The following is a 55,147-nucleotide window of genomic DNA, read 5'->3' as shown; positions in this document are numbered from 1 at the left end:
GTGACCCAGGCACCTGTCGCCGAGGCACCCGTTGCCCAGGCACCTGTCGTTGCTGCTGCAGTCAGCGGCGAGACCTACGTCATCCAGTCGGGCGATACGCTCAGCTCCATCGCCGCGAAGCTCGGCGTTGCAGGTGGCTGGGAAGCACTGTACGCGGCAAACGCCGACACGGTCATCCACGCCGACCTGATCTTCACCGGCGACGTTCTGCAGATCCCCGCCTAAGGATCACCGTCTCACAACGCATCTCCCGATGCCTGAAAAGGCCCCGCCTCGCTTTGAGGCAGGGCCTTTTTTCGGTTAACGCCCGGTGGGTGCCCGCCGCAGGGCCTATGGACTCGGACTGCTTGACGTATTAGGGTTGCGGCCATCCGCATGGCGCCGCCGCTGGATGGCGGCAATTCTCTCCAGGAGGACAAATGGCCGGTCACACGTATCGCATCACCGAAATCGTTGGAACCTCGCCGGACGGCACCGACGCCGCAGTGCGAAATGCAATAACCCGCGCATCGGCCACGCTTCACAATCTGGACTGGTTCGAGGTCACCGAGATACGTGGGCACCTGAGCGAGGGAAATGTCGCCGACTGGCAGGTCACCATGAAGGTCGGTTTCCGCCTCGACGACTAACAGCGGTTCGGCCGCAGGTCCAGCCGCCTGGCCGGAAGGCTCGGATGAGCCTGCCGGTTAGGTTCTGCGGGACGGAGGCAGGGACGGTGGCTGCCTGCGGCCGTGGAAAAAGGCCATCGCTGGGGCGGGCGGGCTCAGCGGGCCCGGCTGCTGAGCAGCGGAGCGGCAAGGCGCACCGGCTGCTCGGAAAGCCATGGCATGACCCAGGCGACGTCGGGCGTCTCGAGCGCCAACTGGCAGGTTGCGCAGTACTGCCCGTCCGTCAGGACCGTGCCGCAGTCTGCATGGAGGACCCTCATCGGCCCGGTTGCCGCTTCGGAGCGGGTGTTGGACTGACCCCAGTGCGCCAGGCTCTCCAGGACAAGGCGAAAGTCCGCTCCCGCCTGCGTCAGCCGGTAATGCTGCCTCGTCCTGGCGCCGTCCTCGTAGTCCTCCCGCACGAGCATGCCGTCCTCGACCAGCCGGGTCAGCCGGTTGGACAGGATGTTGTCCGCGATGCCCAGCTGCTTTTTGAACTGATCGAACCGCGTGTAGCCCAGGATGGCGTTGCGCAGGATCAACAGGGACCACCGGTCTCCAAGGATGCTTGCAGCGCGTCCGATGGAGCAGGGGCCGGTTCTCCAGTCGATCGATCCCACTTTTCCGCCCTCTCACTTGCAACTTGCAAGCATTTTAGTCGAAGCGGCCGGCCCGTGCCGCTGTGCCTCCCGGTGCCAGTCCGGCCAATCGTCCTCCCTGAAGCCGCGCCCAGCCGCGCACAGGCGGGGGTACACAGCGTCGAGATGCCCAGCGAACCGGCCCCGGCGATCCCCGCTGTGTTGACGATCGGGGTGTCAGCGGAGGTGCGGACGGCCGCGGTGATGGAATCCTCATCGCCGGTGCCGACCCACAGGATGGCTCAGGTGGTGGAGCCCGCCTCGGCTCCGGAGGCCACGGCCGGCGCAGCCGGGTGCGCCTTCGGTGTGCGCGAAGCGCGGGCGAGGTGGATCCGCAGGGCGGTGGTGGCGGCAAGGGAGGCAGCCGCCAGGCCGATGAGGATGGGGGCCAGGATCCGTATCGCGCCATCAAGGCCGACGGATGCCGAGGCGAGCCCTGCACCAAGCGCCGTGCCACCGAGGAACAGGTAGGCGACGAGAAGCACTGCCGAGAGCATCTGGCCGCGGAGGTGGGCCGGCGCGTTCATTGCCGCAAGCCCGATGCCGCCCGCGCCGGCGAGTCCATAGGCGCTGCCGCCGGCAAGCGAGGCGGCGATGAACAGCGTAAAGGACTGGGACTGGGCAGATGCGGCGAGGAGCACCGCCATAACGATGGTCAAGGCGCTGCCAAGGAGAATCGAGGTGGTGGGGTCGATTTTGCCGGCGAGGTACGCGCCGACGACGCCGAGGACGTAGGAGATTGACAGCACAGCTCCGATGACCAGGATGTCTGAGGCGCCGGTGACATCACGGGCGATGAGCGCGCCGAGCGAGAGGAACAGGGATCCTTCACCGAATCCGACCGCCGAGGAAAGGGCGGCAACCGCATAGATTCCGGCCAGGTGGCGGGGAACGCGCACGCCGGCCGGACGCCAGGCCTTCCGCGCGGTGCCGGCGGGCCGGGTGTGGGCCGGGAGGAAGAGCGCGAGGGCGAGGCTGACGAGCACCATCAGCGTGAGCGGCCAGTAGCTGAGGTGAAGGGGGTCCGGGGCGAAGCGGATGAGGACCGCACCGAGGATTGTGGCGATGAAGAGTCCGACACCCTGGGTGATGGTGTTCCACGAACCGGGTGCCTTGAGGTTTTTTGTCGGGTTGAACTCGACGAGGGCAGCCGCTCCCGCTCCTGCGGTGAGCCCCGCACCGACTCCCTGCAGCGCCCGCCCCGCGAACAGCCAGAACGTGTCGGCTGCAAGTGCGAAGGACACTGCGCCGCCGAGCAGGAAGATCAGCCCCGCGAGCAGTGTGTTCCGGCGTCCAATGACGTCCGAGACGTTGCCGAAGATGAGCAGGGTGGCGATGAGGAGCACCGGGTAGGCGGCAAAGACCGCTGTCGTGACGGACGTCGCCAGCCCCCACTCGGCGGCGTACACCGGGAACACGATCGTGGCGGCAGCGCTGGACCACAAGGTGACGGTCAGGATGAGTGCGACCGTCCAGAAGGCGCCTCGGGACGAGAAGCGTTTCATGATGTGTCTCCTAGGTGGCGGTGATGGCGCCCTTGGGGTTGCCGACGCTAGCAAACTTGCGAAGTGCAAGCTGGAAGAGGCTACCTTCTCGGACGTGCAACTTGCAACGTGCAAGTCAAAGGATTGAAAGATGTTCCGGGCTCCGATGGCCGCACTCTCCGGCATCGGCGGCCCCCTATGAGCCGCCGGCGCCGGGAGCTGGTGGGTCAGGCCCGCGTAGCCAGGGCGATAACGGCGTTCGCCGCCTCCTCGGCCGACGCCGGGTTCTGGCCGGTCACGAGGTTGCCGTCGATGACGACGAACGAGCCCCAGGCGGGGCCGGACTCGAAGATGGCGCCGTACTCGCGCATGCGTGACTCAAGCAGCCAGGGCGCCTTGTCAGCGAAGCCGGCCTGAACTTCTTCCTCATCCAGGAACGCTGTCATGCGCCGCCCCTTGAACAGCCACTGCCCATTCCGGGTTGCCGAGCTGAAGCTGGCGGGCCCATGGCACAGCGAGGCGACGACCTTGGTGTTGTCATCGAGTGTTTCCTCGTAGATCCGGGCGATGTCGGCATTCACTGCGAGATCCTGCATCGGACCGTGGCCGCCGGGGACGAAGACGATGTCGTAGTCGCTGGAGTTGACGTCTTCGAGCGCGACGGCGGCGGCCAGGTTCTCTTTCGAGCCGTCAAGGTAGGCGCGGTACTCCGCGACTTTTTCACCGTCATTGCCGTTCATCGCCAGCGCCAGGCTCAGTTCGTCTGCGACCGGGGTGACCCCGCCGGGGGTGGCTATCGTGATGTCGAAGCCCGCTTCGCGGAAGATCCGGTCCGGGACGACAAACTCCTCCGCCCAGAAGCCTGTGGGGTGCTGCGAGCCGTCCTTCAGCTCCCAGACAGTGGCTCCGGTGATTGCCATCAATACCTTTTTCATTGTGTTCCTTTCAGATGTTAGACGAACGGTCTACTATTTATAGGGAAAGCGAGCCAGCCTGTCAACCCACTCCTCATCCAAACAACCGGAGCCCCCTGTTGCCGGCGCCGTGGCGGGTAGCCTTGGACACGGCGGAAAGCATGGAGGAGTGCACAAGGGAAGGCCTGCAGCGTGAGCGGATCAGCGGGAAAAGATCGTCTCTTCGACTTTGATGACCTGGCACTGCCGGTCATCCAGGCTCCCATGGCGGGTGGCCCGTCCACTCCCTCGCTTGCGGCGGCCGTCAGCACTGCCGGCGGACTGGGATTCCTCGCAGCGGGCTACAAGTCTGCCGCCATAATGCGGTCGGAGATCAACGCGGTACGTGAATTGACCGGCGCCCCCTTCGGGGTCAACCTTTTTGTCCCCCAGCCCTCGACCATCACTGCTGATGCCCTCCAGCAGTACGCGCTTTCCCTCGCTCCCGAGGCAGAACGCCTGAAGGCGGGCCTCGGCGACCCGCGACACGACGATGACGACTGGGAGAAGAAGGTCGAGGTGCTCCTTGAACTTGCACCCGCCGTCGTGTCCTTCACTTTCGACGTTCCAGAGGCGGGCGTGATTGCCGCACTGCAGGACCGGGGCGTTGCCGTGGCGCTCACCGTCACCTCGCGGAACGAGGCGGAACAGGCGTTGGCGGCGGGCGCGGATTCGCTTTGCGTCCAGGGCCCCGAAGCCGGAGGACACCGTGGGACCTTCAACGCAACCGCGCCCGCGCACACCACTGCCCTGCACGGGCTCCTCGATGAGTTGTCGGATCTGGGCATCCCCCTGATCGCGGCCGGCGGCATTGTCACGGGAACGGATACGCGGGCGGCGCTTGAACGGGGTGCGGTCGCAGTCCAAGCCGGAACAGCATTCCTCAGGGCCGATGAAGCCGGGACCCGTGGGCCACACCGGGCCGCACTTTCATCCGACCAGTTCACGACCACCGCCATCACCAAGGCTTTCTCGGGCCGGAATGCGCGTGGTCTTCACAACCACTTCATGAGGGATTACGACCCGGTTGCACCATACGGATATCCGGAGATCCACCACCTGACGAGTCCCCTGCGGGCCGCTGCGGCTGTGGCCAACGATCCCCACCGCCTCAATTTATGGGCAGGAACCGGGTACAGCCGGTGCATCGCCGGTTCCGCCCGGTCCATCCTCGACCGGCTCGCCCCCTAACCCGGGAGCCCGCCGCACGAAGGCGCCAATCCGCATCGCCAGGCTCCTAGCGCGCTCCGGGTCCCGGCTCGACGAGCGTCGACGCGATCGAGATCCCCGCGCCCATCATGGTAAAGCCGAGGATGCCGACGAAGATGCTTGTGGCCTGCTCCGGGACCATGACGCCTGCGATAAGGGTCAGGAAGCCGGCGAGGGTGAGGAGCACGCCGAGGACGACCCGGCGGGTCGAGACGGTGGGGACGGGCGCCGGGGCCAGTGCCGCGGCGAGCTGGGGGTCATCGTCCTGGAGTTGCTTCTCCAGCTGGTCGAACAGTTCCTGCTCGCGTTCCGAGAGCGCCATCGGGATCTCCTTGGGTGTCCGGCGCTAGCCGGGAGGTAGTGGGGTGAAGTGCGGGTGGCCGGCGGGATCGTTGTTGTATGCCTTGGGGCGGCCCGGACGGGGCCGCCCCAGGCGGTACGGATGCCGGCAGGTGCCGGTTACCGGGCTGGAGCCAGCTGGGGCCGACCGTATGTTTCGAGCAGGCGAAGCCAGATCTCGCTGACGGTGGGGTAGGCCGGCACAGCGTGCCAAAGCCGGTCCAGGGGGATTTCGCCGACGACGGCGAAGGTCGCGGCCTGAAGCAACTCGGCCACATCGGGGCCGACAAAGGTCACCCCGAGGATGACCTTGCGCTGTTCATTGACGACCATGCGCGCCTTGCCGGTATACCCGTCGGCGTGGACCGAGGCGCCGGCGGTCCACCCCAGTTCGTAATCCACAACCCGGATCTCATAGCCGGCACGGCGGGCGGCTGCGGCAGTGAGGCCCACTGAGGCAACCTCAGGGTCGGTGAAGGTCACCTGCGGGACCGCCTCATGATCGGCTGTAGCCACATGCGTGCCCCACGGGCCGTCCGAGACCACAGCGCCGGCGGCCCGGGCCGCGATGACGTCCCCTGCCGCGCGGGCCTGATACTTACCCTGGTGGGTCAGCAGGACGCGCCCTGTGACGTCCCCAACGGCGTAGAGCCAGTCGAACCCGGGAACCCGCAGCGTGTCGTCGGTCTCCAGCCAGATCCCGGGTGCAAGCCCGATTGAGTCAAGACCGATGTCGGTGCTGCGCGGGGTGCGCCCTGTGGCCACGAGGACCTCCCCGGCGGTGATCTGGGCACCGTCGGCGGTCTCGATGGTCACGGTGTCCCCGTCCCGGGTGACCTTCGTCGTCTTGGTGTCCGTGAGCACCGTGGCGCCAAGGTCCCGCAGGGACGCCGCGACAAGTTCCCCGGCGAAGGGTTCCATCTCGGTGAGCAGTCCGCTGCGGGCAATAACGGTCACCTTCGTGCCGAATCCGGCGAATGCGGTTGCCATTTCGGTTGCCACCACGCCCCCGCCGATGATGGCAAGGCTCTCGGGAACGGCCTTGATGCTCGTGGCCTCGCGGGCCGTCCACGGGCGGGCGTCGGCAAGTCCTTCGATGGGCGGCATCGAGGCATCGGAGCCGGTGGTCACGGCCACCGCGTGACGGGCGGTGAGCACGGTGACACTGCCGTCGGCGGCGGTAACGGTGACCTCGCGCGCCCCGCTGATCCGCCCGTGGCCGCGCACCAGGTCGATCCCGGCGCTTTCAAGCCAACCCACCTGGCCGGCGTCGTCCCAGTTGCTGGTGAAGGCATCCCGCCGGGCCAGCACGGCGTCCACGTTCAGCTCGCCGGTGATTGCCTCGGCTGCGCCGGGCATGTGCTTGGCCGCACGCAGCACCTGCGCCGAACGCAGCAGCGCCTTGGAGGGCATGCACGCCCAATACGAGCACTCGCCTCCGACCAACTCGGCCTCAACGACCACCGCGGTCAGTCCGCCCTGCACGGCGCGGTCGGCAACATTCTCGCCAACCGCACCTCCGCCGAGGACGATCAGGTCGTACTCTGTCTTCTCCACTGTCGTGTCTTCCCTCAAATTCTCAGTTCTGCCTTCGGTTGCTTATTTCTGCAGGAGTAGTGCATCGCCCGCAGCCGGGCGCTGCTGATTGGTGCCGCCGCGGCGCCCGGTGATCCGGACGCCGCGGCGGGGTGAATGCGGCGGATCAGATACGGCCGGGCAGGCGGGTTGTGATTTCCTGGAGGAACCAGCCGTTGCCGTCGGGGTCGGTGAAGGAGGCGTAGGAGGCGTAGGTCTTGCGCTCGGGGTCCGGCCCGGCGACACGGTCCTTCTCACCTTCGTGGTGCCAGATGCCCTTCGCATCGTGCCAGACCTCGGAGATCTCGATGCCGCGGGCGGCGATGTCCTCGCGGGCGGCGATGATGTCATCAACGATCAGGTACACGCCCTGCAGGGAGCCGGGGGCGCCGGCGGTGATGCCCTTGCCGATCATGATCGAGGCCCCTGAACCCGGAGGAGTAAACTGGACGACCCGGAGGCTTTCATCGACGGTGAAATCCGCGTCGAAACGCCAACCGAGCGAATCGTAAAACGCCTTGGCCCGGTCCACGTCAGAAACGGGAACGGCGATTACCTCAATTTTGAAATCCATGACAATTCCTTTCCTTGTTGCTTCTGCTTACTGCTGGGGTGTTGCTTACTGCTGGGGTGTTGTTTATGGTGACTTGCGCTTTTGATGCATTCCGGCCGCCGGCTGCTCGCGCCGGGTGATTCTGCGGCGTCACGGTTTTGCGGACGGGATGCCACAGGAACTGCTCGTTGCCGTCGGGATTGCTGAAGGCGACGAAGGGACGGTGTTGCCCGTTACTCCTAAATTAGGAGTAGTTGATACTGTATGCGTATCAACTCAAAGATGCTCAAGATAATTCCCGGGGCCTGGGAGCCATTCAAAGTACGGCGCCGGCACCACGGCACACCAGGAATCCGCAGCCGCGGCAACAGGCTCCGTGGAACCGGGGCCGCGTCACTGAACGGATCGACGGTGAGAGCGGCGGGAGCGGCGGGGCCGCCTGCCGGCCAGCCCCATGGCGGCGACCGGCCCGCTTTCGCAGCTATTGCGGAAGGAGCGCCGGAGCCGCTAGTCGGCGATACCGAATGGGCCAAGGCTTCCATAGTCCAGGCGCAGGGCCTCCATCATCGCCCAGGCGTTGGGCAGGGTGAACACGTCGGCGCCACCCAGCCGGTCCACCCAGCGGGGAATAACTTCGTCAGCCGACTTCGCCGCGACCGCGTCAAGGTAGGCCCGGAAGACCGCCCAGGCGTTCGACATGTCCACGGGGGCCATGACTTTCGCGAAGTCGATAGATGACAGCGCCGCCTCGGTCGTGGCGCGCAGGTCGGCAATGTACTCCGACTGCACCTCGACGTCCCTGCGGGTGCCGGAGCGGGTCACGTGTCCGGGAACGAGCTTTTCGAAGGGATAGCCCAGGGCCTGATCCATTGCGTTGACAAAGCCGGGGACGTTGGCGGAAACAGCAAGGTTCGAGAACGGAACCCACCCCGGGAAAACGACGTCACCGAGCATCAGCACCTTCCGCTGCGGTTCGTAGATGAAGATGTTCCCTTCGGCGTGGTTCGGCCCCTTGTAGTCAAGCTGCAGCATGTGGCTGCCGGATTGAAAGGTGTAATTGTCGTCGAACACAACCGTCGGGGCCGGGCGGTTGGGATCGCCCAGTCGCGCAAGCCGCTCCGCGGTGAACCGCTGCGCATACCGGGGAACATCCTGGGGGTAGAGCGACATCGCCCCGACGTGATCGGCGTGCTGATGGCTGTAGACGATCTGGGTGATCGGCTTCTTTGTCACACCGGTGATCGCCCGAAGGATGTTGTGACCGAGCGTCGGCGGGGCGTCGACGGCCACCACTCCTTCATCGGAGACGACGAACATCATCTGGTAGGTCCCGTCGCTCAACAGGAACATGCCGTCGGCGAGTTCCTCCAGGTAATAACCCACATCCGGAACCTTCGGCCCGCGGGCAACGTCCGGAACGGGAGCGGTGGGGACCAACCGCAGCGCCGCAGCGGCGTCCGTGAAGCTGTAGCGCGCCCGGCCGGTTTCCTGATCTGCAGTCATTGTGCTTCCCTTTCTAGACGTTCGGTCTACTATGGTGGTTCAGTTATAGGTGAAGGGCCAATATCATGTCAAGCAGGGGAAAGCAAATGAGGAAATATCACGAAATGAAGGGCCTGCAAGCATGAACACACCTCTAGGGCAAACCCGGGTGGCACGGGTGCTCGGCTTGAACGTTCCCGTGATTCAGGGTCCATTCGGTGGAGGGCTATCCTCCGAGGCGCTGGTCGCCGCCGTTTCAAATGCCGGCGGCCTTGGCTCCTTCGGTGCCCACCACCTCTCCCCCGCGGAAATCACGCAGTTGGTCGAGCGGCTCAAGGCTGCGACCCAACGGGCCTTCGCGGTCAACCTGTGGGTCCCGTTGGGCGGCGAAAAGGCTGCGGCCACCGGCCAGCTAAACGCCCAGACAGCGTTGCTCGCGCCGTACTTCGAGGAACTGGGCATTCGACCCCCCGAGGCGCTCCCGAACACGCAAATCGACTTCGATGCGCAGGTCGACGCGCTCCTGGAAGCCGCACCGCCGGTCATCAGCTTCGTGTTCGGCGTGCCGGGGCCGGACATTGTCGAGCGCGCGCACCGCTCAGGCATATTCCTGATCGGAACCGCAACGACTGTCGATGAGGCGGTTGCCCTTGAGGCCGCCGGCGTCGATGTGATCGTCGCGTCGGGAAGCGACGCCGGCGCGCACGGTGGCGCCTTCCTTGCCCCGGTCGAGGAGTCCCTAGTTGGCACGTTCTCCCTTGTGCCGCAGGTGGTGGCCGCGGTCGACGCTCCCGTCGTCGCCGCAGGGGGAATCGCGGCACCCGCCCAGGTCCGCGCGGCACACGAACTGGGTGCGGAAGAAGTGCAGATCGGCACAGCCTTCCTCGTGTCGCACGAGTCGGCCGCCTCCACCTTCCACAAGGACGCTTTAACGGGACCGGCCGGCCGCACGACGGTGCTGACCGAAGCTTTCACCGGACGCATGGCAAGGGGCCTCGCCAACCGGGTGACCCGGGAAGCAGCGCGGTGGAAGATCCGCGTCCCCTACCCCGCCCTCGGCGCCATGACCTCGCCCTTCCGCAGGGCCGCGGAGGAGAAGGGCCGCACCGATCTCGCCAGCCTTTGGGCCGGGCAATCGGCTCCCCTCACCCGGCGGGCGCCTGCGGCCGAGATCTTCGCCTCATTCGCAGGGACGTATCGATAAGGCAGGCGCCCGGCGGCTAGGCGATTTTCGAGACGTGGTAGTGGCTGATCAACCAGGAACGGCCGGTCTGGCGCAGCACCACGGTGAGGTGGACGGGGATGACTTCACCGCCGGGGAGCGTGAAGTCGACGTCCACGTAGGAGATGAGGTTGTCGGCGGAAAGCTGCCGGAGTTCGCGGACGCGGAAAGCGGCAGTCAACCCCAACGGCTGTTTGTCGTAATAGGCGCTTATGCCGGGACGCCCGATGATGTACGTCTTGTCGAAGCCCTGGAAAAGAGCGTCGGAGGTGAAGAGGGAAGCCACGGCCTCCGGTCGGTGGCCGCGGATTCCACCGGCCCACGCTTCAAGGACGGTGGTGATGGTACCCAACGGCCCGATGTCAGGGGATTTCATGTGTTGCCTTTCGGGTTGCACGGACACCACGGGTGTCCTTGTCGATGACGGAGACGGCCCGCAGGACCGCCTCCGCGGCGGGAGCCTAGTAGCCCGCGCTCTGACCGCCGTCGACGTGAAGGACTTCGCCGGTGACGAAGGGGGCCTGCTCGAGGTACAGGACGCCGCGGGCGATGTCGTCGACCGTGCCCATCCGGCCCACCGGGTGCTGGCCCGCGAGGAGGTCGTGGTCGTGCGACTCGTGGAGCGGGGTCTTGATGTGCCCGGGGGAAACGGCGTTGACACGGATCCCGCGGCCGGCGTACTCCACGGCAAGCGACTTCGTCGCCGACGAGACGCCACCCTTGGTCAGTGAGGCAAGGACAGAGGGGAGGCTTGAGTTGGCATACTCGACGAGGGTTGTGGTCACGTTCACCACGTGGCCGGAACCCTGCTCAAGCATCCGCGTAATCGCCTGCTGGGTGACATGGAAGAACCCGCCGAGGTTGACCCTGAGCACCTGCTCATAGTCCTCGATCGTGTACTCGGTAAACGGCTTGCCGACGAAGATCCCGGCATTGTTCACGAGGGTGTCGACGCGGCCGAACTTCTCGATCGCGGTGGCAACGACCCTTTCAGCAACCGCCGGGTCGGCGATGTCGCCTGCGACCGTAACGAAATCAGCGTCGTCGGAAGGGGCGATGGAGCGCGAGTTGGCGACAACGGCATAGCCGATGCCGCGGAACGCTGAGACGAGCCCTTCCCCGATGCCTTGAGAGCCCCCGGTGATGATTGCTACTTTACGAGGTTCCATATACTTGTTGTCCTAACTAGATGATCGGTCTACTAAGTGCTTGCCCATTTATAGCCGACTGGTCTTATAATTGCAACATGGGACGAAAATCAGACGCTCGCCAGAGGATTCTCGACGCGAGCACAGCACTCTTCCAGCAGCGCGCCTACGGGTCGATCGGCGTCGCCGAAATTTGCGCGGCGGCCGGAGTTCCCAAGGGCAGCTTCTACCACTTCTTCCCGTCCAAACAGGCCCTGGCGCTCGAAGTCATCAACGAGCACTGGATCAAGCAGCGGAAAGAATGGACCGGGATCCTCACGGCTCCCGACACGATCATCAACCGCCTGCGCAAGCTGTTCATTTCTACTGCTGAAATCCAGAGCAGCGCCCTGAAAGGCACAGGTGCCGTGACGGGCTGCCTGTTCGGCAACCTGGCCCTCGAAGTAAGCGCCAAGGACGACCCGGTGCGTGAGCGGCTGCAGGAAATATTCGGGGAGCAGATCGACATCATCGAAGCAGCAATACGTGAGGCCATCGATGCCGGCGAACTCAAACTCGAGGACCCTCGGGGCACCGCCAAGTCGATCGTCGCGCAGATCGAAGGCATGGTCCTCTTCGCGAAGCTGTTCAACGATCCCGCGCAGCTTGATCAGCTGTGGCAGAACAGCCTCACCCTTCTCGGACTCGAAAGTGTCACCGCCGCCTGACGCCCCGCCTTGGCCCTTCGGGCGAACACCCGGCCCGGCACCGTCCTGCCGTGCGCCGGGAATCGCAGGGGGTGCTTTGGTGTTCTAGCGGAAGCGGTTCACTGTGAACCGCGGAAAGACTACGGGAGCACCATCATGGCGAAGAAACTTGAACTCGGACTTGATACGTTCGGTGATGTGACGCGGGGAGCCGACGGGGAGCTGCTGGCATACCCTGAAGTGATTCGTAATGTCATCGCCGAGGCGGTCCTTGCGGACCAGGTCGGCGTGGACTTCTTCGGGGTCGGGGAACACCACCGCGACGACTTTGCCATTTCCGCACCCGAAACGGTGCTTGCCGCCATTGCCGGCCAGACCAAGCGCATCCGCCTCGGCTCGGCCGTGACGGTCCTGAGCTCGGATGACCCAATCCGTGTCTTCCAGCGCTTCGCGACCCTCGACGCGGCCTCGAACGGGCGTGCCGAAGTGATTCTCGGGAGGGGCTCATTCACCGAATCCTTCCCCCTCTTCGGCTTCGAGCTCACCCAGTACGAGGAGCTCTTCGAGGAAAAGCTCGACCTCTTCAGCGAACTCCTCAAGGAGAAGCCCTTCTCCTGGCGGGGACGGACCCGCCCCGGGCTCGATAACCAGAGTGTCTTCCCGACCACCGAATCGGGCCGGCTCAAGACCTGGATCGGCGTCGGCGGAAGCCCCGAGTCGGTTGTGCGGGCGGCGCGGTACGAGATGCCCTTGATGCTTGCCATCATCGGCGGCGATCCCTCCCGCTTTGCCCCGTACGTCGACCTCTACCATCAGGCCCTTACCCAGTTCGGCAAGCCGCAGCTGCCGATCGGAGTGCACTCTCCGGGCCACATTGCCGACACCGACGAACAGGCGCGCGAAGAACTGTGGCCGGACTACCGGATCATGAGGGACCGTATCGGCTCCGAGCGCGGCTGGGGTCCCACCAGCCGGGCCGAGTTCGACCGGGAGGTCGACGCCGGCTCCCTGTACGTCGGTTCTCCCGAGACTGTCGCAGCCAAGATCGCGGCGACGGCCCGCACGCTTGAGATCGACCGGTTCGATTTGAAGTACACGTTCGGTCCGCTCCCGCACGAGAAGCTCATGCACAGCATCGAGCTCTACGGCACCAAGGTGATCCCGATGGTGCGGGAACTGCTCGGCTGAACAGAGACACAGAAGGCCGCGGTGTTCCGGCCGGACCGGAGCACCGCGTCCTTGGGGCAACCCGCCGCCCACAAGGGGTGCTAATGGCCGTAAGTGCTGGTTTACTTCGTTATATCGAATTTCGGGTAGATCGGATTCCGCCACAGCGAAGGCCGGGCACATGATTGGCAGCAGCGCTTTTCCCAAACCGTCGGTTCTGTTCGTCTGCATACGCAACTCGGCGCGGTCGCAGATGGCAGCGGCCTACCTCAGCCGGTTCGCCGAAGGTCGGATCCGTGTGCTGTCGGGAGGGCCGGAGCCTGCCGAACACGTCGACCCCTCGACGGTTGACGCGATGGCCGAGGTGGGCGTTGACATTTCGACTCGGGTTCCACGGCTGCTGACGCAGGACGACGTTTCCCAGTCGGATGTGATCATCACGCTCGGCATGGAAGCCGAAAAACCCCACTTCCCGGGACGCCGCCACGAAGACTGGCCGGTCGCAGACCCCGTGGGCCAGGACGTCGAGACCGTGAGGAAAATCCGCAATGAGATCCGGGGCCGGGTCCAGCAGCTCATCACCGAACTGCTGCCCGGCCGCCACGCCGACGCCCAGTAGCGCTACTTGCCGCAGCTCACCCTGTCGATTTCGATTTCAAGGTTGTGGGCCACTGTGTACTCGCGGGCGTCCGAAGAGAAGTTGACGATGATGTTTTCAGCAGTGCCGTTGTCGACTGCCTCATCGAGTGAGACTGCGACAACGATGTTGATGTGGGCATCCGGCTCGAAGCGGTACCCTGCCGCAGGCACGGGCTCGACCTGAAAGGTGCTTGGCTCAGTGGATGTGGCGCTGGGCGCCGGTTCGTGGTCCGCGTGAGCGTCTGCTTCGGCACCGTGGTGGCCGTGGCCTTCCCTGTTGGCCGGGGAAATCTCCGCTTCGACGATGCTCAGCCCCAACGGCGCGCCGAGCGCAATTTCGCCGAACGTGAAGGTTTCGAGGGTGGGGTTGTGGAGCATGACGGTGTACTCCTGGAAACTGTCTTTCGGTTGCACCCCGCAGAGCTTCGCGCCATCGGCACCGATATTGAGCGGGTCGTCCTCGGAGACGGCTCCCGCCACCGCTCCGGCGGCGACGCCGGGCCGCGCCTCCCGCGCCGCGTTGACGTCGAGCGGATTCTCCTCCGCGACGCCGCATCCTGCGAGGGATGCCGCGGAAAGGCCCGCGGCAAGAAGGACGCTCCATCGGATCTTCATCGGTGTTCCTCGCTCTGCCGTCGGTGAAGCCGCTCGGACGGCATTGAACTCCACAACGGTGTCCACTGCCAGGGCGGCGATTTAGCTGATATTCGCTGCGGACGGCCGCGCGGCTTGGTCGAAGCGCGAAGGAGCCCTCCGCAGCCTAGCCGTCAGGACCGCCGGAATCACTCGTACAGGATGTATTCCGGCTGCGGATCGAGCGCAAGCACCTCCTGGGGCGTCATCAGCGGACCGAGTGCCGCATCTTCCTCGAAGAACAGCTTGAACCCGGGATGGATCGAAGAAGGCAGGCCCTCGGTCAGCAGGTCGTAAGCCTCGATCTTCAGATTGGCCGAGCCGATACCGTCGGCGCTCTTGATCACCTCGACCCCCGCATAGTCGCCGATTGCCGCTTCGTTGGTCACGACGCCTACCGCCACCTGGTGGAAGACGAGCGCCTTCTGCGGCAGCTTCTCGCGCTTGACCAGGGCATCGATGTCAGCAGCAATCGCGTTGATTTCCTCGCCGGCCGTCGACCCGTACACCGCTCCGGGCAGTTCGGCGTCGGTGATATCCCATTCGGGATCCAAAGCCAGCCCCACATCCGGCTCCTTGAGCCACTTTTCCAGCCGCTTAACTTCGGCGGTCATGCTCGAACGTCCAGGCTGGATGTTCAGGAGCAGGAGTGCCTTGTGCCGCCGTGCGGCCTCGAGGTACTGCCGGATCGTCTCATCGGGGGTGAAAGTCCGGTACTTCCCGTCGGCTCCGGGCTCGGACTGCACAACGACCGTGATGAGCTCAAGGACCGGCAGCACCTTCCTCCCGCCGGCGAACGCCGCCGCCTGCGCCTCGATCTCCTCGACCCGCTCGTCGAGGTCCCCGATGCCCAGGCGCCCCAGTCCCGGAGAGAGCGGATGTCCGCTGTACCCGACGAGCCGGTGCGCGGGGAAGAGGCTGGTTCCCCCTCGGGGCAGTGCACTGCGCGCCGGAGTTGCCTGTGGCGACCTCACCGGTGGGCCGGAAGAGGTGCCCTGCGCCGCTGGCGACGGGACCGGGGAATTCCGCGGGGTTGCTGTCGCATCCGGCGTCGCCCCGCCGGTCGCACCGGCCGTTGCCCCGCCTGTCGAACCGGCCGTCGCCTCCGCGGGCCGCTCCTGAACTGAGCATCCGGAGAGGGCCAGGGCTGCAGCGAGCATCAGCGAAAGGGCCGCAGCACGGCGGCGCCGTGCAGTCACCAAGGGGTACCTCCACATTGCCTGAGGCATCGGCACTGTAAGCATCGTGCCTTCACCCTAGTGGCCGTCACGATCCATCACGCAAGGTATTTCCCGCCGGTTACGGCAAGCACCTCGCCCGATACGTAGCGCGCGTCGTTCGAGGCGAGGAAGACGAAGGCGCCGGCCAGTTCGGCGGGCTGGCCCATCCTCCCGAGGGGTGTGTCTTCGCCGAAGGTCTCAAGCTTTTCGGGAGTGGTCGTGGCGGGCTGGAGCGGCGTCCAGATCGGGCCCGGGGCAACGGCGTTGACGCGGATGCCGCGCTCGCCCAGCAGTTCCGCCAGGCTGAACGTGAGGCTGTTCAGGGCGGCCTTTGTCGCCGCGTAGTCCATCAGGCTCGTTGAAGGGTGGTAGCCCTGGATTGATGTTGTGGTGATGATCGATGCGCCGGGCGACAGATGCGGCAGTGCGGCCTGGATCAGCCAGACGGCGCCGAATACGTTCGTTTCGAAGGTCCGCCTGAGCTGAGCGGCAGAGATGTCCTCGATTCCGCCCGGCTGCGCCAGATGGTATCCGGCGTTGTTCACGAGCAGGTCAAGCCCGCCCAGCTCGCCGACCACCCGCGCCACGGCGGTGCGGGAGTACTCCTCACTCCGGACGTCTCCGGGGACCGCGACGGCCTTCCGGCCTTCGGCCCGGATCAATTCGACGCAGCTCTTGCCATCTTCCTCCTCTTCGGGAAGGTAGCCGATGGCGACGTCGGCTCCTTCCCGGGCGTAGGCGAGCGCGACCGCGCGTCCGATCCCCGAATCACCGCCGGTGATGAACGCCTTGCGTCCCTTGAGCCGTCCGCTGCCCTTGTATGACTCCTCCCCGTGGTCGGGCCGGGGCTTCATCTGCTCGGTGAAGCCCGGGTAGTCCTGGAGCTCGGTCGACGCTTCGGCGGCAGGTTCTCGGGGGTCGTCCTGGTTCAGCGTGTTCTTCGGGCCATCCACCATGCTGTGCTCCATTCACCTCGAAAACTGCGGAAATGATAAGCCTACTGACATTGTGTTCTTCGCGTTAGTCCTCTATCAATTGACTATGACAGTTCTGTTGAGGTCCTTGGAAACCGCTGTGCCCGAGACAATAATGGTGCAGCCGCAGGTCCGGGAGGCCTTCGCCGCCCAGCCCGACCTGACCCGTCTGGGCACCCGCCTGGTGGGCGCGGCATTCGATTCCTCGGGCATCAACACCCGGTACACGGCGGTGAAGGAACTCACCCTGGACAGCGCAGCGGAAAACCCGGTCTTTTTCGACTCGCGGACAATGCGCATCCTCAGCCCCAGCACCAAGACCCGTAACGAGCTGTACGCCGTCGAAGGCACGAAACTGTTCATCGAGGCGGCGCAAAAGGCGCTCGACGCTGCCTCCGGCGTCGAGGCTTCGGATGTGACCCACGTGGTGACAGTCTCCTGCACCGGCTTCTTCAACCCCGGCCCGGACTACAAGGTGGTGCGGGCGCTGGGTCTCAATCCGTCGGTTCAGCGCTCCCATCTGGGCTTCATGGGCTGCTACGCCGCTTTTCCAGCGCTGCGCTCGGCGAAGGCGTTCTGTGAGGCGGATCCCGAGGCCGTCGTCCTCGTTGTCAGCGCCGAACTGTGTTCACTGCACGTGCGGTCATCGAACAACCCCGACACGATCGTTGGCTCGTCGCTGTTCGCCGACGGCGCCGCCGCCGCGGTCGTCACCGCCCGCGAGTTCCCCTCGGAGGGGCCGCTGCTCAGCCTCGATCACTTCGAGACGATCCTCACCCCGGTCGGCGAGGAGTCGATGGCGTGGAACATCGGTGATGAAGGTTTTGAGATGGTGCTTGGCACCTACGTGCCCCACATCATCGACGAGCACATCGTTGGAGCCCTCGAGCCGCTGCTGGCCCGGGATCCTTCCCTTGAGGGAGGCGACTACCGGGATATTGAGCATTGGGCCATCCACCCCGGGGGCCGCAGCATCCTCGACAAGGTCGAGGCCAAGCTCAAGCTCACCGAGGAGCAGCTGGTTCCCGCCCGCACCGTCCTCCGCGACTATGGCAACATGAGCAGCGCCACCGTGATGTTCGTGCTCAAGCACATCCTGGAACAGCCCTTCTCCGGCGGCGACGAGCGCATCTGCTCGATGGCGTTCGGCCCCGGCCTCACCGTCGAAACGGCGCTGCTGACCAAAGTGGGAGGATGAATCCTTTCGGCTTCCTGGGACAGCGCGACACCAGCGCGGTCGAGCAGATGGACAAACCGGACTGCGACCCTGCCACCCTGGACCGCACCTACTCCCAGTTCGGCCTCGTCAATTCCGTCGTCTCCGGCTGGAGGAGCACCTACGTCCGGATCCTGCGCCCGCAGTTCTCCCCGACGTCGGCCAACACCCTGCTCGACATCGGCTCTGGCGGCGGTGACGTCCCCCGGGCGTTCGCAAGGTGGGCCCGCCGCGACGGCATCCCGTTGACAATCACCGCCATCGACCCGGACGAGCGGGCCTACGCCTATGCCGCGGCCCAGTCACCCGTCGCGGGTGTGACCTACCGCAGGGCCCTCAGCTCGGACCTCGTGGCCGAAGGCAGGACCTACACCGCCGTGACCTCCAACCACGTCCTCCACCATCTCGAGCCGGACGAACTCGAGGGCCTGCTGAACGACACCGAGAAACTGGCGGTCGCCGTCGGGGTCCACAGCGATATTTCGCGCAGCCGCGTCGGCTACGGGCTCTTCTCCGCAGCAACCCTCCCCCTGCGCGGGTCGTATATCCGCCAGGACGGGCTCACCTCGATCCGCCGGAGCTACACGCCAGCAGAACTCCGTGAGGTGCTGCGCAGCCAAGGCCGCCGGGGATGGAGCGTAAAGAGCGCCAGCCCCTTCCGCAACCTCCTCGTCCTTGAACGGGGGCACGCACCCCATGCATGACGTCGTGATTGTCGGCGGCGGGCCGGTGGGCCTTTACACAGCCATCCTGCTCCGGCAGGCCGGGCTCGATGTCGTTGTGCTTGAGCGGCGCACCCGCCGCAGTTCCCATTCCCGGGCGATCGGCATCCACCCACCGGCGCTTGCCGCCCTCGAAGCGGCGGGCGTCAGCGACGAGCTCACGGCCCGCGGGGTGCGCATCACGCATGGGATCGCCCGCAGCGGCGGCCGCCACGTCACGGAGCTCTCGTTCGCTTCGCTTCCGGGCAGGCACCGGTTCGTGCTTGCCGTTCCGCAGGCGGTGACCGAGGAGGTGCTCGAGCGCCGCCTCGAAGCAACGTTCCCCGGTACGCTCCGCCGCGGGATCAAGGCGATAGGGACTGCAGAATGCCCCGGACACGTTGTCACCACCGTGGAACAGGACGGCCAGCGCGCATCGGTGGAGTCCCGCCTGCTGATCGGAGCCGACGGCGCGAAGAGCTCGGTGCGGGAGTTCGCCGGAATCGGCGCATCAGGGCGCACCTACCCCGACCGGTACCTGATGGGAGACTTTCCCGACACCAGTGGCGGCGGTTCAGCTGCGGTGCTCTACCTTGAGCCGCACGGAATCGTCGAGTCGTTTCCGCTCCCCGGAGGGATTCGGAGGTGGGTGGTGCGCACGGGGTCCCCAGGGCCTGAGCCGACGGTGGACGCCCTGGCCGCACTTGTCTCCGCGCGCACCGGGATACGTCTCGACCGGGCAGGGAACACGATGCTGAGCGCGTTTGGGGTCCGCTCCCAGATCGCCGACCGCTTCGTCGCCGGCCGGATCACCCTCCTTGGCGACGCCGCCCACGAGATCAGCCCTATCGGAGGGCAGGGGATGAACCTTGGCTGGCTCGACGCGGGCCTGCTCACCCCCGTCATCGTCTCGGCGCTGCGCGACGGCGTCGACGTGGGCCGACAGGTGGAGCGGTTCAATACGACCCGGCGCCGTGAGGCGGTACTCGCCCGGCGACGGGCCCACGTGAACATGGCTCTGGGGCGCCCCCTCGCGCCGGCCACGCTCAGGGCGCGCAACGCCGCGGTGGCGGGCCTGCTCTCGCTTCCCGCCGCCCGCTCAGCGCTGGCCAGCACTTTCACCATGCAGTAACGGCCCTGCGCCCGGACGTTCCCGCGGCCCGGGAACAGGGGGCGGCCGCTTCCGCTCAGCGGCCCTGGATCCGTGCCAGCAGTTCCTCGAAAGGAGCCGAGACCTCCGGGGCGCGCGGCGCCCGCGTCGTCGCCGATCCGACGAGCAGCGCGGCCAACTCCTTTGCCGCACGCTGGGCGCGCTCTTCGAGCCCCGCCGCACCCTCGTCGCCGGCTCCCCAGTCCTGGGGAGAGGCGTAGACAGAAGTCGGCACAACCACCATGCGCAGGTAGCTGAACAACGGGCGCATCGCATGGTCAAGCATCAGCGAATGCCTCGCGCTTCCGCCGGTGGCTCCGATGACCACGGGCATTCCGCCAAGCGCCTGGTTGTCGACCACGTCGAAAAACGACTTGAGCAGGCCGCTGTACGATCCCGAGAAGACAGGGCTCACGACAACAAGCGCGTCCGCGTCGGCGAGACGCTTCAACACCGCTTCGAGGGCCGGAGGCGCGTAGCCGGTGACGAGGTTGTTGGCGATGTCGACAGCCAGTTCCCGCAGTTCGACCGTCTCCACTTCGACCGGCTGCCCCTGGACGCGAAGCGCGTCCGTCACGGCTTCCGAGAGCAGGTCCGCGAGCATCCTGCTCGAGGAAGGCACTCCAAGACCAGCAGAAACGACAAGGATTTGCTTAGTCATCGTGCACCCCTTCCAAATACATACGTTTGCATGTACCTGATAACCGGAGGGAGGGGTATTTCATTCCCGGACGGGCGATCCCCCGCCACCGGCCGCCCCGGTAAGGAGGGAGGGCTCGCCGCACGGTGCGGCGTGTGGCGGGGGATCGGAAGCCCGAGCTAGGACCGCTTGTTGAAGATGCCTTCGAAGACGTTCTGCGGCCGCTGCATTTCGCCCTGGTGGGCGCCGAGAGCAACGACGCTGCCGCTGACCACCGGCAGTGCCCACTGGATCATCTTCAGCTGCGACTGCGCCTTGGCGAGCTGGTCCGAAGCACCGGGACGGGGCTCCGTGGCGCCCTCGCCGCCCTGCTCGGCGAGCTCGGCAACCTTCTTGCCGAGCATTCCCGCGTAGAGGGAGAGCGCCATTCCGGCAACGGTGACGACCGCCTTGATCAACGTGTTCGTCCCGACGCCCTGCTGCTTCGCCAGCCGCCCCTTGTTGCCAAGGATCAGTCCAAGACCACCGACGGCGTGGACCGCGAACGCAGCAACCTGCACCGGCGTCCATTTTGCCCAACCGAGGCTTGAGAGGCGCGTGCGCTCGCGCGGATCCTTCGCCTTACCCGTGGCTCCGTTCAGTCCGACGGCGCCCATGAGCGTTCCGCCGAACCACGCTGCCGCGCCGAGGTCGTGGGCGGACCGTGCCAAAAGGTTTCCTGCCATGATGTCGTACTCCTTGTCCTTGAAAACCGACGTACCCTCTACGTTTATCAGCGTACTTACGATTAAGCTACGTCGAGTCGGTGATCGCGGCTCCGAGAATGGCCGGCGCGGACCATTGGAGGAGGGAAGTACGGCAAATGGCGCGGAACGGCCCCGATCCTGACGGGATCTTGTCCCAGTGGAGGGCAAATGCTCCGGAACCCGCCTCAGGGCCCAAGAAATGGCTTGACACTGGAGAACCGCAGACGGCAGACCGAAACGAGGGCCCCGCCCCGTTCAGGAAGCCTTGCTGAGGGCACTTTCCTTATGCGCCGCCTGCTTGCCCGATTTGGAGCTTTCGACGATGTAGTAGGGCTCGTCGGCGGAGGCCTTGAATTTCTGCCCGTCGAAGGTGAATTCCTTATCGCGCTTCTCGAGGACCTTGCCCTCGGTCTGCCCCTGCGGGGTGTTCCAGTTCACCTTGTCGCCCTTGCTGAATGACATTGCGGTTCCTTCGCTCGGCCTTCGGGTCTTTCGACCCTAGCTGCGAACCGGTCAGCCGAAAAGCTCAGGAGTCAAGATGGGTGGGTGCGAACAGCCGCATGAGGGTTTCGACGACGACGACGTTGGGGCCCTCCGCCGCGAAGCCCTCCTTGAGTGCCTCGCCGATGTCCTCGGGTGCCACCCGGCGTGCCGGAACACCAAACGCTTCGGCGAGCTTCACGAAGTCAGGCCGGGCCAGCTCCGTGGCCGTAGCCTTCCCGAAGGCGCCCTCCATGTATTCGCGGAGAATGCCATACCCGCCGTCGTCAACAATCAGCCAGGTCACTGGAAGGTTGTGCTGACGGGCGGTTGCCAGCTCGGCTATCGAATACATCGCCGAACCGTCACCCGAGACCGCAAGGACGCGGGGATTTTTCCCTTTCGACGCGAGTCCGACCGATCCGCCGAGGGCACCAGGGAAGCCGAAGCCGAGCCCGCCAGCGCCCTGGGCCGAATGGAACTGCCCCGCGCGGGCATCCCAGCAGCTCCACGCCCAGTAGGCGGAGATGGTCATGTCCCAGAAGGTCTGCATGTCATCGGGCACGGCTGCCCGGATGTCGGCCATGAAGGTCCGTTCCTTGAGCAGGTCCTGCCCGTCGAGGCGGGCCTTGACCTTGGCCAGGGTCTCCGCCACGAGCGCCGCGGCGTCGTAGCCTTCCGTACGTGAACGATCAAGCACCGGCAGAGCCTCGTCGAGCGCCGTGAGTGCCTGGCCGGCGTCGGCCCGGATGCCCAAGGCGGGGCGGTTCGATTCGAGCACCCGGGGCTCGGCATCGATCTGGATGATGCGGCCGCGAGGCTCAAGCGTGAAGTAGTTGGAGGTGACTTCACCGAGGGACGAACCGATCACCAGGAGGAGGTCGGCGTCCTCGAGCACTTCGGTGACGTAACGGTCCTCGACCCAGGCCTGAAGTGAGAGCTCGTGATTCCACGGGAAAGCACCGTTTCCGCCGGGCGAGCAGAGGACCGGCGCACCGAGCTTCTCCGCGATCGACAGGAGCTGACGTTCGGCCCGGCCGCGGCGGGCTCCCCCACCGGCCACGATCGCCGGCCGTTTCGACTCCTTGAGCCAGGCCACGGCTTCGCGCACCAGCTCGACGCGCGGCGGGTTGTCGAACGGCTCGGCGAGCGCGTCCTCGACCCGCGGCACCAGCACGGGGTCGAGGAGCACGTTCTGCGGAATCTCGATCCACACCGGGCCCTGGGGCGAGGAAACGGCTTCGGTCCATGCGTCCTGGATGGCCGAGGGGATGCCCGAGGCCTGCTGGATCAGCCGCTGGCTCTTGGTGACGTTGGCCGCCGAGGCCTTCTGGTCGTCGAGCTGGTGCAGCATGCCCTTGCGGCGCGCGCCAAGGCCCTCCAGTGGGATCTGGCTTGCGATAACGACCATCGGCACGCCCGTTGCGTAGGCCTCCTGCAGCCCTGCAAGCGAGGTGAGCGCTCCTGGACCTGTCGAGAGGAAGAGGACCCCGACCTCGCCGGTGGCCCGGGAGAACCCGTCGGCGGCGAAGGCGGAGTTGTTCTCGACGCGGGAGGAGACGAACTCCAGGCTCGAACGGGAGAGCGCATCGAACAAGCCGAGCGCGTGCTGGCCGGGGATGCCAAAGACCGTGCTTGCGCCCAGGGCGGTGAGCGTCTCGACTACGAGATCGCCGCCGTTGCGCTGGCCGGAGATGGGGTGCGGTGGGGCGGAGGCAGCGCTGTCGGTGAGTTCCATTCAGCTTTCCTTGACGGGGGTTGAAGAGAGGTTGTCAGCCATCAGGCTCACGAGGTCGTAGGCGACATGGGAGGCGGCGACGCCGGTGATCTCGGCAGTGTCGTAGGCCGGTGCCACCTCCACGACATCGGCGCCCACAAGGTTCATTCCCCGGAATCCGCGCAGGATCTCGAGCAGTTCCCGGCTCGTGATTCCGCCGGCCTCCGGCGTTCCGGTGCCGGGGGCGTGGGCGGGGTCGAGGACGTCGATGTCGACGGAGATGTAGAGCGGGCGGTTGCCGATGCGGTCCCGCAGCTTAGCTACTGTCTCGTCGACGCCTTGCCGGAAGACGTCGGAGGAGGTCACGATCCCGAACCCGAAGCGGCGGTCGTCCTCGAGGTCCTTGACTCCGTAGAGCGGCCCGCGCGTGCCGACGTGGGAGATTGCCTCGGTGTCGAGGATGCCCTCCTCGACGGCCCTGCGGAAGGGGGTCCCGTGCGTGTACTCCGCACCGAAGTAGGTGTCCCAGGTGTCGAGGTGGGCGTCGAAGTGAAGCAGTGCAACCGGGCTTCCGGCCCGTTCCGAAGCCGCGCGGAGCAGGGGAAGGGAGATCGTGTGGTCCCCGCCGAGGGTCACAAGCCGCGTGCCGTCCGCGGTCAGCTCGAGCGCGTTGTGCTGGACTGTTTCAATTGCCTCCCCGATGTTGAACGGGTTGACGGCCATGTCTCCGGCGTCGGCCACCTGGACCTGCTCGAAGGGGGAGATGTTCAATGCCGGATTGTAGGGGCGCAGCAGCCGTGAAGCTTCGCGGACATGGTTCGCGCCGAAGCGGGCACCCGGGCGGTAGGAAACTCCCGAATCGAAGGGCACGCCGACGACGGCGATGTCGGCCCGTTCCACCTGGTCCAGGCGCGGCAGCCGGGCAAACGTCGCGGCTCCGGCATAGCGCGGTACGCGTGCTGAGTCGACAGGTCCGAGCTTCCCGCCGGCGGTGATCCGCAGTTCTTCCATCGTCGTTTAGTCCGTCCCGTGAGGCAGCCTGCAGGACAGCCGCCTGCGAAGTTGCTCTATAAGCATCAATTGTTTTATATAAGGCTAATTGTGACCCGAGTCTCGGTCAAGGTAGCCACCGCTTCACCGGACTGAGGGGCGGGCCGGAGTGCCAGCATCACCGGTCGGCGGGCCGAGGCAGGCACCCGGCGGGCGGGCTGGCTCAGCCCCGCGAGGCCGCGGGGACGAGTGTCCAGAGGACCACCGAACGCTGCGCCGTCGGATTGACCCAGGTGTGCGGCTCGCGCCCCGGAAACGTCACAGTGTCCCCCGCTTCGAGCTCGAAGCGCTCATTGGAGAAGATCAGCACAAAGCGCCCTTCCACAACGTGAAGGGTTTCCACCTCGCAGTCAACGGAGTAGAGGTCGCTTTCACCGCGTCCATGCGGCTCAACCTCCGCCCGGATCACCTGGAGCCGGCGCTCCGACCGGGCCGTCATGAGCCGCTCGGTGATTCCCTCACCACCGAGGCTGATCCGCGGAGCCTCCTGGAGCCGGGTCAGGTGGGTTTCCGGGGCGAGGAACAGATCGCCGATGGAGATCGAAAGAACCTGGCAGAGGGTCACAAGCGAAGCGACCGACGGAGACGTGAGGTCGCGTTCAACCCTGCTCAGGAAGCCCTTGGTGAGCCCGGTGGATTCTGCGACCTGCTCGATGGTCATGCGCTGCGCCTGCCGCGCCGCCCGGATGCGCGAACCTATCGCCACCGGCGCATTCGTGGGTTCAACCGGAAGAGCTTTCATTGCGGTCCTCTTTCTGCGCGCATCTAATGTTGAGCATACCGACCGGATGCTCCCGGCCCGCCCGGCCCCTTGCGAGGCTTGACGTGTAACCCGGGTCACAATAGCCTACTAGACAACACGTGTTGCCTCTAGGGCAACACCCGCGCGACGGGAAGAACTATGGAATACCTGAATATCGCAATCGTTGTGCTCTACCTTGCGGCAATGCTCGGCTTCGGCTGGTGGGGAAAGTCGCGAACAAAGAACAAGAGCGACTACCTTGTGGCCGGGCGCAGGCTCGGGCCCTTCCTCTACACCGGGACCATGGCGGCTGTCGTGCTCGGCGGCGCCTCGACCGTTGGCGGCGTGGGACTCGGTTACACCTACGGCCTTTCGGGCATGTGGCTCGTCGTTGCGATCGGTACCGGGGTGCTGCTGCTGAGCCTCCTGTTCGCCCCGACCATCTCGAAGCTGAAGATCTACACGGTCTCCCAGATGCTCACGCTGCGGTACGGCCACGAAGCCACAAAGGTCTCGGGCATCGTCATGCTCGCGTACACCCTGATGCTCTGCGCCACCTCGACCGGGGCCTACGCCACGATCTTCGTGGTGCTCTTCGGCTGGGACCGTGCCATGTCCATCGCACTCGGGGGAATCATCGTCCTCATCTACTCAACCGTCGGCGGAATGTGGTCGATCACCCTTGCCGACATGGCGCAGTTCATCATCAAGACGATCGGCGTCTTCGCGCTCATGCTTCCCTTCGCGCTCGCCTCGGCCGGCGGTTTCAGCGGCATCTCCGAGCGTGCCGGGGACGAATTCTTCAGCCTCACCGGGATCGGCGCCCAGAGCATCATCACCTACTTCGTTGTCTACACCCTGGGCCTGCTCATCGGCCAGGACATCTGGCAGCGCGTCTTCACCTCCAAGACCGCCAAAGTCGCACGGTGGGGCGGGGCGACAGCCGGCGTCTACTGCATCCTCTACGGCGTTGCCGGCGCGCTGATCGGCATGGCGGCGAGCGTCATCCTTCCCGACATCGCCTCGCAGGACGACGTCTACGCCGACGTGGCCATCAACGTCCTTCCGGTCGGGATCGGCGGCCTCGTCCTTGCCGCCGCCGTTGCCGCGATGATGTCGACGGCGTCCGGTGCGCTGATCGCCGCCGCGACGGTCGCCCGGACCGACGTGCTGCCCTACGTCCGCAGCTGGTCGAACCGGGGCACTGCCGCCAACGCCGCTCCGGCAGTCAGTGCCGAGCGTGAGGTCGTCGAAAGCCGCTGGTGGGTCCTAGGGCTCGGTCTTGCGGCAATCGCCCTTGCCATCGTGGTCCAGGACGTCGTTGCCGCGCTGACAATCGCCTACGACATCCTCGTTGGCGGGCTGCTCGTCGCCATCATCGGCGGCCTTGTCTGGAAGCGCGGCAACGGGCTCGGCGCCGGTATCTCGATGGCAGTCGGAACCGTTGTCACCCTCGGCACCATGATCTACCTCGAGGTGAACGCCGAAAACCAGTACGACGGCATCTACGCCAACGAGCCAATCTACTTCGGCCTCGCCGCGTCGGCCATCGCCTACATCGCAGCCTCCATGGCCAGCCCGCGCACCGATCCGGCGGTCATGACCGCCTGGGAGGAACGGGTGGCAGGCAACGTCCCCGAGGACGTCACTCCGGAGATTTCGGGCGCTGCAGCCGGCCGCCACTGACCGGACTCCTTCTTGCCCCGCGGCGGCGGGAACGGCAGCAGTCGCTGCGGCGGGCCGAGGCAATGTCCCGGCCCACCGCAGCCTGACGGGATCCGCCGACGGGTGGCGTACGCAGCCTGAGGGATGCGCCAGGTACACAGAAGGGCCCTTTCTGCACATTGCAGAAGGGGCCCTTTTGCGTCCGTTTGAGGGATCAGCCGCCCAGCGCGCTCGATCCGCCGTCGGGGCGGTCCCGGCGCTTGTCAGTCCGGGTGGTGCCGCCCGGCGCCGGCGGCGCAGGTTCGGAGGCGAAGATGTCGGGATTCTCCTCCGTCTCGGGCGTCACTCCCCGCGAGGCCGTACCCGGGCGCTCCTCATGCGCGGCACGGCCGGCCCGGTCCGCCAGTTCGATGGCCTTGGGGTCGTCCTTGGGCAGCGTGCTCAGGCCGTGGCCGCTCTCATCGAGGGCTGTGGCCTGCTCCGCCTTCACGATTTCGGTCTCGGTGATCTCGTCGTCGTCCTCCTGGTTCCAGGCCTTGATGGCAGCCCAGGCCACGGCGGTCACGGGTACCGACAGGATGGCGCCGATGATTCCGGCCAGGATGGTGCCGGCGGTCAGGGCGAGCAGGATCACGAGAGCGTGCACGCTGAGGGTGCGGCCCATGACCACCGGTTGGAGGAAGTTGCCCTCGAGCTGGTTGACGACAATGACGACGATGATCACGATGAGGGCCGCCGTCGGCCCGTTCGAAACAAGTGCGACAAGCGCCGCGAGGACCCCAGCCAGGGTCGCACCGACAATGGGGATGAACGCGCCAATGAAGACGATCACGGCCAAGGGCAGTGCCAGCGGGATCCCGAGGATGAACAGTGCCAGGCCGATGAAGAACGCGTCGACGGACGCCACGATGGCTGTTCCACGTACGTAGCCGCCCAGCACGGCAAGGCTGCTGTAGCCCACCCTGCGCGCCTTCACCAGCCGCTTGCCCTTGAAGGCGCGCAGGATGAAGGCCCAGATTTTCTCGCCGTCCTTGAGGAAGAAGAAGAGGATGACGACCATCAGCAGGCCGCCAGCGATGAAGTTGGTCGCCGCGCTGAGCCCCGAGAGGGCTCCCGCTCCCGCTGTGCTGCTCGTCGCAAAGTCGATCGCCGCGTCCCGCGCCTGCTGGATTTGCTCTGAATCGATGGGCAGCGGCCCGTTCTCAACGAAGGCGTACAGCTGGTCGAACCCCTCCACCGCACTGTCGACCAGTTCCCCGGCCTGCCGCTGCACCGCGAACACGATGCCGGTGATCAGCCCGCCGAACAGCAGAAGGAGCAGCAGGAAGGAGAACCCGGTGGCGAGGGAACTCGGCCACCCCTTGCGACGCAGCCAGTGCACCAGCGGGACGATCGCCGCGGCGAGGATCAGGGCGAGCAGCAGCGGAATCACGACCAGCCGCACCTGGATCAGTGCATAGACGAGAACTACCGCGAGCACCAGCATGACGAGGACCTGGGCACTGCGGGTGCTGGCCCGGCCAAGGCTGTCCTTCCAGGGATTCGTGGGTTCTGGTGCGTTGACGTTCATGTTTTCACTGTCTTCCCGTTGAATGTTTTTGTTACGATGCCGTGCAGTCAGCATGCCGCGTCGTTCAGGAGATCGTTGCGCACCTCGCGGCGCAGCACCTTCCCAATCAGAGAGCGGGGCAGATCGTTCACAACAACGATGCGGCGGGGAACCTTGTAGGCGGCAAGAGCGCCCCGGCAGTGGCTGCGGAGGAAGTCCTCATCGAGCTGCTGGCCATCGGCCAGGACAACGACGGCGACGACGTCCTCACCGCCTCCCGGGCGCGGCAGCCCCACGACGGCGGCGTCGGCGATGCCGTTGCAGGTTCGGAGCGCTTCCTCAACCTCTGTAGGCGCAACGTTGAACCCGCCGGTGATGATGAGTTCCTTGATGCGGTCGACGATGCTGACGTAGGAGTCGGCGTCGACCTTCACGATGTCCCCCGTCCGGAACCACCCTCCCTCGAGGAGGGCCGCCTCGGTTTCCTCCGGCTTGCGCCAGTAGCCCGAGAAGACCTGGGGCCCGCGGATCAGCAGCTCCCCCGCCTCTCCAGGCGCCCGCTCAACCGTCGGGTTGTCGGGGTCCACGACACGGACGTCGGTGTTGGGGAACGGCAGTCCCACCGTGCCGGGGCGGCGGGTCGGCCCGATGGGGTTGCCGAGGGCCACAGGCGAGGTTTCGGTGAGGCCGTAGCCCTCGACGAGGTAGCCGCCGGTCACCCTCTCCCACCGCTCGACCGTGGCCTGCGGCAGGTTCATGGCTCCGGAGATGGCGAAGCGGATGCTTGTGAGGTCGGCGCCGCGCTCCTCGGCGGCGGTTGCGAGCCGGTCATAGATAGGCGGCACGGCCGGCAGGAAGGTTGGCGGGGTGCGCCGCGCGGCTTCGAGCACATGGTCGACGTCGAACCGTGGAAAGAGCACAAGCCGGGCGCCGATGCTGATGGCGAAGGTCAGGCAGAGGGTGAGGCCGTAGGCGTGGAACATAGGCAGCACCGCATAGACCGTTTCCCGGCCCTCGGTCAGCCCGGGGACCCATGCCCTGCCTTGGGCCGCGTTGGCGAGCAGGTTTCGATGCGTGAGAACGGCCCCCTTGGGGCTGCCCGTCGTCCCGCTCGTGTACTGGATTACCGCGGTGTCGCCCGCTGCAGGGCGCGGGTGCCTGGCCCTCAGCCTCCCGCCCTCGACCAGCTTGTCCCAGCCGATGACCCGGCGCGGGCCGGTGAGCTTCTCGGAGGTGGTAAGGGCCGCCCGGGCCCGCCGTGCGGCGGGAAGGGGTAGCCGCAGCGCAAGGCGCTTGCGGGCCGGAAGTGCGCGCGTGAGGTCGACCGAAACGATTGCATCGAGTCCGAGGTCCTCAGGCAGGCGCTGCACGCGCGGCACGACCTTGTCCCAGACGATTGCCACCTTCGCTCCGTGGTCCTCGAATTGATGGCGCAGCTCGCGGTCGGTGTACAGCGGGTTGTGTTCGACAACGACCGCTCCGAGCCGGAGCACTGCGTAGAAAGCGACGATGTGCTGCGGGCAATTGGGAAGGACGAGGGCCACCCGGTCCCCCGGCACGACGCCGAGCCGCCGCAGCGCCTCGGCCACGCGGAGGACTTCATCGGCCAGCTGGCCGTAGGTCGTGCCGGCGCCGAAGAATTCCAGGGCGGTCCGGCTGCGGTGCCGCGCGGCGGAGGCCTCAAGCAGGTCGACCAACGAGCCGTCCGGAACGGAAATCTCGTGCGGCACCCCGGGAGCATAGTTCGACACCCACGGGCGGGGAAACTCCAATTTCATAAGCCTGCTTCCTGTTTTGACCCTGCTGACTCTACAGTGCCCTGCCGCCGTCGTGGTAGCTACCCAATCCTTCATTCTGCAGCATGCCGCCGCCCCGGCCGCGTTCCCCTCCGGCGGGGCACCCGCCACCTCACGAGGAATCAGCCACCGGTGGAGGAGAGGTTAGACTTGGAGAAGCGAAGGGGAGTAGCTCCGTGGTGGCACGCCACGAGGCCTGTCGACATACTGGCGCCAATTAAGCCGCCCGGCAGTCCACCGCCCACCGGCGGCGAGCGAGACCTTCGGCCCAACACGTCCACGTGTTGCAGGCCGGAGCTCCACGCGCCCGGCCTGCGAACGTCAAGAGCAGGAGTACCCGAGTGACAGCCGCGCATCCAAGGCCGAGCCCCCACGACATCAAGAGGTGGCGTCAATACCTCGCCGATGAGCGTGCCGAGGCAGCGACCTACAGAGACCTTGCCCGACGCCGGGACGGTGAAGAACGCGACATCCTGCTTGCCCTCGCCGATGCCGAAGGGCGGCACGAGGCCCACTGGATCCGGCTGTTGGGTGACGCTGCGGGACAGCCCGTGCGCCCCTCCCTGCGCAACCGGGTGCTGGGCCTGCTGGCCCGGCGCTTTGGCTCCGTCTTCGTCCTCGCACTCGCCCAGCGCGCCGAAGGTCGCTCACCGTACGCGAGCGATCCCACGGCGACCAACGCCATGGCGGCCGATGAACAAATCCATGAGGAAGTGGTCCGCGCCCTGGCGACCCGGGGGCGCAACCGCCTCTCCGGAAACTTTCGGGCCGCTGTCTTCGGGGCAAATGACGGCCTGGTCAGCAACCTTGCACTCATCATGGGCATCGGCGCCACCGGGGTTTCAACGTCCGTCATCCTTGTCAGCGGCCTCTTCGGGCTGCTGGCAGGGGCGCTGTCCATGGGAGCCGGCGAGTACGTATCGGTCCGCTCCCAGCGTGAGCTGCTCTCGGCAACCCGCCCCACCCAGGTCACCCTGACGGCCTCGAAGGAACTCGATATCGCGGCGAACGAGCTGGTCCTGGTGTACCGGGCCCGGGGAATGACCCTCGAGGCGGCAACCCACCGCGCCGAGGAACGGATGGGGCTCACGGACTGCGACTGTGACCCGAGCTTCTCCCTGCAGCCCGAAGGCGAGGAACCGGAGGACGCCCACGAGCAGGTCGGCACCGGGCTGGGCGCTGCGGCATCGAGCTTCTGCTTCTTCGCCTCGGGCGCCGTAATCCCCATCCTTCCCTACCTCGCGGGCCTGACGGGTATGGCTGCCGTCGTCACGTCCTGCATCCTCGTCGGCGCCGCACTGCTGGCGACCGGGGCCGTCGTGGCCCTGTTGTCGGGCGCCTCGCCGCTGAAGCTCGCACTGCGCCAGCTTGCCATCGGGCTCGGTGCCGCCGCGGCGACCTATCTCCTCGGCATGCTCTTCGGCACCTCGGTCGGCTGAGCCGTCCGGCCGGTCGTCAGGGGTTCGTCCTCAGATACTCCTCAAGGCGCTCGAGCGTCCGCTCGATGTTGCCGGGATGGCGGCGCGAATATCCGGCAACGCGCAGCAGCACCTTGAGGGGAACCGTCCGGGCATCCCACTGTTCGGTGACGAGGGTCGCCTGCCCGCGGGGCTCGAGGGTGTAGCGCCACACGTGGCGGGAGAAGTGGCGCCAGGCGATGCGCTGCCCTTCGTCGAACTCGACGACGCGGTTCAGGATCCTGTAGCGCACCCCGATTTTCATCTCCATACCGAAACGGGCGCCAAGGAAGAGGCGGTCGGGCCCGTTGGGCTGTTCACCGCGCACCGTGTCGGAGCCGTCGATCACGCTGTGCAGGCCTGGCGCCGCGAGCACGTCGAAGATCTGCTGCGCCGGTGCTTCGATCAGCCTGGACCGGGTGATGAGATAGGGGGAATCGGTCGGCGTTGTGGTGGTCATTGACCCATTGTCCCCGACGAGCCGGCAGGCCCTGCTCGGCTCCAAGAGAAAAAGCCCCCCGGACCGCCCAGAAGGGCGGCCCAGGGGGCTTCGACGCGCCAGGCGTTAGAGCGTTGCGTAGACCTCGCGCAGCAGGCGGGCGGTCTCGGACGGGCTCTTGCCGACCTTGACTCCGGCGGCCTCGAGGGCCTCCTTCTTCGCCTGGGCGGTTCCGGCCGAACCGGAGACGATCGCGCCGGCATGGCCCATCGTCTTGCCTTCGGGTGCGGTGAACCCTGCGACGTAGCCGACGACCGGCTTGGTGACGTGGGCCTTGATGTATTCGGCCGCACGTTCCTCGGCGTCGCCGCCGATTTCGCCGATCATCACGATTGCCTTGGTCTCGGGGTCGGCCTCGAAAGCCTCGAGGGCATCGATGTGGGTGGTCCCGACGATGGGATCGCCGCCGATGCCGATGGCCGTGGAGAAGCCGAGGTCCCGCAGCTCGAACATCATCTGGTAGGTCAGGGTGCCGGACTTCGAAACGAGGCCGACGCCGCCCTTGCCCGTGATGTTCGCCGGGGTGATGCCCACGAGGGACTCCCCCGGGGTGATGATGCCCGGGCAGTTCGGTCCGATGATGCGGGTGATCTGCTTGCCGTCGGCGTCAACCTTGGACTGGGCGAGGGCCCAGAATTCGGCCGAGTCCTGCACGGGGACGCCCTCGGTGATCACGACGACGAGGCCGAGGCCAGCTTCGATCGCTTCGACGACGGCGTCCTTGGTGAACGCCGGCGGAACGAACACGATCGAGACGTCGGCACCGGTTTCCGCAACAGCTTCCTTCACGGTGCCGTAGACGGGCAGGGTGACGTCGCCGTGGGTGACGGTGGTGCCGGCCTTGCGGGCGTTGACGCCGCCCGCGACCTGCGTGCCTGCGGCGAGCATGAGGGCGGTGTGCTTGGTGCCTTCGCCGCCGGTGATGCCCTGGACGATTACCTTTGAGTCTTTATTCAGGTAGATAGACATTGGAACCTTTACTTTCCGTAAGCCAGCTCGGCGGCCTTGTCGGCGCCTTCGTCCATGGTGTCGGCCAGGGTGATCAGGGGGTGGTTGGCCTCGCGCAGGATGGCACGGCCCTCGTCCACCTTGTTGCCGTCGAGGCGCACGACCAGGGGCTTGTTGGCTTCGTCGCCGAGGATCTCAAGCGCCTTGACGATGCCGTTGGCGACCTCGTCGCAGGCGGTGATGCCGCCGAAGACGTTGACGAAGACGCTCTTGACCTGGGTGTCGTTGAGGATGACATCGAGGCCGGCGGCCATGACCTCGGCGGAGGCTCCGCCGCCGATGTCGAGGAAGTTGGCGGGGCGCACGTTGCCGTGTGACTCGCCGGCGTAGGCGACGACGTCGAGGGTGGACATTACGAGGCCGGCACCGTTGCCGATGATTCCCACTTCGCCGTCGAGCTTGACGTAGTTGAGGTCGTTTGCCTTTGCCTTGGCCTCGAGCGGATCGGCTGCTTCCTTGTCCTCGAGTGCCGCGTGGTCGGGGTGGCGGAAGTCGGCGTTCTCGTCGATCGTGACCTTGCCGTCGAGGGCCAGGATGTCGCCGCTGCCGGTCTTCACGAGCGGGTTGACCTCGACCAGGGTTGCGTCTTCATTGACGAACACGTCCCACAGCTTGAGGATCGTCGCGGTGACGCCTTCATGCAGTTCGGGTGCGAACCCCGCGGTTTCGACGATTTCCTGCGCCTTGGCCTGGTCGATACCGACGGCCGGGTCGACGGCGACGCGGGCCAGGGCCTCGGGGCGCTCGACGGCGAGCTGCTCGATGTCCATGCCCCCTTCGACGGAGCACATGGCAAGGTAGTTGCGGTTCGACCGGTCGAGCAGCACGGAGAAGTAGTATTCCTCGGCGATGTCGGCACCCTGGGCGATCATCACGGTGTGTACCGTGTGGCCCTTGATATCCATCCCCAGAATGTCGGAGGCATAGCGTTCTGCTTCTTCGGGGGTCTTGGCCACTTTAACGCCGCCGGCCTTACCGCGGCCACCAACCTTGACCTGAGCCTTGACGACGACGACGCCGCCAATTTTTTCAGCTGCTGCTTTTGCTTCTTCGGGGGTGTGCGCCACGATGCCGGCGAGCACGGGAACTCCGTGTGCCTCAAAGAGATCGCGCGCCTGATATTCAAACAGGTCCACGGGCTGGTGTCCTTCTACGTCGAAGTAGGTTTACACAGGGAACTGTAGTCCCTTGGCGCTGAGCGCCTTTTCCAGACTACCGGTTTCGTGAGTAAGGCCACAGTTCTATGAGTTGTAGAAAAACTGCCCTTTCGGTTATTGCTCTTGGAGGCCGCCTAGGCGGTCTTCGTGAGCGGCGCGTAGCGCAGGAGCAGGCGCTTTTCGCCCGCATCGAAGCGCACCTTCGCGACGGTCTTGTCGCCGGAGCCTTCGACTGCGACAACCGTTCCGTTTCCAAAGGTCGAATGGTTGACGCTGTCCCCCGGCGCGACCGAAACGACCTCCTTCTGCGGCTGCACCCTGCCGATCGCCTTCGCCGCTGCGGGAGCTGCGCCCGCCGCACCTCCTGCGCCCCAGTACGATCCGCTGAACCGTGGACCGCTTGTCGGACTGGCGTTCCAGGCCGGAAGGGATGCCCCTTCCCGCTTCCACTCGATGAGTTCGTCGGGCACTTCCGCAACAAACTGGCTCGCCGGGTTGTACTGGCTCTGGCCCCACATGCTCCGCACCTCGGACCGGGTGAGGTACAACCGCCGGCGGGCCCGGGTGAGGCCCACGTACGCCAGCCGGCGCTCTTCGGCCAGTTCCTTGGGGTCGGTTGCCGAACGCTGGTGCGGGAAGATTCCCTGTTCCATGCCGGTGAGGAACACCACGGGGAACTCAAGCCCCTTGGCGGTGTGAAGGGTCATCAGGGTCACCACGCCCTGCCGCCGGGCCTCGGCTACGGCTTTCTCAACCTCTTCGACCGAACCCTCCGGCGCGTCAGGGATCGAGTCGGCGTCGGCCACGAGCGAGACCTGCTCGAGGAAGTCCCCGAGGGTTCCCTCGGGGTTGTCCCGCTCGTACTCGCGCACCACTGCGACAAGTTCGGCGAGGTTCTCGACCCGTGATTCGTCCTGCGGATCGTTGCTGGTGCGCAACTGCTCAAGGTAGCCCGTCTGCTCCAGCACTGCCTCGACGGCGGCGGAGGCCCCGGAACTGCTGGCGACCTCGGCGAGGTCGTCGATGAGCTTGACGAAGTGCGCAACAGCGTTCACCGAGCGCGTGGCCATGCCGGGGGCGCGGTCCGCCGCGCGCAGCGCCTCCATGAAGCTGATCCGCTCGCGCTCACTCAAGGCAGCGATCGCGTACTCGGCGCGGTCACCGATGCCCCGCTTGGGTTCGTTGAGGATGCGGCGCAGGTTGACGACGTCGTCCTGGTTCACGAGGACCCGAAGGTAGGCGAGGGCGTCCTTGATTTCCTTGCGCTCGTAGAAGCGGGTTCCGCCGACCACCTTGTAGGGCAGGCCGACCCGCAGGAGGATCTCCTCGATGGAGCGGGACTGTGCGTTGGTGCGGTAGAACACCGCGACGTCGCCGGGGCGCAGGTTTTCCTCATCCTGGAGGCGGTCGATCTCCTCGGCGATGAACCGGGCTTCCTCGTGCTCGTTTTCGCCGACGTAGCCGACGATCTTTTCGCCGTTGCCCTCGGCCGTCCACAGCCGCTTCTCGGGGCGGTTCGGGTTGCGGGAGATGACGGCGTTGGCTGCGCTGAGGATTGTCTGCGTGGAACGGTAGTTCTGCTCGAGGAGGATGGTCCGGGCGTTCCGGTAGTCGTTCTCGAACTCGACGATGTTACGCACGTCGGCTCCGCGGAAGGCGTAGATCGACTGGTCCGAGTCGCCCACCACCGTCAGCTCCGCCGGCGAGTCGGTGGTTTCTCCGGGAACTCCGACGATCTCGCGGACCAGCGCGTACTGGGCGTGGTTGGTGTCCTGGTACTCGTCGACGAGGACGTGGCGGAAGCGGCGGCGGTAGTAGTCGGCAACTCCGGGGAAGGCACGGAACATGTAGACGGTCTGGGCGATGAGGTCGTCGAAGTCCATTGCGTTCGCCTGGCGCATGCGCTGGGCGTACCCCTTGTAGACCTCGGCGACCGCCTGCTCGAAGGGGTCGCCGGAGTCAACCGAGCCGGCGTAGGTTTCCTCGTCGATGAGTTCGTTCTTCAACGCCGAGATCTTGTGCTGGATCGCCTTCGGCGCGAATCGCTTCGGGTCGAGGTCAAGGCCCTTGGCGACGATCGTGATCAGGCGGAGCGTGTCGGCCGAGTCGTAGATCGAGAAGTTGGAGTTGAGGCCGACGCTTGCGGCTTCCCTGCGCAGGATCCGCACGCAGGAGGAGTGGAAGGTCGAGATCCACATGCGTTGGGCGACGTCGCCGATGAGCGCTTCGATGCGCTCGCGCATTTCGGCGGCCGCCTTGTTGGTGAAGGTGATGGCGAGGATCTCTCCCGGCCGTGCCCGCCCCGTGGCGAGAAGGTAGGCGATGCGGTGGCTGAGCACGCGGGTCTTGCCCGAGCCTGCCCCGGCGACGATCAGCAGCGGGGAGCCGCTGTGCCGGACGGCCTCTTCCTGCTGGGGGTTCAACCCGCTGAGGAGCTCCGCGGCCCGCGCTTCGTTCGGTCCGGGCACCGGGGCATGCGCCAGCGCCGGATCGGATGAAGGGGTTTCCCCGCTGCCGGTCTTGTTGCCTGATTTTTTCGATCCGGCGGGTGAGGGGGCGGGGTATGGGTCGAAGAGCATATCCATGGTGCATTCAAGTCTAGGCGGTGCCTCTGACTGTCGGCACGCGGACGGTATTTCCGGCTGCATGACCGGGCCCCCTGACTGTTCCAGCACACGGAGGCGCCCGCCGGCTTGAGTGCCGGCGGGCGCCTGGGTGAATGGTCCGGAGACTGGTTGGCGGGCTGGGTTAGCTCCGGGGACGCTCCATCTCCTCGGGCTCGATGCCGAGCATTGCGAGCTTCCCGCTCTTGCGGTCGGCGAGGTAGTCCTTCATTTCGCGCTTGATGACCGGCAGCAGCATGTATACGCCAAGCAGGTTCACAAAGGCGCAGACGAACAGTGCGGCGTCGGCGAAGCTGATGACCTGGCTGAAGGTCAGCACACAGCCGGCGACAGTGAAGAACAGGAAGATGACCTTGTAGAGCACCTCCGAGGTCTTGCCGCGGCCGAAGAGGAACTCCCAGGCCTTCAGCCCGTAGTAGGACCACGTGATGAGGGTCGAGTAGGCGAAGAGTGCAACCGCAACGGCGAGCAGGATCGGGAACCAGGGGAAGACCGTCGCGAAGGCGTCGGAAGTGAGGGTCACCCCGTCGGGTGCGCCCTCGCCTGCCTGAACCTGGTCGATGCCTGCCTGCAGGCTCGGAGCGCCGGCGATGATGATGGCAAGCGCGGTCATGGTGCAGATGATCACCGTGTCGACGAGCGGCTCGAACATCGCAACGAATCCCTCACTGACGGGGCGGCGGGTCTTGACAGCGGAGTGGGCGATGGCTGCCGAGCCGAGGCCGGCCTCGTTGGAGAAGGCCGCACGGGTAAATCCGACGATCATGACGCCGACAATGCCGCCCGCGAGCCCTGTGGGAGCAAATGCGCCCTGGATGATCGAGCCGAATGCGGCGGGAACCTGGCCGATGTTCACGAGGATCACGAGGATGCAGGAGACCACGTACAGGATGCCCATCGCGGGGACGAGCTTGCTGGTTGTGGCGCCGATCGACTTGATGCCGCCGAGGATTACAGCCGCGACGAGCAATGCAAGGACGATACCGAAGATCAGGGCGGCCCCGGCGCTGCCGAGGAAGCCGTCCTCACCACCGGTGACGTTCTGCACCTGGGCGAACGTCTGGTTGGCCTGGAACATGTTGCCGCCCGCGACACCGAAGATGAGGATGGCGACGGCGAAGATGCCGGTGAGGATTTTTGCGGGGATCTTCCCGAACTTGCTGAAGGCGATGGGGAGGTACTTGAACGGGCCACCGCTGACCGAACCGTCCTCATGGACTTCGCGGTACTTCACGCCGAGGGTGCACTCGGCGAACTTGCTGGCCATGCCGAGCAGGCCGGCGAGGATCATCCAGAAGGTGGCGCCCGGCCCGCCGAGGGCCATAGCGGCACCGACACCGGCGATATTTCCGAGTCCGACCGTTCCTGAAAGGGCGGAGGTCAGTGCCTGGAAGTGGGGAACCTCTCCCGGGTCGTCCTTGGCGGAGTATCTTCCCCGGATCACTTCATAGGAGACTTTGAGGCCACGGAACTGAATGAACCCGAAGTAGATGGTGAAGATGACGCCCGCGGCGATTAGCCAGGCGACGACAGCCGGGAAACTGACTTCGCCGATCGTGATCGGGAAGAACACGATCGTCGAGAAAACCGTTGTAATCGGCTCAAAGATCGAGTTGATCGCGTTGTCGATAGCGGCAAGCCATCCGACCTCGTCGGTTACTGCTCTGGGGAGTATGTGGGTAATTGCCATCCCTCTAATGAACAGCAACCTACCCGTGACCGCAATCACGTTGTGGACTTTGCCCAACATTGGTAGGGCCAGACCGTGGAGTGCAACAAAAACCGCTGGGCGCATGCATGATGCGGGAACCTCTCCGAAGCGCCAATGCCGGCCCGGATTTTCCCCCTGGGGCGCGGGAGCAGGTATGCTGAAAACCGCTTGGCGGTCCGAAGTTTCAGGTCCGCCCCGCCTCTGTAGCTCAGTAGGATAGAGCGTCCCTCTCCTAAAGGGAAGGTCGTCGGTTCGATTCCGGCCAGGGGCACCACGATCGAAAAGGGCAGTGCGCTACACCGGCAGTCCTGCCCGAAACTCCGAGGCGGCAATGAACCAGGTTCTGACAATCGCCGCCTTGTGCCTGCTCGACGGCGCCGGCCGCCTCCTCCTGGTCCGCAAACGCGGCACCATCCTGTTCATGCAGCCAGGGGGCAAGCTCGAACCCGGAGAGTCGGCGGCGGCCGCCGCGGTGCGCGAACTGCAGGAGGAATTGGGCCTTGCCGTCCCCCCTCCGCGGTTGGGCCTGCTTGGCACCTGGTACGGGCCGGCAGCAAACGAGACCGACACCCTCATCGATGCCACGGTGTTCCTGTGCCCGCTCGAAGGAACCCCTGTCCCTGCCGCGGAGATCGAGGAAATCGGCTGGCTCGACCTCCGCACTCCAGGGCTGCGCACCGACCTCGCCCCGCTGCTGACGGAGTTCGTGATTCCGGCCCTGGTCGAGCTTGCCGGAGCACCGCCTGCGCCGGCTAGGTCGAAGCGCGGGTTCCGCTGAGGACGTCGGGGTCCTCGTCCGGCGCCACGGTTTTCTCCACTGCGAACTGGGTACGGTGCAGTTCCGCGTACCGGCCGCTGCGCTCAAGCAGCTCCTCATGGGTTCCCTGTTCGGCGATTCGCCCGTCCTCGATGACCAGGATGAGGTCGGCGCTGCGGATCGTTGAGAGCCGGTGGGCGATCACCATCGCTGTCCGGCCCTCGAGCGCCTCGGTCAGCGCGGCCTGCACGGCCGCCTCCGACGTCGAGTCGAGGGCCGCCGTGGCCTCGTCGAGGATCACGACGCGCGGCTGGGCAAGGAGCAGGCGGGCGATTGTCATGCGCTGGCGCTCTCCGCCGGAGAGCCGGTAGCCGCGCTCGCCGACCATTGTGTCGAGCTGGTCGGGCAGGGACCGCAGCAATGGTTCGAGCCGGGCGCGGCGCACGGCGTCCCACAGTTCGTCCTCCGTCGCCTCGGGGCGTGCGAGCCGCAGGTTCGAGCGGATCGTCTCGTGGAAGAGGTGCCCGTCCTGGGTCACCATGCCCAGGGTGGAGCGCATCGAGGCAAAGGTGACATCGCGGACGTCGACACCGGCCAGACGCACCGCGCCGCTGTCGACGTCGTAAAGGCGCGCCAGCAGCTGCGCGATCGTCGACTTTCCGGCACCGGAGGTGCCCACGAGCGCAACCGTCTGGCCGGGCAGGATCTTGAAGGAGATGCCGTGGAGCACCTCCTCCCCGCCGCGGGTGTCGAGGGTCGAGACCTCTTCAAGGGAGGCGAGGGAAACCTTGTCGGCCGAAGGATAGGCGAATCGGACGTCGTCGAACTCGATCGTGACAGGCCCGCCCGGCACGTTCCGGGCATCGGCCTTTTCCCGGATCAGCGGCACGAGGTCGAGGATTTCAAAGACCCGCTCGAAGCTGACGAGCGCGCTCATGATCTCGACCCGTGCGTTGGCGAGGCTCGTCAGCGGCGCGTAAAGGCGGGTCAGGAGCAGTGCGAGGGTAACAACCTCACCGGTTTCAAGCTGGCCGCCGAGCGCGAGCGTGCCGCCGAGACCGTAGACAAGTGCCAGGGCCAGCGCGGAGACGAGCATCAGCGCCGTGAAGAAGATGTACTGGAGCATCGCCATCCGCACGCCGATGTCACGCACCCGGGCGGCGCGGACCCGGAATTCTTCGGATTCGGAGTCGGGACGGCCAAACAGCTTCACCAGGGTGGCTCCGGGAGCCGAGAACCGCTCGGTCATCTGCGTGCTCATGGCTGAGTTGTGGTCGGCTGCCTCCCTCCGCAGCGCGGCGAGTTTGCTGCCCATGCGGCGTGCGGGGACGAGGAACAGCGGCAGCATCACGATTGCGAGGATGGTGACCAGCCAGGAGGTGCTCAGCATGACGATGAGGGTCAGCGCGAGCGCCACAGTGTTGCTCACCACCCCGGAGAGGGTGCCGCTGAAGGCCTGCTGCGCGCCGATGACGTCGTTGTTGAGCCGGCTGACCAGCGCACCGGTGCGGGTGCGCGTGAAGAAGGCGATGGGCATTTTCTGGACGTGGTTGAACACGGCTGTGCGCAGGTCGAGGATGACGCCCTCGCCGATGTTCGCCGAGTACCAGCGCGTGGCCATGCTGACGCCGGCGTCAGCCACCGCGACCAGGGCGATGACGAGGGCCAGCCACATGACAGTCTGGGTTGAGCCCCGGGCGACGATGACGTCAACGACCTGCCCGGCGAGGACCGGGGTTGCCACGGCGAGGAAGGCCGAGCCGACCGACAGGATAATGAACAGCGTGAGCTTCACCCTGTAGGGGACTGCGAACGCGACGATACGCTTCAGCGTTTCCTTGGAGAATTTGTTCGTGCGGTCCTTGGCGGTCGAGATCCGGTAAAGGGAACTCCAGGCCGCGCCTTCCATGCTCATACAGGTGCCTTCCGTTAAGCCTCTTCAAGCTTAGGCGCTGGCACCCCCGGTCTTACCGTGTATGCCCTAGGCACAATTTCGGGGGCAGGATCAAGGGTCGCCGGAAAGTTTCGACATACGAGGTCACATTGAATCGCCAGCAGCGCGGAACAATGGAATGGTGCAGTGTTGTTGCACTACTGGAGTCCGCCCGCCGGACCGCCCAGCAGACCACCCGCGAGACATAAAGGATTTCCCATGACCTTCCGCCTGTCCCTCCTCGGCACCGCCGCAGCGCTGGCCCTTGCCGTCTCCGGATGCTCGGCTTCGTCCGAACCCGGGGCAGGGGGAACCAGCGGTGGAGCATCCGACGCGGCTCCCACAACCCTTGAGCAGATCCAGGAGGCCGGCGTCCTTACCGTCGGCACCGAGGGAACCTACAAGCCCTTCAGTTTCCACGAGGAAGGCAACGGCGACCTCACCGGGTACGACGTCGAGGTGATCACCGCCGTGGGCGAGAAGCTCGGCGTCGAGGTCGAGTTCGAGGAGACCCAGTGGGATGCCATCTTCGCCGGGCTTGAAGCCGGCCGTTTCGACGCCATCGCCAACCAGGTGTCGATCACCGAGGAGCGCACCAAGAAGTACGACTTCTCCGACCCCTACACCGTCAGCAACGGCGTGATCGTCACGAGCGCCGACAACGACGAAATCAAATCCTTCGAGGACCTGAGCGGCAAGACGACCGCCCAGTCGCTCACCAGCAACTGGTACGAACTTGCCAAGGAGAGCGGCGCCAACGTCGAAGCCGTCGAGGGATGGGCCCAGTCGGTTGCCCTCCTCCAGCAGGGCCGGGTCGACGCAACGATCAACGACGAGCTGACCTACCTCGACTACCAGAACACCTCGAAGGATTCTTCGATCAAGATCGCGGCGGAAACCGAGGAGACCTCCGAGAGCGCTGTCACCTTCAAGAAGGGCAGCACCGATCTCGTCGAGGCGGTAAATGAGGCCCTGAGCGAACTTCGCGCCGATGGTACCCTTGCCGAGATTTCAACGAAGTACTTTGGAACCGACGTCAGCAAGTAGGCCGCAGCCGTAGGCGGCGCACCGGCGGCAGGAACGAGGATCCGGCGTCCACCGCCGGCTGGGGATTTTTTCGACGCGGCCGCGCGCACATTCCGCGGACGGAAGGACTGATACGTGGATTGGGATTTGTTCCGGAGCTCGTTCTGGCCCATCCTCCGGGGCGGGCTGACCGGAACTATCCCCCTGACGCTCATGTCCTTTGTCCTGGGACTAGCGCTGGCACTGCTCCTCGCCCTGATGCGGATCAGCGGGCGGCGCGTGCTTGCCGGCGTCGCCCGGGCCTACATCTCGGTGATCCGGGGCACTCCCCTGCTGGTTCAGCTGTTCGTCGTCTTCTATGGACTCCCCTCGATCGGCGTCACCATCCCGCCGTGGCCGAGCGCGGTGATTGCGTTCTCGCTCAACGTCGCGGGATATGCAGCGGAGATCCTGCGGGCCGCCATCCTTTCGGTGCCCAAGGGCCAGTGGGAGGCCGGGCACACCATTGGAATGTCCCGGCGCAGGACGCTGCGGCGGATCATCCTCCCCCAGGCGGCGCGCGTGTCGGTTCCCCCGCTGTCGAACACCTTCATCTCCCTGGTGAAAGACACCTCCCTGGCTTCGCTGATCCTCGTCACCGAACTCTTCCGTGAAGCCCAGCAGATCGCGGCCTTCAGCCAGGAGTTCATGCTGCTCTACCTTGAGGCGGCGTTGATCTACTGGGCGTTCTGCTCCATCCTTGCCGTCGGGCAGCACTCACTCGAAAAGAGGTTGGACCGCTATGTCATCCACTGAGCCGATCCGCCCGGTGCAGGGGGGCCAAGGTCCGGTTCTGCTCACCGCCAGAGGCCTGGAGAAATCATTCGGCACCAACACCGTGCTGCGGTCGATCGACCTGTCGGTGCACCGCGGCGAGGTCGTGGCCCTCGTGGGGCCCTCGGGATCGGGCAAGACCACCGTGCTGCGCTGCCTCAACGGCCTCGAGGTGCCCGACGGCGGAACCGTCGCCTTCGCCGAAGGCCCGTCGGTGACCTTCGGTGCAGGCGTTTCTTCCAAGGAGCTTTCGGCGCTGCGGGACCACAGCGCCATGGTGTTCCAGCAGTACAACCTGTTCCCCCATATGACGGTCCTCGAAAACATCATCGAGGGCCCGGTGCAGGTCCAAAGGCGCAAGCGCCGGGAGGCCGAGCAGGACGCCGAGAAACTCCTTGGGCGCGTCGGGCTCCTCGCCAAGAAGGACCAGTATCCGTTCGAGCTCTCCGGCGGCCAGCAGCAGCGGGTGGGGATCGTCCGGGCGCTGGCGCTGCGTCCCGACCTGCTGCTCTTCGACGAGCCCACCTCAGCGCTTGACCCCGAGCTCGTCGGTGAAGTGCTCAAGGTCATCAAGGACCTGGCCGAGGAGGACTGGACAATGGTCATCGTCACCCACGAGCTCGCCTTCGCCCGCGAAGTCGCCGATGAGGTGGTGTTCATGGACGGCGGCGTCGTCGTTGAACGCGGCCACCCCGATCAGGTGCTGCGGGCTCCCGTGCACGAACGTACGCGAAGGTTCGTCCAGCGCCTGCTCCACCCCTTCTAGCCGTCGGCCGCCCCTCCCCGCACGCCGTCGTCGTCCCTCTTCCCGCCCGTCGTGCTCCCTCTTCGCCGGTCACCGTCCGCCGAAACTGCAGCTCACCACGCTCTCGGGCTCCCAAAGGGTGGTGACTTGCGAACTCGATGGGAAGGGGAAGCGGCGTTAGACCGCTTGTCCGCCGCCACTCCCGCCGAAACTGCAGTTCACCACGCTTTCGGGCTCCCAAAGGGTGGTGACCTGCGAACTCGGCGGGATGGAGGAGCAGCCTCAGGCGACGCCGAGTTCCTTCTGAACCAGCGGCAGCACTTCAGTGCCCAGCAGTTCGATCGACTCAAGGACCTGGGCCTGCGGGACGGAGGAGAAGTCGAACTGGAAGATGTGGCGGTCGTGCTGCATGAAGGTCCAGGTGAGAACGATCTTCTGTGCAACCTGCTCCGGAGTCCCGACGAAAACGGCTCCGGACCGGGCCGACTGCATGTTGTAGGTGACCCCGCTCGGCTTCGGGAAGCCCCGCTCGCCCGAAATCCGGACCATCGAATCCATCCAGTACGGCCGGAACACTTCGTTCGCCTTTTCGCGCAGCACCAGCCCCACGCTGCTGACGCCCACCCGCAGGGCACCGGGGTCGTGCCCCGCCTCAGCGGCCGACTTCCGGTACAGCTCGGCGTGCTCCTCGAAGTTGCGCACGGTCCCGCCGAGCATCGCGTAGATCACCGGCCGGCCGAGGGCAGCCGCGCGCAGCGTCGACTGCCGCGTTCCGCCCGAGGCGATCCAGATGTCGAGTGAGCCAGAGGTCGGCCGGGGCAGAATCTGCGCGTTGTCGAGCGGGGGCCGAAAACGGCCCTTCCACGTGATGCGTTCCTCCGCGTCAAGGCGCAGCAGCAGGTCGATCTTCTCTTCGTAGAGCGCGTCGTAATCCTCGAGCGCGGCTCCGAAGAGGGGGTACGACTCAATGAAGGAGCCCCGGCCGGCGGTCAGTTCCGCCCTGCCCCTTGAGATCAGGTCGAGGGTTGCGAACTGCTGGTAGACACGCACCGGGTCCTCGGTGCTCAGCACCGTCACCGCCGAACCGATATGGATGTTCCGGGTCTGCGCGGCCGCCGCTGCGAGGACGGGCACCACCGATGAGACCGCGTAGTCCGGCCGGTGGTGCTCGCCGATCCCGAAGTAGGAGAGCCCGACGTCGTCGGCGAGGCGCGCCCGTTCGAGCAGGTCGGCCATGCGCTGCTCGGGTGAGACCCGCTGACCCGTGACGGGGTCGGGGTGGAGGTCTCCGAAGCTGAAAATGCCTAGTTCCATTGCGCTGGCCCAATCGTCTTTAGTTCAGGGTCCACGCTCAAGGGAATGCGCGGACCCGCCCATACGGGCGCTATTCCGCGGGTGTTTCGGGGCGGATCCGTTCCGGATGCGAGTAGCAGTTGAACGACGTGCCGCGGCTGAACCCGACGAGGGTGAGGCCGGCATCGTCGGCAAGGTCGGCGGCGAGGGAGGAGGGGGCGCTGACCGCCGCAAGGATCGGGATGCCCGCGAGCTGCGCTTTCTGGACGAGTTCGAACGATGCCCTGCCCGAGACCTGGAGGATCGTCCCGGCAAGGGGAAGCATGCCCTCGCGCAGCGCCCATCCCACAACCTTGTCGACGGCATTGTGACGGCCCACATCCTCGCGCAGGCACAGCAGCTCGCCGTCGCTTGTGAACAGGCCCGCCGCATGGACGCCGCCCGTGCGGTCGAACAGCTTCTGGCTCTGCCGAAGGCGGTCGGGCAGGCCGGCGAGGACGGCGGCGTCAACTGGGGCGCTGTCCTCGCGCAGGTCGAAGCGGGACGACTTGCGGACGGCATCGATCGAGGCGGTCCCGCAGATCCCGCAGGAGCTCGAGGTGTAGACGTGCCGTTCGAGCGCAGTCTCCGGCAGCACCACTCCCGGCCGGAGCTGGGCTTCCACAACGTTGAAGGTCTGCTGCCCGTTGTCGTCCACTCCGGCGCAGTAGCGCTGGCTTGGCAGCTGTCCCGGCTCCCACACCACCCCTTCGGAGACGAGAAATCCTGCGACGAGGTCGAAGTCGTCTCCGGGGGTCCGCATCGTCACGGTGAACGGCCTGCCCCCCAGCCGGATTTCAAGCGGTTCTTCCCCGGCAAGGACGTCTTCGCGCCGGGTTGATCCACCCGGAACATCGGAACCGAGCCGGAACTTGGTGATGCGGCGTCGTTGGGTGACTCGGCTGCTCATGTGCTTGCTCCTCTCAGTTGCGCGGGAAGTCAGTCGTGCGGGAAGTCAGTTGGCCTGCGGGACCGAATGCCAGGGCACCGTCAGCGCGGGAAGCGGCTGGTCGATGTCGCACCCTTCGGCCGGGACGACCATCACGCCGTCGGCCGAGGCGAGCCCGCGGAGCATGCCCGAACGCTGGTGCTGGCTCGGCACCGCACGGCCGGCCTCGATCCGGTAGGGCACGAGCCTGCTCCTGCCCCTCAACGGCTCGAAGTACCCTCCGCTGAGGACCCGATGCAATCCCGGCATGGGAGCTCCGCGCAGACCGGCGAGCAGGGGCCCAGCAACCGTGAACATCGCCATCATCGCCGCGAGGGGGTTGCCCGGCAGGCCCACCAGGAACCGGCCGTCCGGCAGGCGGGCGAGCAGCGTCGGGTGCCCGGGACGCATCGCGACGCCGTCGATGATCATCTCGGCTCCGAGCACCGCCAACGCCCGGCGGATGTGGTCCGCGGAGGAACTGCCCGTCCCGCCCGTAGTGATCAGCACGTCCCCCGACGCCCGGGCCAGGGAAAACTCGTCGGTCGCCTCCGCACTGATGGCGTTGACGACGTCGTCGAGGTCATCCTTGGCCCTCCCCGCGACGTCGACATGCCCGCCGAGCATCGCCACGAGCGCGGGCAGCTGGGGTCCGAACGTGTCGCGGACCTGGCCCGGCTGGGGAAGCCCCGCCTCAATGACTTCGTCACCGGTCATGAGCAACGAAACCCGCGGCGCCCTCAGGACCGCCAGCGTGTCGTGGCCGCATACAGCGGCAAGGGCGATCTGGGCGGGATTGAGCACGACGCCGGCCGGGATCGCGATGGTGCCGCGTGCCGCCTCCTCCCCCGCAGGGCGGATGTGTTCACCCTGAACCGGCTCATCATGCCTCGCGAGGTCGTTCCTGGTGAGCACATTTTCACGGATTTCCCCGTGCTCGGTCCGGAGGATGCCGGTCGCGTTGTGGGGAACCACTCCGCCGGTGAGGATGAAGGTTGCCTGCCCCGGCTCAAGGGTGATGGTGCCCGAATCGGTGTGTGGGGACGGGTGCCACCGCCCGGAGTCCTCGGCCGGCTTGGGCGTGACGAAGGTCCAGGGCGGAGGGCCGCTGACAGCCCAGCCGTCCATTGCCGAAGATGCGTAATGGGGTATGTCGAGGAGGGATTCGACCGGCTCGGCGAGGGTCTGGCCGAGCGCATCCGCCAGCGGCACCGTCTGGAACGGCATCGGCTGCCCGGCATTGTAGGCAGCTTCCCGCGCCTTCTCCCAGCTCATGTCCCGTCCGCCGTCAATAACGTCGCCCATCAGTGTTCAGCCCCCGCCTCGTCGCAGACCCGCGACGCGTGCTCGATCGCCGAGCGCATCGCCACGGCTTCTTCAGCCTGCCCGCTGCCTGCAGCGAGCCCGGCGGCGTAGCCGGCCACGAAGGTGGTCAGCGGCGCTGCGGGGCGCACCACTGCAGCGGCGGCGTTTCCCGCAAGTGCCAGGATGGCGTTGACGTCGACCTTGGAATCCCCAAGTTCAAAAGCCGAAAGCAGCTTCTCGCTCCATTGCTGAAGAAGTATTTCGCGCTCGTCCATGAGTACCCTCCACGGGTTGGTTAGCGGACGTCAACACCGAGAATCCGGGCGTCAGCCCAGGTGTCGACGTCCGACGTCGTGCCCGGCGGAACCGGGACCGGTCTAATCTTCACCCTAGCAAGGAGGGCGCGCATCGAAAGATTCTGCGCGCCTCCCGCAGCCAGCGCCTCAGCCGCAGCCTCGAAGAGCTCCTCCCTGCGGTACAGCCCGGCAAGCAGTTGGACCCGGTCCCGGTCAAGCGCGACAACAGAAGCCGAGGAGTCCTCCGCTGCGGCACCGAGCAGTACCTCGGCGGCAACATCGCACCGGGGCATGTCGCAGGCGAGGACGAAGGTCCACGCGGGAAGGTCCCGGTCGGGCCCGGCAGCAAGGCTTGCGAGTCCGGCGCAGAGGGCTGCCGCAGGCCCGGCAAAGGGCGGGCTTTCCCGGGTGACGATCACCCCCGCCTCCGGAACGGGGTCCACCGGCCCCACGATGACGGTCAGCAGGGCATCCGGTACAGCGGCGCGGGTTCTCTCAAGGAGCGTCCGGCCGCCGATGGTGAGGCCTGCCTTGGCGGTTCCGCCCAACCGGGAGGACCGCCCGCCGGCGAGGATGACTGCGTCGTACGGAAGTGGCGCTGGGTCGCTCAAGCTGCCCTTTCGGTGAGGAACTCGTTCCACTGCGGCGCCGGCTTCTCGAGTTCGCGGAGCTGCCACAACGGCCCGCGCGGGGGCCGCGGCACAACGCGAAGGCTCCAGCCGAGGCTGCCCAGCGTCTTGTCCCCCTTGGCGTTGTTGCACCGCAGGCAGCATGCAACCATGTTCTCCCAGGTGTCGGTCCCGCCGCGGGAGCGGGGAAAGACGTGGTCGATTGTCGTAGCGGTCTTCCCGCAGTAAGCGCAGAGGTGGTTGTCCCGGCGCAGCACCCCGCGCCGGGTCGCTGCCGTTTCCTGACGGTACGGGATCTTCACATACCGGTTCAGCAGGATCACCGACGGGCGTCCGAGAATTTCGGAAGGCCCGACAACCGGATCCTCATCCTCGGCAACGACGCTCGCTTTGCCTGTCAGCACAAGCACCAGCGCCCGGCGGAATGTAACAACCGCCAGCGGTTCATATCCTGCATTCAGAACGAGAGTGCGCATGCGCATGCCTCTTTGCGGACTATGTCCCCGCTACCGGCTGCCACCCCGGATGCTCGGGATAAGTTCTTCGGATTAACAATGCCTAGGGTAGCCGACCTGCGCGCCGGGGCGAATAGAAAGAGCGAAGTTGTGGCGCGGAGGCAGGGGCGGCACTTTAAGAGAAAGGAACCGGCAGCACCGCTGCCGGTTCCTTTCTTCAGCTGTTGGTTCGAAGAACCGCCAGGCGCTGGGTGTCAGCCGCCCACGCGGATGAACACGGGGCCGGAGCCGAGCTGCGCCGGGGCGATGACGGTCGAGTTGCCGTTGAAGCCGCCGTGGACAGCCTGGCCGCCGCCGATGTACACAGCGATGTGGGCCAGGCCCATGCCGCCGTCGGCGTAGTAGATGAGGTCGCCCGGAACTGCTTCACCGGCGCTGACGGTGCGGCCCAGGGACAGGTAGCCTGCCGGCCAGCCGTGGAAGTTGATGCCGGCTGCGGCGAGGGAGTTGCTCACGAGCCGGGTGCAGTCCTGATTCACGCCGAGCTGGGCCTTGGCCGCCGCGGCGATGGTTGCGGCCTTGCCGGAGGATGCTGCGGGAGTAACCTTGACGGCCGGAGCGGCCGGAGCTGCCTGCGCCTTCGGTGCGGCGGGAGCCTTCACGACGGCGGGAGCGGCCTGCACGGCTGCCGGAGCTGCCTGCACGGCCGGAGTGGCCTGTACTGCCGGTGCTGCCGGGGCCGATGGCTCCGCGGCAACGGTCACCTCGACGGTGACGGGCTTGGCGACGGCCTTGACCGGGGTGCGGTTGAAGGCGACCTTGGCGTTGGCGTCGGCGACGACGACGGCGGGGCTGGCGTCGACCTTGAGCGTCGAGGCGAAGGATTCACGCTCGGGCTGCAGGTCCGCGGCGTTGGCGGCGACGCCGGTGGTCAGGACCAGGCCGGAGGCAGCAGCGATGACTGCGGCCTGCCGTCCCATGCCGCCGGCGTTCTCGGTGACGGCTTTGGCAAGGGCTGCAAGGGGTGCGGTGTGCTGGACTTCGGCACGGTGGCGGGCGATCGGGGCGCGAGAAGACATAGGGGTTCTCCGGAGTGTGAGAGGGGGAGTGTGAAAGTGGGGGGTTTAGCGGACGCGGACGAAGCTTGCGCCGGGAAGATCCGAGAGGGAGTGAAGACCGGTGTTCAGGCCGTTGAGGCCACCGCTGATGACCTGGCCGTTGCCGACGTAGATTGCCACGTGGCCCGCGGTGATCACGAGGTCACCGGCCTGCGGGGATCCGACGACGTCGCCGTACTGCAAGAACTGGCCCGGAGCGAGGTCGCCGACGGACTTTCCAACCGAGCGCAGTGCCTTCTCGACCATGGCGGTGCAGTCCTGGGCAACGCCGATCTGGGAGTAGGCGGAGCCGACGAGGGCGCCTGCGATTCCCGAGGACGGCTTCGCGGCGGGAGCGGGAGCGGGAGCGGCAGGAGCCGGGGTGACTGCGGCGGCCTGGACTGCGGCGGCCTGGACTGCGGGGGCGGCAGGAGCTTTTGCGGCAGGAGCTGCGGCAACAACGACCTCTGCGGCTGGAGCCGGTGCGGCGGGAGCCTCGACGGCCGGCGCTTCGACCGGTGCCTCAACGACGACGGCGGGGGTGACGTTCACGGCTTCGCGCTCAAAGGAGACGGCGGCCGTGGCTGCGGCGCTGACCTTCGAGGCTGCGGGGGCAGTCACACTCAACGATGAGGTTGACTGCACTTCGCGCTCTGCGGCGGGCGCTGCGTTCGCGGGAAGGCCTGCGGTGAAGACGAGGCCTGAGGCTGCGACAAGGACGGCGGCCTGGCGGCCTACAGTTCCTGCATTCGAGGAAACGGCCTGAGAAAGAACTGTGAGCGGGCTCGCTGACACGTGGGCCGCGCGGTGGCGACCCAGAGAATTATTGGACACGTGAAATTGCCTCTCCCAATGCCTGCGAGGTGAGCTGTCGGATTCGGATGGGAGTCACCCGGCCGCTGACGAGTCAGCGACTTAACCCCAAGGATTTCTTGCGAAACCCAAAAATTGGTTCCCCCGCCTCTGCCATGCGAATGTGCGGACGGACCTCAGGCAATGGCAGAGCTAGGCGATTTGCTTGAGGGCGCCAGACCTATGACGATCTGGCACGAGTAGAACGTACCCTAGATCACGCAGATTGTCACATTACGGTCACGGAAGGGTCGAGGGTGTGTTACAGCCAGCCCAGAGGGTCGACGACCTGGCCCTCGATCATCACCTCAAAGTGGAGGTGGCAGCCCGTTGAAGCGCCGGTTGATCCGCTCTGTCCGACGCGTTCGCCGCGCCGCACCTGCTGGCCTTCGGACACCTCGATCACCGAGAGGTGGTTGTAGGTGGTTTCCAGGCCGTTGCCGTGGTCCACAACGATCCGGTTTCCTCCCCCGTAGGGGTGCCATCCGGCGAAGGTCACGGTACCTGCGGCAGCGGAATATACCCGGGCGCCGCACGCCGCACTGAAGTCCTGGCCCCTGTGGAGTTCCCCCAGCCCTGTCATCGGACTTGGGCGGAAGCCGAATCCGGAGGTTTGGACGAGGGCGTCAAGGGGGCCCGTCAGCGCGCCTTTGGCCGCCGCTGGGGTCGCTGATCCGGCCGAGGCGGTCATGACCGCATCGAGCCGCGCATCGGCGCCGAGGGTGGTGCTGAGCGCGGCGCGGTCGAAGTCGACGCGTGCCGAGGCTGGAACATGCACTTCGGCGCCCGCCGGGGCCGCCTCAGCGGTTGCGGAAGCCGGCACCGCCGCTGTCGTGGGCCACGCGACGGTCAGGGCGATGCCCGACACGGCGGCAGCCATCGCGACCTTCTGGCTCAGTCCCGAAAAGGAAAGGTCCTCGCGATACCCCGCTGCCCGGCGCCGGCGCTCGGTGCGGTGCGCATCGCGCGGGCGCGGAGCGGCCGCCGGGGGCCGCGTTCCGCGGCTGCGGCGCTCGGCCCGGTGCGCATCCCTCGGGCGCTCAGAGACAACCGGAACCCCCGCCCGGCGGCGTCCTGACACTTCCTGCTTCAACAAATACGTTCCCTTCCTACGGAGCTGCGCAACGGATCTGCGGGAGCGAAAGGAAATCCGCAGGAACATGGCTGCGGCGCACTCCAAGGAAGATCACGGCGAGGTATCGAGGGTCAGTCTGGCAGTCTCGGAGCGTTGACGCAAAGTGACCACGTTGTTATCAACTGTGTTCAGGGCGTAGCGGCCCTGTTTCCCCACGAAGCAGCCCGCGCCGGGGCCGGTCCGGCGCCTTAGGCGACGGAGACGAAAACGTGGGAAGCGACTTCCGGAGGCAGTTCAAGGGCCCCGTCGACGCCCGGAACGCGTACTGAGACGTAGCCGCCCACCGACTCCAGGTTGAGCGACGCGCCCGGGCGGAGTCCGCCTTCGGCGAGCTGGGACAGCAGCTCGGGATCGACCTGGATCGGCTCCGCAAGGCGCAGGAGGGTCACCGAAGTGCCCGGCCGGTAGTCCTCCATCGCCGCGAGGAGGGTCGTGACGCCGTCGGTGAGCAACTCTGAAGGCACTCCGCCAATCGCTTCGAGGCCCGGAATCGGGTTGCCGTAGGGCGACTGCGATGGCTGCCCGAGCAGTTCGTAGAGGCGCCGCTCGACGCGTTCGCTCATCACGTGTTCCCACCGGCACGCCTCTTCATGGACGTAGGCCCAGTCAAGGCCGATAACGTCGCTGAGCAGGCGTTCGGCAAGGCGGTGCTTGCGCATCACTCCCGTGGCGCGGCGCCGGCCGAGCTCGGTGAGTTCGAGATGGCGGTCGCCGGAGACCACAACGAGCCCGTCCCGTTCCATGCGCCCGATCGTCTGGGACACGGTGGGCCCGGAGTGGCGGAGCCGCTCAGCGATCCGGGCCCGCAGTGCGACGATGTTCTCTTCCTCAAGCTCAAGGATGGTCCGCAGGTACATCTCGGTGGTATCGATGAGGTCCGTCATGAGGGTTCGGCTCCTAGGTGCGGCACAGTGCGGGGCGGGTAAGGGCACTGCGTGCTGCGTGCAGCACGTCCGGACCGGGCCGGGTCCCTACGCCCCCTCAGGTTAACCCATCCGCCTTCGGCCCCGGCAATCGTGCGTCGGCGCCGCCCGTGCGGCGTGCTGCACTTCATAAATATCCCGGCACACCTCCGCTGGGGCAGAATTGGGCCCGTTGCCCCACCCACCCCACATTTGCACGGAGGACCAGTGAGCGAGCTTTCGGACCTAAGAATTCCCACCCACCTGCTGCCCCGGGACGGCCGCTTCGGCGCCGGCCCGTCGAAGGTGCGCTCCGAACAGCTCAGTGCCCTCACGGCCGCCAACCCGTCGATCCTTGGCACCTCGCACAGGCAGAAGCCGGTGAAGAACCTCGTCGGTGAGGTCCGCGAAGGGCTCTCCACCTTTTTCGGCATGCCCGAGGGGTATGAGGTTGTTCTCGGAGTGGGAGGTTCGACGGCGTTCTGGGATGCCGCAGCGTTCGGGCTTGTCGATTCCCGGGCCCAGCACCTTTCCTTCGGCGAGTTCGGGTCGAAGTTCGCGGCGGCAACGGACAAGGCGCCGTTCCTGGAGCGCTCCTCCATCATTACCTCCGAGCCGGGCACCCGGCCCGAGCCGTCCGCCGAGGCCGGCGCGGACGTGTACGCCTGGCCCCAGAACGAGACATCGACGGGCGTCGCGGCCCCCGTCCGACGCGTCGCAGGTGCCGACGACGGCGCACTGATGCTCATCGACGCGACCTCCGCCGCCGGCGGGCTCGCCGTCGACGTGTCCGAGGCCGATGTCTACTATTTCGCACCCCAGAAAAACTTCGCCTCGGATGGCGGACTGTGGCTGGGGCTGTTCTCGCCGGCGGCGCTTGAGCGGGCGGCGCGCATCGACGCGTCGGAGCGGTGGATTCCGGACTTCCTTAACCTCCAGACGGCGATCGGCAATTCGCAGTTGAACCAGACCTACAACACTCCCTCCCTGGCGACACTGGTGATGCTCAACGCCCAGCTCCAGTGGCTCAACAGCAACGGCGGAATGGACTTCGCGGCTGCCCGCACGGCGGACTCTGCCGGCCGGGTCTACGCCTGGGCCGAGGCTTCGGAGGTCGCGACGCCGTACGTCGTGCGTCCCGAGGACCGCTCCAACGTCATCACCACGATCGACATTGCCCCTCCCATCCGCGCCGCGCTTGTCGCTTCGGTGCTGCGTGCCAACGGGATCGTCGACGTCGAGCCGTACCGGAAGCTCGGCCGGAACCAGCTGCGCATTGCCACCTTCGTGGCGATCGAGCCCGACGACGTATCCGCGCTGCTTTCGTGCATCGACTACGTTGTCGAACGGCTCAGTGCCGAATTGAGCGGGGGCGGCGAGTGAGCCCAGGGAGCCGAATGCAGGTTCAGTCCCCGGCGCTGTGGGGTGCCTCGTGGGTGATGCGCAGGCGCCGGGGCAGGGAGCGGTCGTAGCGCAGCCTCACCTCGTGGTAGCGCCAGGCCCAGAACAGTCCTGCACCAGCGGCAATAATGCCGGAGGCGGCGGCGACGCCGAGGCTCCACCGCGGCCCGAACGCGTCGGATACCCAGCCGACAACCGGCGCGCCGAGCGGCGTGCCCCCTAGGAAGATGGCGAAGTAGAGGGCCATCACGCGCCCACGCATGACCGGGTCGGTGGTTGTCTGGACGTAGGCGTTGGCGCTCGTGAGAAGGGTGAGGGCGAAAAGCCCCACCGGGACCAGTGCGAGGCCGAACAGCTCGAGGGTTGGCGCCAGCGCGGCGACCCCGCAGGCTATGCCGAAGGCACCGGCGGCCCCGAAGACGAAACGCATCCGCGGTTTGTCGCGCCTCGCCGACAAAAGCGCTCCGGCAACCGACCCAACCGCCATGACCGAGGAGAGCACCCCAAACACCCCGGCGTTCTGACCGAACTCGGTGCGGGCCATTGCCGCGATGAATACGGCGAAGTTCAGCCCGAATGTACCGACGAGGAAGATGGCCAGCAGCACCATCATCAGATCGGGCCGTCCGCGGACGTAGCGCAGGCCAGCCTTGATGCGGCCCTTTCCCGGTTCCGACCGCGGCTGGACGTTGAGCGTGGAGGCGCGGATCGCGAGCAGGGCGTAGACCATTCCGCCGAAGGTGAGCGCATTGATGAGGAAAACCCATCCGGGGCCCACCGCGGCGGTCAGGAGCCCTGCTACGGCGGGGCCCACCATCCGCGCTGCGTTGAAGGAGGCGCTGTTGAGCGCTACGGCGTTCGGCAGGTAGTCATCGCGCACCAGTTCCGAGGCGAAGGTCTGCCGGGCGGGTGCGTCGAAAGCCGAGACGATGCCCAGGGCGAGCGCAAAAGCGTAGACGTGCCAGAGTTCGGCGGCGGCGGTGAGCACCAGCAGGCCGAGCCCTACGGCCAGCAGCGCCATCGCCACCTGGGTCAGCTGAAGCAGCTTTCGGCGGTCGACGGTG

54 protein-coding genes, 1 tRNA gene and 1 riboswitch (2 of these 56 only partly in view) are annotated in these 55,147 nt (G+C 66.3%); of the genes, 18 read left to right on the top strand and 37 right to left on the bottom strand.

Going from position 1 to position 55,147, the window contains the following annotated elements; all coding sequences use genetic code 11:
* Together AC4D2R_RS03635 and AC4D2R_RS03630 are read left to right on the top strand one after the other, a co-directional pair.
* On the top strand, nt 1-225 hold the 3' end of the coding sequence (locus AC4D2R_RS03635; RefSeq protein ID WP_490937599.1) for a transglycosylase family protein. The gene continues 477 nt to the left of window position 1, outside the view; 225 of the gene's 702 nt are visible here — the last part of the coding sequence; the start codon falls outside the window, past its left edge; its stop codon occupies nt 223-225.
* 194 nt (nt 226-419) lie between these two features.
* Entirely contained in the window at nt 420-629 is a 210-nt protein-coding gene (locus AC4D2R_RS03630) for a dodecin (RefSeq protein WP_490901702.1), read from the top strand.
* 134 nt (nt 630-763) lie between these two features.
* On the opposite strand, the gene AC4D2R_RS03625 is transcribed toward AC4D2R_RS03630, so the two are convergent.
* The 3 genes from AC4D2R_RS03625 to AC4D2R_RS03615 form a co-directional block, all read right to left on the bottom strand.
* Nucleotides 764-1,267 (bottom strand): winged helix-turn-helix transcriptional regulator, encoded by a 504-nt coding sequence (locus AC4D2R_RS03625; RefSeq protein WP_490937597.1) that lies wholly within the window; start codon nt 1,265-1,267, stop codon nt 764-766.
* Nucleotides 1,268-1,527: 260 nt separating this feature from the next.
* The gene (locus AC4D2R_RS03620) at nt 1,528-2,790 is read right to left on the bottom strand and encodes an MFS transporter (protein WP_490937595.1); all 1,263 of its coding nucleotides are present in this window, start codon (nt 2,788-2,790) and stop codon (nt 1,528-1,530) included.
* A 206-nt stretch (nt 2,791-2,996) separates the two neighbouring features.
* Entirely contained in the window at nt 2,997-3,704 is a 708-nt protein-coding gene (locus AC4D2R_RS03615; RefSeq protein ID WP_490937593.1) for a type 1 glutamine amidotransferase domain-containing protein, read from the bottom strand.
* Between the two features lie 171 nt (nt 3,705-3,875).
* Between AC4D2R_RS03615 and AC4D2R_RS03610 the strand changes: the two genes are divergently transcribed.
* Nucleotides 3,876-4,913 (top strand): nitronate monooxygenase, encoded by a 1,038-nt coding sequence (locus AC4D2R_RS03610; RefSeq protein ID WP_490937591.1) that lies wholly within the window; start codon nt 3,876-3,878, stop codon nt 4,911-4,913.
* 46 nt (nt 4,914-4,959) lie between these two features.
* Here AC4D2R_RS03610 and AC4D2R_RS03605 read toward each other — a convergent pair whose 3' ends face one another.
* The 4 genes from AC4D2R_RS03605 to AC4D2R_RS03590 all read right to left on the bottom strand — a co-directional run bounded on the left by AC4D2R_RS03605 (nt 4,960) and on the right by AC4D2R_RS03590 (nt 8,901).
* On the bottom strand, nt 4,960-5,253 hold the full coding sequence (locus AC4D2R_RS03605) for a DUF3040 domain-containing protein (protein ID WP_490937589.1): 294 nt from the start codon (nt 5,251-5,253) through the stop codon (nt 4,960-4,962).
* A gap of 137 nt (nt 5,254-5,390) precedes the next feature.
* Nucleotides 5,391-6,827 carry a dihydrolipoyl dehydrogenase family protein gene (locus AC4D2R_RS03600; RefSeq protein ID WP_490937587.1) on the bottom strand — a complete coding sequence of 479 codons (1,437 nt, stop codon included), beginning with the start codon at nt 6,825-6,827 and terminating at the stop codon, nt 5,391-5,393.
* A 145-nt stretch (nt 6,828-6,972) separates the two neighbouring features.
* Nucleotides 6,973-7,419, bottom strand: coding sequence for a VOC family protein (locus AC4D2R_RS03595; RefSeq protein ID WP_490901690.1), 447 nt, complete (start codon nt 7,417-7,419; stop codon nt 6,973-6,975).
* A gap of 486 nt (nt 7,420-7,905) precedes the next feature.
* Nucleotides 7,906-8,901, bottom strand: a complete 996-nt coding sequence (locus AC4D2R_RS03590) for an MBL fold metallo-hydrolase (protein ID WP_490937585.1) — start codon at nt 8,899-8,901, stop codon at nt 7,906-7,908.
* 121 nt (nt 8,902-9,022) lie between these two features.
* On the opposite strand from AC4D2R_RS03590, the gene AC4D2R_RS03585 reads away from it, so the two are divergent.
* On the top strand, nt 9,023-10,084 hold the full coding sequence (locus tag AC4D2R_RS03585) for an NAD(P)H-dependent flavin oxidoreductase (RefSeq protein ID WP_490937583.1): 1,062 nt from the start codon (nt 9,023-9,025) through the stop codon (nt 10,082-10,084).
* A 16-nt stretch (nt 10,085-10,100) separates the two neighbouring features.
* On the opposite strand, the gene AC4D2R_RS03580 is transcribed toward AC4D2R_RS03585, so the two are convergent.
* Nucleotides 10,101-10,478, bottom strand: a complete 378-nt coding sequence (locus tag AC4D2R_RS03580; protein ID WP_490937581.1) for a nuclear transport factor 2 family protein — start codon at nt 10,476-10,478, stop codon at nt 10,101-10,103.
* An 85-nt stretch (nt 10,479-10,563) separates the two neighbouring features.
* Nucleotides 10,564-11,271, bottom strand: coding sequence for an SDR family NAD(P)-dependent oxidoreductase (locus AC4D2R_RS03575; RefSeq protein ID WP_490937579.1), 708 nt, complete (start codon nt 11,269-11,271; stop codon nt 10,564-10,566).
* Between the two features lie 77 nt (nt 11,272-11,348).
* Between AC4D2R_RS03575 and AC4D2R_RS03570 the strand changes: the two genes are divergently transcribed.
* From AC4D2R_RS03570 to AC4D2R_RS03560, 3 genes are all read left to right on the top strand, one after another.
* Nucleotides 11,349-11,957 (top strand): TetR/AcrR family transcriptional regulator, encoded by a 609-nt coding sequence (locus tag AC4D2R_RS03570; RefSeq protein ID WP_490937577.1) that lies wholly within the window; start codon nt 11,349-11,351, stop codon nt 11,955-11,957.
* Nucleotides 11,958-12,092: 135 nt separating this feature from the next.
* Nucleotides 12,093-13,124, top strand: coding sequence for an LLM class flavin-dependent oxidoreductase (locus tag AC4D2R_RS03565; RefSeq protein WP_490937575.1), 1,032 nt, complete (start codon nt 12,093-12,095; stop codon nt 13,122-13,124).
* A 160-nt stretch (nt 13,125-13,284) separates the two neighbouring features.
* The gene (locus AC4D2R_RS03560; protein ID WP_490937573.1) at nt 13,285-13,722 is read left to right on the top strand and encodes an arsenate-mycothiol transferase ArsC; all 438 of its coding nucleotides are present in this window, start codon (nt 13,285-13,287) and stop codon (nt 13,720-13,722) included.
* A 2-nt stretch (nt 13,723-13,724) separates the two neighbouring features.
* Here the strand turns inward: AC4D2R_RS03560 and AC4D2R_RS03555 are convergent, their stop codons facing one another.
* The 3 genes from AC4D2R_RS03555 to AC4D2R_RS03545 all read right to left on the bottom strand — a co-directional run bounded on the left by AC4D2R_RS03555 (nt 13,725) and on the right by AC4D2R_RS03545 (nt 16,551).
* Nucleotides 13,725-14,357, bottom strand: coding sequence for a hypothetical protein (locus AC4D2R_RS03555; RefSeq protein WP_490937571.1), 633 nt, complete (start codon nt 14,355-14,357; stop codon nt 13,725-13,727).
* A 167-nt stretch (nt 14,358-14,524) separates the two neighbouring features.
* Entirely contained in the window at nt 14,525-15,574 is a 1,050-nt protein-coding gene (locus AC4D2R_RS03550; protein WP_490937569.1) for a hypothetical protein, read from the bottom strand.
* Nucleotides 15,575-15,651: 77 nt separating this feature from the next.
* Nucleotides 15,652-16,551 carry an SDR family oxidoreductase gene (locus tag AC4D2R_RS03545; RefSeq protein ID WP_490937567.1) on the bottom strand — a complete coding sequence of 300 codons (900 nt, stop codon included), beginning with the start codon at nt 16,549-16,551 and terminating at the stop codon, nt 15,652-15,654.
* A gap of 85 nt (nt 16,552-16,636) precedes the next feature.
* Here AC4D2R_RS03545 and AC4D2R_RS03540 point away from each other — a divergent pair, with 85 nt between their 5' ends.
* The 3 genes from AC4D2R_RS03540 to AC4D2R_RS03530 are packed head-to-tail and all read left to right on the top strand — an operon-like array spanning nt 16,637 to nt 19,618.
* A complete protein-coding gene (locus AC4D2R_RS03540; protein ID WP_490937565.1) occupies nt 16,637-17,767 on the top strand; it encodes a type III polyketide synthase in 1,131 nt (376 codons plus the stop codon).
* Complete coding sequence (locus AC4D2R_RS03535; protein ID WP_490937563.1) at nt 17,764-18,489, top strand: class I SAM-dependent methyltransferase; 726 nt, start codon at nt 17,764-17,766, stop codon at nt 18,487-18,489. Before AC4D2R_RS03540 ends, AC4D2R_RS03535 begins: the two co-directional genes overlap by 4 nt.
* Nucleotides 18,482-19,618: an FAD-dependent oxidoreductase gene (locus tag AC4D2R_RS03530; RefSeq protein ID WP_490937561.1), complete on the top strand. Its 1,137-nt coding sequence runs from the start codon at nt 18,482-18,484 to the stop codon at nt 19,616-19,618. Before AC4D2R_RS03535 ends, AC4D2R_RS03530 begins: the two co-directional genes overlap by 8 nt.
* Before the next feature lie 55 nt (nt 19,619-19,673).
* Here the strand turns inward: AC4D2R_RS03530 and AC4D2R_RS03525 are convergent, their stop codons facing one another.
* From AC4D2R_RS03525 to AC4D2R_RS03500, 6 genes are all read right to left on the bottom strand, one after another.
* Nucleotides 19,674-20,297, bottom strand: a complete 624-nt coding sequence (locus AC4D2R_RS03525; protein WP_490937559.1) for an FMN reductase — start codon at nt 20,295-20,297, stop codon at nt 19,674-19,676.
* Nucleotides 20,298-20,455: 158 nt separating this feature from the next.
* Entirely contained in the window at nt 20,456-21,001 is a 546-nt protein-coding gene (locus tag AC4D2R_RS03520; protein ID WP_490937557.1) for a hypothetical protein, read from the bottom strand.
* 276 nt (nt 21,002-21,277) lie between these two features.
* Nucleotides 21,278-21,484: a hypervirulence associated TUDOR domain-containing protein gene (locus tag AC4D2R_RS03515; RefSeq protein ID WP_490901669.1), complete on the bottom strand. Its 207-nt coding sequence runs from the start codon at nt 21,482-21,484 to the stop codon at nt 21,278-21,280.
* 64 nt (nt 21,485-21,548) lie between these two features.
* Nucleotides 21,549-23,240 carry a thiamine pyrophosphate-binding protein gene (locus tag AC4D2R_RS03510; protein ID WP_490937555.1) on the bottom strand — a complete coding sequence of 564 codons (1,692 nt, stop codon included), beginning with the start codon at nt 23,238-23,240 and terminating at the stop codon, nt 21,549-21,551.
* Nucleotides 23,241-24,230 carry an agmatinase gene (speB, locus tag AC4D2R_RS03505; protein ID WP_490937553.1) on the bottom strand — a complete coding sequence of 330 codons (990 nt, stop codon included), beginning with the start codon at nt 24,228-24,230 and terminating at the stop codon, nt 23,241-23,243.
* A gap of 202 nt (nt 24,231-24,432) precedes the next feature.
* A complete protein-coding gene (locus AC4D2R_RS03500; protein ID WP_490901664.1) occupies nt 24,433-25,011 on the bottom strand; it encodes a helix-turn-helix domain-containing protein in 579 nt (192 codons plus the stop codon).
* Between the two features lie 159 nt (nt 25,012-25,170).
* On the opposite strand from AC4D2R_RS03500, the gene AC4D2R_RS03495 reads away from it, so the two are divergent.
* The gene (locus AC4D2R_RS03495; protein ID WP_490937551.1) at nt 25,171-26,697 is read left to right on the top strand and encodes a sodium:solute symporter family protein; all 1,527 of its coding nucleotides are present in this window, start codon (nt 25,171-25,173) and stop codon (nt 26,695-26,697) included.
* A gap of 193 nt (nt 26,698-26,890) precedes the next feature.
* Here AC4D2R_RS03495 and AC4D2R_RS03490 read toward each other — a convergent pair whose 3' ends face one another.
* Both AC4D2R_RS03490 and AC4D2R_RS03485 read right to left on the bottom strand, forming a co-directional pair.
* Entirely contained in the window at nt 26,891-28,246 is a 1,356-nt protein-coding gene (locus AC4D2R_RS03490; RefSeq protein WP_490937549.1) for an AI-2E family transporter, read from the bottom strand.
* Between the two features lie 47 nt (nt 28,247-28,293).
* Nucleotides 28,294-30,003 (bottom strand): long-chain-fatty-acid--CoA ligase, encoded by a 1,710-nt coding sequence (locus AC4D2R_RS03485; protein ID WP_490937547.1) that lies wholly within the window; start codon nt 30,001-30,003, stop codon nt 28,294-28,296.
* A gap of 359 nt (nt 30,004-30,362) precedes the next feature.
* Between AC4D2R_RS03485 and AC4D2R_RS03480 the strand changes: the two genes are divergently transcribed.
* Nucleotides 30,363-31,460 carry a VIT1/CCC1 transporter family protein gene (locus tag AC4D2R_RS03480; RefSeq protein ID WP_490937545.1) on the top strand — a complete coding sequence of 366 codons (1,098 nt, stop codon included), beginning with the start codon at nt 30,363-30,365 and terminating at the stop codon, nt 31,458-31,460.
* A gap of 16 nt (nt 31,461-31,476) precedes the next feature.
* Here the strand turns inward: AC4D2R_RS03480 and AC4D2R_RS03475 are convergent, their stop codons facing one another.
* The 5 genes from AC4D2R_RS03475 to AC4D2R_RS03455 all read right to left on the bottom strand — a co-directional run bounded on the left by AC4D2R_RS03475 (nt 31,477) and on the right by AC4D2R_RS03455 (nt 38,456).
* Entirely contained in the window at nt 31,477-31,938 is a 462-nt protein-coding gene (locus AC4D2R_RS03475; protein ID WP_490901657.1) for an SRPBCC family protein, read from the bottom strand.
* Between the two features lie 105 nt (nt 31,939-32,043).
* On the bottom strand, nt 32,044-32,946 hold the full coding sequence (gene sucD, locus AC4D2R_RS03470) for a succinate--CoA ligase subunit alpha (protein WP_490937543.1): 903 nt from the start codon (nt 32,944-32,946) through the stop codon (nt 32,044-32,046).
* An 8-nt stretch (nt 32,947-32,954) separates the two neighbouring features.
* The gene (gene sucC, locus AC4D2R_RS03465; protein WP_490937541.1) at nt 32,955-34,121 is read right to left on the bottom strand and encodes an ADP-forming succinate--CoA ligase subunit beta; all 1,167 of its coding nucleotides are present in this window, start codon (nt 34,119-34,121) and stop codon (nt 32,955-32,957) included.
* A gap of 155 nt (nt 34,122-34,276) precedes the next feature.
* Complete coding sequence (gene pcrA / locus AC4D2R_RS03460; protein ID WP_490937539.1) at nt 34,277-36,727, bottom strand: DNA helicase PcrA; 2,451 nt, start codon at nt 36,725-36,727, stop codon at nt 34,277-34,279.
* 163 nt (nt 36,728-36,890) lie between these two features.
* Nucleotides 36,891-38,456: an alanine/glycine:cation symporter family protein gene (locus AC4D2R_RS03455; protein ID WP_490937537.1), complete on the bottom strand. Its 1,566-nt coding sequence runs from the start codon at nt 38,454-38,456 to the stop codon at nt 36,891-36,893.
* Nucleotides 38,457-38,674: 218 nt separating this feature from the next.
* Between AC4D2R_RS03455 and AC4D2R_RS03450 the strand changes: the two genes are divergently transcribed.
* Both AC4D2R_RS03450 and AC4D2R_RS03445 read left to right on the top strand, forming a co-directional pair.
* Nucleotides 38,675-38,751 (top strand) — tRNA-Arg (locus AC4D2R_RS03450).
* Between the two features lie 57 nt (nt 38,752-38,808).
* Entirely contained in the window at nt 38,809-39,255 is a 447-nt protein-coding gene (locus tag AC4D2R_RS03445; RefSeq protein WP_490937535.1) for an NUDIX hydrolase, read from the top strand.
* Here the strand turns inward: AC4D2R_RS03445 and AC4D2R_RS03440 are convergent.
* Nucleotides 39,230-41,149, bottom strand: a complete 1,920-nt coding sequence (locus AC4D2R_RS03440; RefSeq protein ID WP_490937533.1) for an ABC transporter ATP-binding protein — start codon at nt 41,147-41,149, stop codon at nt 39,230-39,232. The genes AC4D2R_RS03445 and AC4D2R_RS03440 overlap by 26 nt on opposite strands.
* A 237-nt stretch (nt 41,150-41,386) precedes the next feature.
* On the opposite strand from AC4D2R_RS03440, the gene AC4D2R_RS03435 reads away from it, so the two are divergent.
* From AC4D2R_RS03435 to AC4D2R_RS03425, 3 genes are all read left to right on the top strand, one after another.
* Nucleotides 41,387-42,214 (top strand): amino acid ABC transporter substrate-binding protein, encoded by an 828-nt coding sequence (locus AC4D2R_RS03435; RefSeq protein WP_490937531.1) that lies wholly within the window; start codon nt 41,387-41,389, stop codon nt 42,212-42,214.
* A gap of 114 nt (nt 42,215-42,328) precedes the next feature.
* Nucleotides 42,329-42,988 (top strand): amino acid ABC transporter permease, encoded by a 660-nt coding sequence (locus AC4D2R_RS03430; protein ID WP_490937529.1) that lies wholly within the window; start codon nt 42,329-42,331, stop codon nt 42,986-42,988.
* Nucleotides 42,975-43,772 (top strand): amino acid ABC transporter ATP-binding protein, encoded by a 798-nt coding sequence (locus AC4D2R_RS03425; protein WP_490937526.1) that lies wholly within the window; start codon nt 42,975-42,977, stop codon nt 43,770-43,772. The genes AC4D2R_RS03430 and AC4D2R_RS03425 overlap by 14 nt, the downstream gene beginning before the upstream one ends.
* A 261-nt stretch (nt 43,773-44,033) precedes the next feature.
* On the opposite strand, the gene AC4D2R_RS03420 is transcribed toward AC4D2R_RS03425, so the two are convergent.
* From AC4D2R_RS03420 to AC4D2R_RS03375, 10 genes are all read right to left on the bottom strand, one after another.
* On the bottom strand, nt 44,034-45,065 hold the full coding sequence (locus tag AC4D2R_RS03420) for an LLM class flavin-dependent oxidoreductase (RefSeq protein ID WP_490937524.1): 1,032 nt from the start codon (nt 45,063-45,065) through the stop codon (nt 44,034-44,036).
* Nucleotides 45,066-45,135: 70 nt separating this feature from the next.
* Complete coding sequence (fdhD, locus tag AC4D2R_RS03415; RefSeq protein WP_490937522.1) at nt 45,136-45,993, bottom strand: formate dehydrogenase accessory sulfurtransferase FdhD; 858 nt, start codon at nt 45,991-45,993, stop codon at nt 45,136-45,138.
* Nucleotides 45,994-46,038: 45 nt separating this feature from the next.
* Complete coding sequence (locus AC4D2R_RS03410) at nt 46,039-47,316, bottom strand: molybdopterin molybdotransferase MoeA (RefSeq protein WP_490937520.1); 1,278 nt, start codon at nt 47,314-47,316, stop codon at nt 46,039-46,041.
* On the bottom strand, nt 47,316-47,591 hold the full coding sequence (locus AC4D2R_RS03405) for a DUF6457 domain-containing protein (protein ID WP_490937518.1): 276 nt from the start codon (nt 47,589-47,591) through the stop codon (nt 47,316-47,318). Before AC4D2R_RS03405 ends, AC4D2R_RS03410 begins: the two co-directional genes overlap by 1 nt.
* A gap of 20 nt (nt 47,592-47,611) precedes the next feature.
* Nucleotides 47,612-48,223: a molybdenum cofactor guanylyltransferase gene (gene mobA, locus AC4D2R_RS03400; protein ID WP_490937516.1), complete on the bottom strand. Its 612-nt coding sequence runs from the start codon at nt 48,221-48,223 to the stop codon at nt 47,612-47,614.
* Nucleotides 48,220-48,717 (bottom strand): HNH endonuclease, encoded by a 498-nt coding sequence (locus tag AC4D2R_RS03395; RefSeq protein ID WP_490901631.1) that lies wholly within the window; start codon nt 48,715-48,717, stop codon nt 48,220-48,222. Before AC4D2R_RS03395 ends, mobA begins: the two co-directional genes overlap by 4 nt.
* 233 nt (nt 48,718-48,950) lie before the next feature.
* The gene (locus AC4D2R_RS03390) at nt 48,951-49,775 is read right to left on the bottom strand and encodes an NlpC/P60 family protein (protein ID WP_490937514.1); all 825 of its coding nucleotides are present in this window, start codon (nt 49,773-49,775) and stop codon (nt 48,951-48,953) included.
* Between the two features lie 45 nt (nt 49,776-49,820).
* Entirely contained in the window at nt 49,821-50,414 is a 594-nt protein-coding gene (locus AC4D2R_RS03385) for an NlpC/P60 family protein (protein ID WP_490937512.1), read from the bottom strand.
* 218 nt (nt 50,415-50,632) lie between these two features.
* A riboswitch (cyclic di-AMP (ydaO/yuaA leader) is annotated at nt 50,633-50,799 on the bottom strand.
* A 108-nt stretch (nt 50,800-50,907) separates the two neighbouring features.
* Nucleotides 50,908-51,738, bottom strand: a complete 831-nt coding sequence (locus AC4D2R_RS03380; RefSeq protein WP_490937510.1) for a M23 family metallopeptidase — start codon at nt 51,736-51,738, stop codon at nt 50,908-50,910.
* Between the two features lie 230 nt (nt 51,739-51,968).
* On the bottom strand, nt 51,969-52,664 hold the full coding sequence (locus AC4D2R_RS03375; RefSeq protein WP_490937508.1) for an iron-dependent transcriptional repressor DtxR: 696 nt from the start codon (nt 52,662-52,664) through the stop codon (nt 51,969-51,971).
* 246 nt (nt 52,665-52,910) lie between these two features.
* Between AC4D2R_RS03375 and serC the strand changes: the two genes are divergently transcribed.
* Nucleotides 52,911-54,065, top strand: coding sequence for a phosphoserine transaminase (serC, locus tag AC4D2R_RS03370; RefSeq protein WP_490937506.1), 1,155 nt, complete (start codon nt 52,911-52,913; stop codon nt 54,063-54,065).
* Nucleotides 54,066-54,087: 22 nt separating this feature from the next.
* On the opposite strand, the gene AC4D2R_RS03365 is transcribed toward serC, so the two are convergent.
* On the bottom strand, nt 54,088-55,147 hold the 3' portion of the coding sequence (locus tag AC4D2R_RS03365) for an MFS transporter (RefSeq protein WP_490937504.1). It continues 215 nt past the right edge of the window; only the last 1,060 of its 1,275 coding nucleotides appear in the window; its start codon lies beyond the right edge, outside the window; its stop codon occupies nt 54,088-54,090.

The sequence above is a fragment of the Arthrobacter sp. TJ-217 genome (assembly GCF_058269255.1).
The sequence above is the reverse complement of the archived record's forward strand: the minus strand, read 5'-3'. Positions and strand labels throughout refer to the sequence as shown.

What these genes read in the sequence shown, in the direction of transcription:
- AC4D2R_RS03605 (WP_490937589.1), bottom strand. Translation starts at nt 5,253, where the DNA reads ATGGCGCTCTCGGAACGCGAGCAGGAACTGTTCGACCAGCTGGAGAAG.
- AC4D2R_RS03615 (WP_490937593.1), bottom strand. Translation starts at nt 3,704, where the DNA reads ATGAAAAAGGTATTGATGGCAATCACCGGAGCCACTGTCTGGGAGCTG.
- AC4D2R_RS03395 (WP_490901631.1), bottom strand. Translation starts at nt 48,717, where the DNA reads ATGCGCACTCTCGTTCTGAATGCAGGATATGAACCGCTGGCGGTTGTT.
- AC4D2R_RS03490 (WP_490937549.1), bottom strand. Translation starts at nt 28,246, where the DNA reads ATGAACGTCAACGCACCAGAACCCACGAATCCCTGGAAGGACAGCCTT.
- pcrA (WP_490937539.1), bottom strand. Translation starts at nt 36,727, where the DNA reads ATGGATATGCTCTTCGACCCATACCCCGCCCCCTCACCCGCCGGATCG.
- AC4D2R_RS03565 (WP_490937575.1), top strand. Translation starts at nt 12,093, where the DNA reads ATGGCGAAGAAACTTGAACTCGGACTTGATACGTTCGGTGATGTGACG.
- AC4D2R_RS03540 (WP_490937565.1), top strand. Translation starts at nt 16,637, where the DNA reads ATGACAGTTCTGTTGAGGTCCTTGGAAACCGCTGTGCCCGAGACAATA.
- AC4D2R_RS03485 (WP_490937547.1), bottom strand. Translation starts at nt 30,003, where the DNA reads ATGAAATTGGAGTTTCCCCGCCCGTGGGTGTCGAACTATGCTCCCGGG.
- fdhD (WP_490937522.1), bottom strand. Translation starts at nt 45,993, where the DNA reads ATGAGCAGCCGAGTCACCCAACGACGCCGCATCACCAAGTTCCGGCTC.
- AC4D2R_RS03525 (WP_490937559.1), bottom strand. Translation starts at nt 20,297, where the DNA reads ATGACTAAGCAAATCCTTGTCGTTTCTGCTGGTCTTGGAGTGCCTTCC.
- AC4D2R_RS03515 (WP_490901669.1), bottom strand. Translation starts at nt 21,484, where the DNA reads ATGTCATTCAGCAAGGGCGACAAGGTGAACTGGAACACCCCGCAGGGG.
- AC4D2R_RS03585 (WP_490937583.1), top strand. Translation starts at nt 9,023, where the DNA reads ATGAACACACCTCTAGGGCAAACCCGGGTGGCACGGGTGCTCGGCTTG.
- AC4D2R_RS03575 (WP_490937579.1), bottom strand. Translation starts at nt 11,271, where the DNA reads ATGGAACCTCGTAAAGTAGCAATCATCACCGGGGGCTCTCAAGGCATC.
- AC4D2R_RS03580 (WP_490937581.1), bottom strand. Translation starts at nt 10,478, where the DNA reads ATGAAATCCCCTGACATCGGGCCGTTGGGTACCATCACCACCGTCCTT.
- AC4D2R_RS03555 (WP_490937571.1), bottom strand. Translation starts at nt 14,357, where the DNA reads ATGAAGATCCGATGGAGCGTCCTTCTTGCCGCGGGCCTTTCCGCGGCA.
- AC4D2R_RS03500 (WP_490901664.1), bottom strand. Translation starts at nt 25,011, where the DNA reads ATGAAAGCTCTTCCGGTTGAACCCACGAATGCGCCGGTGGCGATAGGT.
- AC4D2R_RS03495 (WP_490937551.1), top strand. Translation starts at nt 25,171, where the DNA reads ATGGAATACCTGAATATCGCAATCGTTGTGCTCTACCTTGCGGCAATG.
- AC4D2R_RS03455 (WP_490937537.1), bottom strand. Translation starts at nt 38,456, where the DNA reads ATGGCAATTACCCACATACTCCCCAGAGCAGTAACCGACGAGGTCGGA.
- AC4D2R_RS03420 (WP_490937524.1), bottom strand. Translation starts at nt 45,065, where the DNA reads ATGGAACTAGGCATTTTCAGCTTCGGAGACCTCCACCCCGACCCCGTC.
- AC4D2R_RS03445 (WP_490937535.1), top strand. Translation starts at nt 38,809, where the DNA reads ATGAACCAGGTTCTGACAATCGCCGCCTTGTGCCTGCTCGACGGCGCC.
- AC4D2R_RS03595 (WP_490901690.1), bottom strand. Translation starts at nt 7,419, where the DNA reads ATGGATTTCAAAATTGAGGTAATCGCCGTTCCCGTTTCTGACGTGGAC.
- AC4D2R_RS03560 (WP_490937573.1), top strand. Translation starts at nt 13,285, where the DNA reads ATGATTGGCAGCAGCGCTTTTCCCAAACCGTCGGTTCTGTTCGTCTGC.
- sucD (WP_490937543.1), bottom strand. Translation starts at nt 32,946, where the DNA reads ATGTCTATCTACCTGAATAAAGACTCAAAGGTAATCGTCCAGGGCATC.
- AC4D2R_RS03570 (WP_490937577.1), top strand. Translation starts at nt 11,349, where the DNA reads ATGGGACGAAAATCAGACGCTCGCCAGAGGATTCTCGACGCGAGCACA.
- AC4D2R_RS03620 (WP_490937595.1), bottom strand. Translation starts at nt 2,790, where the DNA reads ATGAAACGCTTCTCGTCCCGAGGCGCCTTCTGGACGGTCGCACTCATC.
- AC4D2R_RS03375 (WP_490937508.1), bottom strand. Translation starts at nt 52,664, where the DNA reads ATGACGGACCTCATCGATACCACCGAGATGTACCTGCGGACCATCCTT.
- AC4D2R_RS03590 (WP_490937585.1), bottom strand. Translation starts at nt 8,901, where the DNA reads ATGACTGCAGATCAGGAAACCGGCCGGGCGCGCTACAGCTTCACGGAC.
- AC4D2R_RS03435 (WP_490937531.1), top strand. Translation starts at nt 41,387, where the DNA reads ATGACCTTCCGCCTGTCCCTCCTCGGCACCGCCGCAGCGCTGGCCCTT.
- AC4D2R_RS03440 (WP_490937533.1), bottom strand. Translation starts at nt 41,149, where the DNA reads ATGAGCATGGAAGGCGCGGCCTGGAGTTCCCTTTACCGGATCTCGACC.
- AC4D2R_RS03425 (WP_490937526.1), top strand. Translation starts at nt 42,975, where the DNA reads ATGTCATCCACTGAGCCGATCCGCCCGGTGCAGGGGGGCCAAGGTCCG.
- AC4D2R_RS03630 (WP_490901702.1), top strand. Translation starts at nt 420, where the DNA reads ATGGCCGGTCACACGTATCGCATCACCGAAATCGTTGGAACCTCGCCG.
- speB (WP_490937553.1), bottom strand. Translation starts at nt 24,230, where the DNA reads ATGGAAGAACTGCGGATCACCGCCGGCGGGAAGCTCGGACCTGTCGAC.
- AC4D2R_RS03475 (WP_490901657.1), bottom strand. Translation starts at nt 31,938, where the DNA reads ATGACCACCACAACGCCGACCGATTCCCCCTATCTCATCACCCGGTCC.
- AC4D2R_RS03510 (WP_490937555.1), bottom strand. Translation starts at nt 23,240, where the DNA reads ATGGAACTCACCGACAGCGCTGCCTCCGCCCCACCGCACCCCATCTCC.
- AC4D2R_RS03545 (WP_490937567.1), bottom strand. Translation starts at nt 16,551, where the DNA reads ATGGTGGATGGCCCGAAGAACACGCTGAACCAGGACGACCCCCGAGAA.
- AC4D2R_RS03405 (WP_490937518.1), bottom strand. Translation starts at nt 47,591, where the DNA reads ATGGACGAGCGCGAAATACTTCTTCAGCAATGGAGCGAGAAGCTGCTT.
- AC4D2R_RS03410 (WP_490937520.1), bottom strand. Translation starts at nt 47,316, where the DNA reads ATGGGCGACGTTATTGACGGCGGACGGGACATGAGCTGGGAGAAGGCG.
- AC4D2R_RS03520 (WP_490937557.1), bottom strand. Translation starts at nt 21,001, where the DNA reads ATGGCAGGAAACCTTTTGGCACGGTCCGCCCACGACCTCGGCGCGGCA.
- AC4D2R_RS03530 (WP_490937561.1), top strand. Translation starts at nt 18,482, where the DNA reads ATGCATGACGTCGTGATTGTCGGCGGCGGGCCGGTGGGCCTTTACACA.
- AC4D2R_RS03535 (WP_490937563.1), top strand. Translation starts at nt 17,764, where the DNA reads ATGAATCCTTTCGGCTTCCTGGGACAGCGCGACACCAGCGCGGTCGAG.
- AC4D2R_RS03390 (WP_490937514.1), bottom strand. Translation starts at nt 49,775, where the DNA reads ATGTCTTCTCGCGCCCCGATCGCCCGCCACCGTGCCGAAGTCCAGCAC.